The sequence below is a fragment of the Pseudomonas ceruminis genome (assembly GCF_021602025.1).
GTDB classification, from domain to species: Bacteria; Pseudomonadota; Gammaproteobacteria; order Pseudomonadales; family Pseudomonadaceae; genus Aquipseudomonas; species Aquipseudomonas ceruminis.
On the sequence record NZ_BQHW01000031.1, the window covers coordinates 1 to 57,273 of the forward strand.

49 protein-coding genes (1 of these 49 only partly in view) are annotated in these 57,273 nt (G+C 63.5%); 40 read left to right on the forward strand and 9 right to left on the reverse strand.

The window, feature by feature from the left end:
* Positions 1 to 66 precede the first annotated feature (66 nt).
* From L6D80_RS25765 to L6D80_RS25820, 12 genes are all read left to right on the forward strand, one after another.
* The gene (locus L6D80_RS25765) at positions 67 to 1,218 is read left to right on the forward strand and encodes an LLM class flavin-dependent oxidoreductase (protein WP_176512794.1); all 1,152 of its coding nucleotides are present in this window, start codon (positions 67 to 69) and stop codon (positions 1,216 to 1,218) included.
* 20 nt (positions 1,219 to 1,238) lie between these two features.
* On the forward strand, positions 1,239 to 2,303 hold the full coding sequence (locus L6D80_RS25770) for an ABC transporter substrate-binding protein (RefSeq protein ID WP_054899783.1): 1,065 nt from the start codon (positions 1,239 to 1,241) through the stop codon (positions 2,301 to 2,303).
* Positions 2,300 to 3,358, forward strand: coding sequence for an ABC transporter substrate-binding protein (locus L6D80_RS25775; protein ID WP_054899784.1), 1,059 nt, complete (start codon positions 2,300 to 2,302; stop codon positions 3,356 to 3,358). Before L6D80_RS25770 ends, L6D80_RS25775 begins: the two co-directional genes overlap by 4 nt.
* A 219-nt stretch (positions 3,359 to 3,577) precedes the next feature.
* Positions 3,578 to 5,821: a TonB-dependent receptor gene (locus L6D80_RS25780; protein ID WP_176512795.1), complete on the forward strand. Its 2,244-nt coding sequence runs from the start codon at positions 3,578 to 3,580 to the stop codon at positions 5,819 to 5,821.
* 86 nt (positions 5,822 to 5,907) lie between these two features.
* A complete protein-coding gene (locus L6D80_RS25785; RefSeq protein WP_054899786.1) occupies positions 5,908 to 8,355 on the forward strand; it encodes a TonB-dependent receptor plug domain-containing protein in 2,448 nt (815 codons plus the stop codon).
* Between the two features lie 171 nt (positions 8,356 to 8,526).
* Positions 8,527 to 9,279 (forward strand): ABC transporter permease, encoded by a 753-nt coding sequence (locus tag L6D80_RS25790; protein WP_054899787.1) that lies wholly within the window; start codon positions 8,527 to 8,529, stop codon positions 9,277 to 9,279.
* Between the two features lie 10 nt (positions 9,280 to 9,289).
* Positions 9,290 to 10,045 carry an ABC transporter permease gene (locus L6D80_RS25795; protein WP_176512796.1) on the forward strand — a complete coding sequence of 252 codons (756 nt, stop codon included), beginning with the start codon at positions 9,290 to 9,292 and terminating at the stop codon, positions 10,043 to 10,045.
* Between the two features lie 26 nt (positions 10,046 to 10,071).
* Positions 10,072 to 10,857 carry an ABC transporter ATP-binding protein gene (locus tag L6D80_RS25800; protein WP_176512797.1) on the forward strand — a complete coding sequence of 262 codons (786 nt, stop codon included), beginning with the start codon at positions 10,072 to 10,074 and terminating at the stop codon, positions 10,855 to 10,857.
* A 296-nt stretch (positions 10,858 to 11,153) separates the two neighbouring features.
* On the forward strand, positions 11,154 to 13,046 hold the full coding sequence (gene mrdA, locus L6D80_RS25805) for a penicillin-binding protein 2 (RefSeq protein ID WP_054899848.1): 1,893 nt from the start codon (positions 11,154 to 11,156) through the stop codon (positions 13,044 to 13,046).
* Between the two features lie 278 nt (positions 13,047 to 13,324).
* Positions 13,325 to 14,239, forward strand: coding sequence for a transcriptional regulator FeaR (gene feaR / locus L6D80_RS25810; RefSeq protein ID WP_054899790.1), 915 nt, complete (start codon positions 13,325 to 13,327; stop codon positions 14,237 to 14,239).
* 148 nt (positions 14,240 to 14,387) lie between these two features.
* Positions 14,388 to 14,786: a c-type cytochrome gene (locus tag L6D80_RS25815; RefSeq protein ID WP_054899791.1), complete on the forward strand. Its 399-nt coding sequence runs from the start codon at positions 14,388 to 14,390 to the stop codon at positions 14,784 to 14,786.
* A 163-nt stretch (positions 14,787 to 14,949) separates the two neighbouring features.
* Positions 14,950 to 16,269: an alginate export family protein gene (locus L6D80_RS25820; protein ID WP_176512798.1), complete on the forward strand. Its 1,320-nt coding sequence runs from the start codon at positions 14,950 to 14,952 to the stop codon at positions 16,267 to 16,269.
* 37 nt (positions 16,270 to 16,306) lie between these two features.
* Here L6D80_RS25820 and L6D80_RS25825 read toward each other — a convergent pair whose 3' ends face one another.
* Positions 16,307 to 16,786 carry a MarR family winged helix-turn-helix transcriptional regulator gene (locus L6D80_RS25825; protein WP_054899793.1) on the reverse strand — a complete coding sequence of 160 codons (480 nt, stop codon included), beginning with the start codon at positions 16,784 to 16,786 and terminating at the stop codon, positions 16,307 to 16,309.
* A 196-nt stretch (positions 16,787 to 16,982) separates the two neighbouring features.
* Between L6D80_RS25825 and L6D80_RS25830 the strand changes: the two genes are divergently transcribed.
* The 9 genes from L6D80_RS25830 (at position 16,983) to L6D80_RS25870 (ending at position 26,532) form a co-directional block, all read left to right on the forward strand.
* Complete coding sequence (locus L6D80_RS25830; protein ID WP_176512799.1) at positions 16,983 to 18,101, forward strand: amidase; 1,119 nt, start codon at positions 16,983 to 16,985, stop codon at positions 18,099 to 18,101.
* A gap of 8 nt (positions 18,102 to 18,109) precedes the next feature.
* On the forward strand, positions 18,110 to 18,622 hold the full coding sequence (locus tag L6D80_RS25835) for a nuclear transport factor 2 family protein (RefSeq protein WP_176512800.1): 513 nt from the start codon (positions 18,110 to 18,112) through the stop codon (positions 18,620 to 18,622).
* Positions 18,623 to 18,739: 117 nt separating this feature from the next.
* A complete protein-coding gene (locus tag L6D80_RS25840; protein WP_176512801.1) occupies positions 18,740 to 20,047 on the forward strand; it encodes a substrate-binding domain-containing protein in 1,308 nt (435 codons plus the stop codon).
* 184 nt (positions 20,048 to 20,231) lie between these two features.
* Entirely contained in the window at positions 20,232 to 21,455 is a 1,224-nt protein-coding gene (locus L6D80_RS25845) for an SfnB family sulfur acquisition oxidoreductase (protein ID WP_054899797.1), read from the forward strand.
* 10 nt (positions 21,456 to 21,465) lie between these two features.
* Positions 21,466 to 22,839: an LLM class flavin-dependent oxidoreductase gene (locus tag L6D80_RS25850; protein WP_054899798.1), complete on the forward strand. Its 1,374-nt coding sequence runs from the start codon at positions 21,466 to 21,468 to the stop codon at positions 22,837 to 22,839.
* Positions 22,836 to 23,501, forward strand: coding sequence for a methionine ABC transporter permease (locus tag L6D80_RS25855; protein ID WP_176512802.1), 666 nt, complete (start codon positions 22,836 to 22,838; stop codon positions 23,499 to 23,501). The genes L6D80_RS25850 and L6D80_RS25855 overlap by 4 nt, the downstream gene beginning before the upstream one ends.
* A 35-nt stretch (positions 23,502 to 23,536) precedes the next feature.
* Positions 23,537 to 24,316 carry a MetQ/NlpA family ABC transporter substrate-binding protein gene (locus L6D80_RS25860; protein ID WP_176512803.1) on the forward strand — a complete coding sequence of 260 codons (780 nt, stop codon included), beginning with the start codon at positions 23,537 to 23,539 and terminating at the stop codon, positions 24,314 to 24,316.
* 18 nt (positions 24,317 to 24,334) lie between these two features.
* On the forward strand, positions 24,335 to 25,357 hold the full coding sequence (locus L6D80_RS25865; protein WP_176512804.1) for a methionine ABC transporter ATP-binding protein: 1,023 nt from the start codon (positions 24,335 to 24,337) through the stop codon (positions 25,355 to 25,357).
* A 161-nt stretch (positions 25,358 to 25,518) separates the two neighbouring features.
* Positions 25,519 to 26,532: a TerC family protein gene (locus L6D80_RS25870; RefSeq protein ID WP_054899802.1), complete on the forward strand. Its 1,014-nt coding sequence runs from the start codon at positions 25,519 to 25,521 to the stop codon at positions 26,530 to 26,532.
* A gap of 34 nt (positions 26,533 to 26,566) precedes the next feature.
* On the opposite strand, the gene L6D80_RS25875 is transcribed toward L6D80_RS25870, so the two are convergent.
* Positions 26,567 to 27,514 carry a LysR family transcriptional regulator gene (locus L6D80_RS25875; protein ID WP_054899803.1) on the reverse strand — a complete coding sequence of 316 codons (948 nt, stop codon included), beginning with the start codon at positions 27,512 to 27,514 and terminating at the stop codon, positions 26,567 to 26,569.
* Between the two features lie 314 nt (positions 27,515 to 27,828).
* On the opposite strand from L6D80_RS25875, the gene L6D80_RS25880 reads away from it, so the two are divergent.
* The 6 genes from L6D80_RS25880 (at position 27,829) to L6D80_RS25905 (ending at position 34,993) form a co-directional block, all read left to right on the forward strand.
* Complete coding sequence (locus L6D80_RS25880; RefSeq protein ID WP_176512805.1) at positions 27,829 to 29,442, forward strand: rhodanese-like domain-containing protein; 1,614 nt, start codon at positions 27,829 to 27,831, stop codon at positions 29,440 to 29,442.
* Positions 29,443 to 29,527: 85 nt separating this feature from the next.
* Complete coding sequence (locus L6D80_RS25885) at positions 29,528 to 30,331, forward strand: MetQ/NlpA family ABC transporter substrate-binding protein (RefSeq protein ID WP_176512806.1); 804 nt, start codon at positions 29,528 to 29,530, stop codon at positions 30,329 to 30,331.
* Positions 30,332 to 30,423: 92 nt separating this feature from the next.
* Positions 30,424 to 31,818, forward strand: coding sequence for an LLM class flavin-dependent oxidoreductase (locus tag L6D80_RS25890; RefSeq protein ID WP_176512807.1), 1,395 nt, complete (start codon positions 30,424 to 30,426; stop codon positions 31,816 to 31,818).
* Positions 31,819 to 31,841: 23 nt separating this feature from the next.
* On the forward strand, positions 31,842 to 32,984 hold the full coding sequence (locus L6D80_RS25895) for a methionine ABC transporter ATP-binding protein (protein ID WP_054899849.1): 1,143 nt from the start codon (positions 31,842 to 31,844) through the stop codon (positions 32,982 to 32,984).
* Positions 32,965 to 33,633: a methionine ABC transporter permease gene (locus L6D80_RS25900; RefSeq protein ID WP_176512808.1), complete on the forward strand. Its 669-nt coding sequence runs from the start codon at positions 32,965 to 32,967 to the stop codon at positions 33,631 to 33,633. Before L6D80_RS25895 ends, L6D80_RS25900 begins: the two co-directional genes overlap by 20 nt.
* Positions 33,634 to 33,739: 106 nt before the next feature.
* Positions 33,740 to 34,993: an acyl-CoA dehydrogenase family protein gene (locus L6D80_RS25905; protein ID WP_082422718.1), complete on the forward strand. Its 1,254-nt coding sequence runs from the start codon at positions 33,740 to 33,742 to the stop codon at positions 34,991 to 34,993.
* Positions 34,994 to 35,070: 77 nt separating this feature from the next.
* Here the strand turns inward: L6D80_RS25905 and L6D80_RS25910 are convergent, their stop codons facing one another.
* Entirely contained in the window at positions 35,071 to 36,300 is a 1,230-nt protein-coding gene (locus tag L6D80_RS25910) for an acyl-CoA dehydrogenase (RefSeq protein ID WP_054899809.1), read from the reverse strand.
* A 139-nt stretch (positions 36,301 to 36,439) separates the two neighbouring features.
* Between L6D80_RS25910 and L6D80_RS25915 the strand changes: the two genes are divergently transcribed.
* Both L6D80_RS25915 and L6D80_RS25920 read left to right on the forward strand, forming a co-directional pair.
* The gene (locus tag L6D80_RS25915) at positions 36,440 to 37,366 is read left to right on the forward strand and encodes a LysR family transcriptional regulator (protein WP_054899810.1); all 927 of its coding nucleotides are present in this window, start codon (positions 36,440 to 36,442) and stop codon (positions 37,364 to 37,366) included.
* 163 nt (positions 37,367 to 37,529) lie between these two features.
* Positions 37,530 to 38,684: a cysteine desulfurase family protein gene (locus tag L6D80_RS25920; RefSeq protein WP_176512809.1), complete on the forward strand. Its 1,155-nt coding sequence runs from the start codon at positions 37,530 to 37,532 to the stop codon at positions 38,682 to 38,684.
* A gap of 164 nt (positions 38,685 to 38,848) precedes the next feature.
* Here L6D80_RS25920 and L6D80_RS25925 read toward each other — a convergent pair whose 3' ends face one another.
* Positions 38,849 to 39,577, reverse strand: a complete 729-nt coding sequence (locus L6D80_RS25925) for an SDR family oxidoreductase (protein ID WP_054899812.1) — start codon at positions 39,575 to 39,577, stop codon at positions 38,849 to 38,851.
* 146 nt (positions 39,578 to 39,723) lie between these two features.
* The gene (locus L6D80_RS25930) at positions 39,724 to 40,722 is read right to left on the reverse strand and encodes a LacI family DNA-binding transcriptional regulator (RefSeq protein ID WP_176512810.1); all 999 of its coding nucleotides are present in this window, start codon (positions 40,720 to 40,722) and stop codon (positions 39,724 to 39,726) included.
* Between the two features lie 254 nt (positions 40,723 to 40,976).
* On the opposite strand from L6D80_RS25930, the gene L6D80_RS25935 reads away from it, so the two are divergent.
* Together L6D80_RS25935 and tal are read left to right on the forward strand one after the other, a co-directional pair.
* Positions 40,977 to 42,563: an FGGY-family carbohydrate kinase gene (locus L6D80_RS25935; RefSeq protein WP_176512811.1), complete on the forward strand. Its 1,587-nt coding sequence runs from the start codon at positions 40,977 to 40,979 to the stop codon at positions 42,561 to 42,563.
* 18 nt (positions 42,564 to 42,581) lie between these two features.
* Complete coding sequence (gene tal / locus L6D80_RS25940) at positions 42,582 to 43,541, forward strand: transaldolase (protein WP_176512812.1); 960 nt, start codon at positions 42,582 to 42,584, stop codon at positions 43,539 to 43,541.
* A gap of 102 nt (positions 43,542 to 43,643) precedes the next feature.
* Here tal and nfsB read toward each other — a convergent pair whose 3' ends face one another.
* Complete coding sequence (nfsB, locus tag L6D80_RS25945; protein ID WP_176512813.1) at positions 43,644 to 44,297, reverse strand: oxygen-insensitive NAD(P)H nitroreductase; 654 nt, start codon at positions 44,295 to 44,297, stop codon at positions 43,644 to 43,646.
* A gap of 104 nt (positions 44,298 to 44,401) precedes the next feature.
* Here nfsB and L6D80_RS25950 point away from each other — a divergent pair, with 104 nt between their 5' ends.
* The 3 genes from L6D80_RS25950 (at position 44,402) to L6D80_RS25960 (ending at position 46,837) form a co-directional block, all read left to right on the forward strand.
* Positions 44,402 to 45,292, forward strand: a complete 891-nt coding sequence (locus L6D80_RS25950) for a LysR family transcriptional regulator (protein WP_054899817.1) — start codon at positions 44,402 to 44,404, stop codon at positions 45,290 to 45,292.
* 79 nt (positions 45,293 to 45,371) lie between these two features.
* Positions 45,372 to 46,202 carry an AraC family transcriptional regulator gene (locus tag L6D80_RS25955; RefSeq protein ID WP_176512814.1) on the forward strand — a complete coding sequence of 277 codons (831 nt, stop codon included), beginning with the start codon at positions 45,372 to 45,374 and terminating at the stop codon, positions 46,200 to 46,202.
* A 50-nt stretch (positions 46,203 to 46,252) separates the two neighbouring features.
* On the forward strand, positions 46,253 to 46,837 hold the full coding sequence (locus L6D80_RS25960; RefSeq protein WP_054899819.1) for a LysE family translocator: 585 nt from the start codon (positions 46,253 to 46,255) through the stop codon (positions 46,835 to 46,837).
* Between the two features lie 27 nt (positions 46,838 to 46,864).
* On the opposite strand, the gene L6D80_RS25965 is transcribed toward L6D80_RS25960, so the two are convergent.
* Positions 46,865 to 48,064, reverse strand: a complete 1,200-nt coding sequence (locus tag L6D80_RS25965; RefSeq protein WP_054899820.1) for a sugar transporter — start codon at positions 48,062 to 48,064, stop codon at positions 46,865 to 46,867.
* A 202-nt stretch (positions 48,065 to 48,266) separates the two neighbouring features.
* On the opposite strand from L6D80_RS25965, the gene L6D80_RS25970 reads away from it, so the two are divergent.
* On the forward strand, positions 48,267 to 49,583 hold the full coding sequence (locus tag L6D80_RS25970; RefSeq protein WP_176512815.1) for a YncE family protein: 1,317 nt from the start codon (positions 48,267 to 48,269) through the stop codon (positions 49,581 to 49,583).
* Between the two features lie 67 nt (positions 49,584 to 49,650).
* Here L6D80_RS25970 and calA read toward each other — a convergent pair whose 3' ends face one another.
* A complete protein-coding gene (gene calA / locus L6D80_RS25975; RefSeq protein ID WP_054899822.1) occupies positions 49,651 to 50,703 on the reverse strand; it encodes a vanillin reductase in 1,053 nt (350 codons plus the stop codon).
* Positions 50,704 to 50,883: 180 nt separating this feature from the next.
* Between calA and L6D80_RS25980 the strand changes: the two genes are divergently transcribed.
* From L6D80_RS25980 to L6D80_RS25995, 4 genes are all read left to right on the forward strand, one after another.
* Positions 50,884 to 51,789 carry an AraC family transcriptional regulator gene (locus L6D80_RS25980; RefSeq protein ID WP_054899850.1) on the forward strand — a complete coding sequence of 302 codons (906 nt, stop codon included), beginning with the start codon at positions 50,884 to 50,886 and terminating at the stop codon, positions 51,787 to 51,789.
* Between the two features lie 95 nt (positions 51,790 to 51,884).
* Positions 51,885 to 52,391, forward strand: coding sequence for a sigma-70 family RNA polymerase sigma factor (locus L6D80_RS25985; protein ID WP_054899823.1), 507 nt, complete (start codon positions 51,885 to 51,887; stop codon positions 52,389 to 52,391).
* A complete protein-coding gene (locus L6D80_RS25990; protein ID WP_054899824.1) occupies positions 52,388 to 53,377 on the forward strand; it encodes a FecR domain-containing protein in 990 nt (329 codons plus the stop codon). The genes L6D80_RS25985 and L6D80_RS25990 overlap by 4 nt, the downstream gene beginning before the upstream one ends.
* Before the next feature lie 80 nt (positions 53,378 to 53,457).
* The gene (locus tag L6D80_RS25995) at positions 53,458 to 55,887 is read left to right on the forward strand and encodes a TonB-dependent siderophore receptor (RefSeq protein ID WP_054899825.1); all 2,430 of its coding nucleotides are present in this window, start codon (positions 53,458 to 53,460) and stop codon (positions 55,885 to 55,887) included.
* Between the two features lie 6 nt (positions 55,888 to 55,893).
* Here L6D80_RS25995 and thpR read toward each other — a convergent pair whose 3' ends face one another.
* A complete protein-coding gene (thpR, locus tag L6D80_RS26000) occupies positions 55,894 to 56,439 on the reverse strand; it encodes an RNA 2',3'-cyclic phosphodiesterase (protein WP_054899826.1) in 546 nt (181 codons plus the stop codon).
* 158 nt (positions 56,440 to 56,597) lie between these two features.
* On the opposite strand from thpR, the gene lpxO reads away from it, so the two are divergent.
* Positions 56,598 to 57,273 carry the 5' portion of a lipid A hydroxylase LpxO gene (lpxO, locus tag L6D80_RS26005; protein ID WP_054899827.1) on the forward strand. Its footprint extends 224 nt past the window's final position, so the window shows 676 of its 900 coding nt (coding positions 1-676); it begins with the start codon at positions 56,598 to 56,600; its stop codon lies beyond the right edge, outside the window.

Here is a 57,273-nt window from a genome sequence, read left to right on the forward strand (position 1 = left end):
GAGATCTACACCTAAGCCTTCGTCGGCAGCGGCAGAGGTGTATAAGGGACAGCTTCAGGAGCCTCCATGACCACCGAATTTTTCTGGCGACTGCCGCTGGGCACCGATGGCCCGCAGTTGTCCACCGACCGCCACAACCGGGGCAACCCACAGCACCGCCCCGGCAATATCGCCCCCGGCCGCCTGCCCAACGGTGAGCGCGACGGCTTCACCTACATCGACTACATCGCCCAGGTGGCCAAGGCTGCGGAACTCGCCGGTTTCGAGGGCGCCCTGCTGCCCACCGGCCCCGAGCCCTGGATCGCCGCCGCCGCCCTGGCGCGGGAGACTCGGCGCCTACGCTTTCTGATCGCCTTCCAGGCCACTTGGACCTTGCCCGCCTATGCCGCGCAACAGGCTGCCATCCTGCAGAACCTCAGCGGCGGCAGGCTGGACTGGAACATCATCACCGGCGGCAACCCGGCCAGCCAGCGCGCCCATGGCGATTTTCTCGAGCATGACCTGCGCTACCAGCGCACCGGCGAGTTTCTCGACGTCATCCAGGGCCTGTGGGAGCACGACAGATTCTCCTACGAAGGTGACGTCTACCGCCTGGAAAACGGCAGCCTGCCAGCTGGCCTGCAACAGGAACGCAAACCGGGTGTGTACTTCTCCGGTTTCTCCGATGCCGCGCTGGAAGTGGCCGCGCGCCACGCGGACGTCTACCTGAACTGGGCCGAACCGATCGACAAGCTCAAGCCCCACATCGAGCGGGTTCGGGAACTGGCCGACAAACAGGGCCGCAGCGTGCGTTTCGGGCTGCGCGTCGACCTGTTCGCCCGCGAGACCGAAGAGCAGGCCTGGCGCGAGCTGCGCCAGCAGTTCGAACGCCTGGAAGGCAAGGCCAGCGCCGCGGCCAAAGGCTTCGTGAGCGGCTCCGATTCGGTGGGTGGCGCACGCCAGGCAGCCTACCACCAGCATTTGCAGGGGTTTGACGAACTGGTCCTGGCACGCAACCTCTGGGCCGGTTTCGCCAAGGCCAAGCCCGGCCCCACCGTGGGCCTGGTAGGCAGCCACCAGAACATCGCCGAGCGCCTGGCCGAATACCGCGACGCCGGCTTCAGCACCTTCATCCTGGCCGGCAACCCACACCTGGAAGAAGCCCTGCGCATCGGCCAGGAGGTGCTGCCGCTGGTTCACCCACGCAGCGCAAGCCACCCTCTGCAGGCCAGCGCCTGACAACGTTTCGGAGCATGAACATGAGCGAACCTCTGGATACCCTCTGGTATACCCGCTGCCCAGTGCCGACAGGCCTGGGCATTGCGGTACAACAAGGCTGGCTGCAGGAAGACCTGGCGCACCTGGGCACCCAGGTGCAATCGGTGCGCGAAGCCGACCAACAGGCCGTGCGCGAATCGCACTTCGACCACAGCCTGCGCAACTCGGTGCGCCACGGCGGCAGCATCCCAGCGATCTGGGCCCGCGCCCAGGGCCGTGAAACCCGAGTGATTGGCCTGTCGTGGGCCGACGAAGCGCAACTGATCCTGACCCGCCCGGACAGCGGCATCCACACTGTCAAAGACCTCAAGGGCCGCCGCTTCGGCCTGCCTGACTGGGCATCGGCGCAAATTGACTTCACCCGCGCCCAGGCCCTGCGCGGCCTGGAAAACGCACTGAAACTCGCCGGGCTGCAGGTCGGCGATGTCGAGCTGGTCAATTACCGCTACACGGGCACCTTCAGCGATCGCCCCGTGCGCAACGTGGCCGGCACGCCGGTCTCCGCCAGCCAGAGCGAAGGCCGCAACCTGGAACTGGCGGCCTTGCTGCGTGGCGAAGTCGACGCGATCTTCCTCAAGGGGGCCAGCGCCGTACAACTGGCCCACGCCTTCGCCCTGCACACGGTGATCGACACGGGCAGCCACCCCGACCCGCTGATCCGCAGCAACAACGGCACGCCGCGCACCCTGGCGGTCGATGAGCATTTGCTGCAAGCCCATCCGCAGGTGGCCCGCACCCTGCTTGGCGCGGTCTTACGCGCCGAGCGCTGGGCTCACCAGCACCCGGACGAAACCCGCCGTTACCTGGCCCGCGAAACCAATAGCAGCGAGTATTGGGTCAGCGTCGCCTATGGCAACGATGCGCACCTGCGCCTGAGCACCGGGCTGGACGACCAGGCCATCGACGCGTTGCAGGACTTTGTCGAGTTTCTCAAGCGCTGGCGCTTCATCCCGGCCCGGTTCGATGTGCGCGAGTGGATCGATCGCCGGCCACTGCAACACCTGCAGGCCCCCACCCCCATGGACAGGAAGCCCGTTACCCCATGAGCAAGCCTTTGGAAACTCTCTGGTACACCCACAGCCCCGTGCCCACCGGCCTTGGTATTGCCGTGCAGTCGGGGCGGCTGGCCGAGGCGTTTGCGCCGTTCGGCACCAACATCCAGTCGCTGCGCGAGTCCAGCGAACGGGAGGTGCGCGAAGCCCATTACGATCATCACCTGCAGAACTCCGTGCGCCATGGCGGCAACATCCCGGCGATCTGGGCCTATGCCAGCGGCGTCGACACCCGTGTGCTGGGGCTGTCGTGGAGCGACGAGGTGCAGTTGATCCTGACCACCGAAGAAAGCGGTGTGCGCAGCATCAAGGACCTCAAGAACCGCCGCTTCGGCCTGCCGAAATGGGCCAACGTCCAGATCGATTTCACCCGTGCCCAGGCCCTGCGAGGGCTTGAGAACGCGCTGAAACTCGAAGGCCTGGCCGTGGCCGATGTGGAGCTGGTCGACTACCCCTACGGCGGTACCTACAGCGACGACGCCAAGCAACACCTGTATGGCGCCGAAGTGAGCCTGGGCACCAGCCGTTTCAGCCGCCGCAACAACGAGTTGATCGGCCTGCTGCGCGGCGATATCGACGCGATCTTCCTCAAGGGCGCCCACGCCGTTCACCTGGCCCACGAGTTCGGCCTGCGCGTCGTGGTCGACACCGGCAGCCACCCGGACCCGCTGATCCGCAGCAACAATGGCACCCCGCGGACCTTGACCGTCGACAGTCACCTGCTGGAGGAGCACTTCGATGCCAGCCGCACGTTGGTCGACACCGTGCTGCGCACCGAACAGTGGGCGTGGGCCAACCCTGAGGAAACCCGGCGCTTTCTCGCCCGTGAACTGAACACCAGTGAATACTGGGTGGCAGCGGCCTACGGCGACGACGCGCACAGGCGCCTGCGTACCACGCTGGACAGCCGCTCGATCGAGGCGCTGCAGGACTTTACCGAGTTCCTGTTCCGCTGGGCGTTCATACCGCGTCGCTTCGATGTGCGGGAATGGATCGATTTCAGGGTGCTGGAGAGTGTGATCGGTTCGACTTCACGGTTGGCCGTGTAACCGAGGGGGCGCTGGGCGCCCCCCACCCTCTGGACCACAGACTGCTGCCTGGCCAGCACCTGCTGCCCCAGCAGCACCCGCCAAGCACCCCGCTGCTGCCCTGCCTGCAATCGGCCTCATCACCACCTAACTAATCCTTATAAATCAATTAGTTACCAACATGGCACAGTCCCTGCTCTAGCCCTCCCCAACAACGCTTTACACACGGGGAGATCCACCATGCACCAGCTCCATCCACTGGCCCGTCACGTCAGCCTCGCGCTGCTGCTGGCCGGCACCGGTAGCCAGGCCATCGCCGCCAGCGCAGACAACAAGAGCGAACCGGCCCTGGAAACCGTCACGGTCACTGCCCAGCATCGCGAGCAGACCTTGCAGGAAGTGCCGGTCGCGGTGTCGGCAATCAAAGGCACCAGCATCACCGCCGACGGCGTGCGCTCGATGGGCGACATCACCACCTTCGTCCCCAACGCCGCTGCCAAGAACCCCGACGGTGATGGCCGCCCACGCTGGTACATCCGCGGCCTGGGCACCGGTGACACCGGCGCGGCGACGGTGTACCCGGTGGGCATCTACGCCGACGACGTCTACCTCAACGCACCGATCGCCGGTGGCGGGCCGCTGTTCGACCTGGAGCGCATCGAGATCCTGCGCGGGCCACAGGGCACCCTTTACGGCAAGAACACCACGGCCGGTGCGGTGAATGTGATTTCCAAGAAACCGACCTTCGACACCGACGGCTACGGCACCATCGGTTTGGGCAGCAAGAACGAGCGCATCGTCACCGGCGCCGTCGGTGGCGCCCTGGTCGATGACAAGCTGGCCGGGCGCGTGTCGTTGTACTCCGAGGAACGCGACGGCTTCCAGCACAACGACTACGACGGCCACACCTATGGTGACGTGAACAAGAAGGCCATCCGCCTGCAGTTCCTCGCCCAGCTCAACCCCGACCTGGACGCCCTGCTGAAGCTGCACAGCCGCCAGTTCAAAGGCGATGGCAGCAATGGCTCGCTGCCGGTCGGGCGCTACTACAACGTCGGCTACGAACGCCCCCACGGCCGCGACATCGCGCTGAACGTCAACGAAGACTACCGCCTCGACCACGACGGTGCTTCGCTGACCTTCAACTGGTACCTGGGCGACTACACCCTGACCTCCATCAGCGCCTACGACTACATCCGCAACCGCTCCACCACCGACGCCGACTACACCCCCTACGAGGTCAACGGCGCGGCGATCACCGACAACAGCTACCGCCAGTGGTCCCAGGAGCTGCGCCTGGCCTCTGCGCAGGACCGCCCACTGCATTGGTTGGTGGGCGCTCACTACTTCCATGAAGACCTCGACAGCGCCGCCCAGCGCATCGTGACCCCAGGCACTACACCCAACGGCACGGGTTCGAACCAGGTGGGCACCACCGCATTTCGCGACATGGGTTATGACCACCGCACCGACAGCTATGCGCTGTTCGGCAACCTGACCTACGACTTCACCGATGCCTTCAGCGTCACCGGCGGCCTGCGCTGGACCCAGGAGAAAAAGGACATTGACCTGGACCTGACGCAACTGACCCGCGCCACTGCCAACGGCCCGCTGATCCCGCTGGCAGGGGTTGGCACCAACGGCAATCGCCAGGAAGACAAGACCTGGGAAGCCTGGACCTACGACCTGACACCTGAGTACCGCATCAACGACAACCTGCGGGTGTTCTTCCGCTACGCCCACGGTTTCCGCTCCGGCGGTTTCAACACTGGCCTTTCGACCAGCCTGGCGCAGTTGACCACGGTCGATCCGGAAGAACTGGACGCTTACGAACTGGGCCTTAAGTCGGAGTGGTTCGACCGCCGCCTGACGGTCAATGCCAACGTCTTCTACTACGACTACTCCGATATCCAGGTGAACCTGCTGACGGTCAACAACGGCGTGCTGACCACGGCGCTGACCAACGGCGCCAAAGGCAAGGTCAAAGGTGCCGAGCTGGAAATCGAGGGCCAGCCGACCGAACGCCTGCACCTGCGTGCGGCGGTGTCGTTCCTGGATACCGAGTACACCGACTTCAAGAACACCAACCCCACCACGGGGGCAGTCACGGGTGATTACAGCGGCAACAGCTTCGTGCGCTCGCCGCGCAACGTGGTATCGCTGGGCGCCGACTACACCATCGCGCTGGATATCGGCGGCAAGCTGGTGGCAGGGGGCGACGTAAGCTTCCGCGACAAGGAGTACTTCCTCGCCGACCGCCAGAGCAGCGCTGACGCCACCCTCACCCAGCCCCACTACACCCTGGCCAACACACGCCTGACCTGGTTCAGCGCCGACGACAAGCTCAGCGTGACCGGCTTCGTCAACAACCTCACCGACCGTCGCTACCAGGTGCACGGCCGGCCCAACGGCACCGCCGGGCAGTACGTGATCACCTATGGCGACCCCCGCACGGTCGGCCTGAGTGTCACCAGCCGCTTCTAGGTCCATTTCGGGCCCTGGCACCGGCTCTGTGGGAGCCGGCTTGCCGATGGACCCGCACCGCCACCCCACCTTCAGCAGGAACCTCTATGCCCCACCACACCCCCTTGGCCAGCGCCATCGCCCTGGCTATCGGCAGCCTTGCCATGCCCGCCTTCGCCGCCCCGGCCAACGACCGCCTCGATACCGTGGTCGTGGTCGGTACCCACCGCAGTGACGTCACCGCCTTGCAAAGCGCCGCGCCGGTCGACGTGCTGAGCGGCGAGAAACTGCAGGAAACCGGTGCCAGCGATCTGTCGGGGGCCCTCACGGCGCTGTCCCCGTCGTTCAGCTTCCCGCAATCGCCCCAGGGCGCCTTCGCTGGCTCCATTGCCCAGGGCGCGTCCCTGCGTGGCCTGGCCTCCGACCAGGTGCTGGTGCTGGTCAACGGCAAGCGTCGCCACACCAGCGCCAACGTCACCCGCCAAGGCCTGGTCAACGCCCGCGGCGCAGCCGCAGTGGACCTCAGCCTGATCCCGTTGTCGGCCATCGAACGGGTGGAGATCCTGCGCGATGGCGCCGCTGCCCAGTACGGCTCGGACGCCATCGCCGGGGTGATCAACATCGTTCTCAAGGAGCGCGACGAAGGGGGCAACGCCGGCTACCGCTTCGGCGGCTACGACAAAGGCGACGGCCTGCAGCGCAAGCTCAGCGGCTGGAAGGGCTTTGCCCTGCCCAACGACGGTTTCCTCACCCTGGCCTTCGATGCCGGCAGCCAGGACCCGGCCAGCGATACCCGTGATGACAACCGCCTCTTCTACCCAGGCTCCACCAGCATCAATACCCCACGCGAGCAGAACAACCGCTACCGCAACTGGCGTTGGGGCTCAGGCAATGTCTCGGACCAGTACAACTTCACCGCCAATGCCGAGATGGGCCTGACCGACGGCCTGAGTGCCTATGGCTTTGCCACCTACGCCCACAAGAACACCGATGCCGAGAACTTCTTCGACCCACCCACCACCCTGCGCAACAACTACGGCAGCGTGGCCCTGGCGCGCTACCCCGATGGCCGCCTGCCGGTGACCCGCTATGGCCTGGAGGATTTTGCCGTCACCGGTGGCCTGCGCTGGGAGAACGAGGCCCTGGGCAACTTCGACCTGGCACTGAACTACGGCAACGACCGGCTCGACTCCACCGATCGCGATGCCATCAACCCCAGCTGGGGCAACGCCAGCCCGTCGACCATCTACACCGGCCGCCGCGAAGCCGACCAGACCAACCTGACCCTGGACTGGACCCGCGACTTCGCCAATGACTGGCTGTTCAAACCGCTGACCGTCTCTGCAGGGCTCGCCTGGCGCCAGGAGAACTACGACCTGAGCGCTGGGGATGCGGCGGGCTGGTCCAACGGGCCGCTGTTCAACACCCTCGACCCGGTGACTGGCCGGCGCTTACCGGGTTACTACTCAGGCATCACCCAAGTCGATGCCGTGTCGCTCGACCGCCGCGTGATCGGGGCGTACCTCGATGTCGAAGCGCAGATCACCGAAAAATTCCAGGCCGGTGTAGCGGTGCGCAGCGAGCACTATTCGGACTTTGGCGACACCACCAACGGCAAGCTGTCGCTGCGCTACGACTTCACCCCCGAAATTGCCGCCCGGGCCAGCGCCAGCACCGGCTACCGCGCGCCCTCGCTGGTGCAGAGCGGGCTGTCGTCGTTCAGTGTGCAGGTGGTCGAACAGCCGCCAGGCAGCGGCAACTGGGTCGAGGTGCAGCAGCGCACCCTGCGTGCCGACAGCCCAGAAGCGGCGCTGTTAGGCGGCAAGTCGCTCAAGCCCGAAGAGTCGACCAACTTCTCTGTGGGCCTGGTCTGGCGTCCGCTGCCCAATGCCTCGCTGACTCTCGATGCCTACCGCATCGACATCGACAACCGCATCACCCTGTCCGATCAACTGCCCTCGTCGGTGGTCACGCCCATTTTCGCCGGCACCCCATACGCCAACATCCAGAGTGCGGCGTTCTACACCAACATCGCCGACACCCGTACCGATGGCGTCGAGCTGGCAGGCCACTATCAGCTCGAGCTGGGCCGCTGGGGCCGCCTGGACCTCAACGGCGGCTATGCGCGCAACAACACCCGTATCACCGGCCTGGACGACGTGGGGGGTATCCCAGGCAACCAGATCATCGGCCGCAATACCCAAGGGCTGATCGAAGACGGCACGCCCAAAGACAAACTGACCCTCAGCGCCAATTGGCTGTATGACGGCTGGAGCCTCACCGTGGCCCAGCGGCGTTATGGCGAATGGAAGAACCGCAACGCCGCCAACCCGACGCTGGACCAGACCTTCAGCCCGCAGTGGGTGACCGACCTGGACCTGTCGTACCGCTTCGACCTGGGCCTGACCTTGTCGGCCGGTGCGATCAATCTGTTCGACAGCCACCCGGACAAGCTCAAGGGCGCGCAGCTCTATGGCGTGCCGAAGTACTCCATCACCAGCCCCGAGGGCGCGCAGGGGGCGTTCTACTACACCAGCGTGAGTTACGACTTCTGACCCAAGGCCCTGCATTACTGCAGCGCGGCGTTGCTGACCGCCTGCTGCTGGAGCAACAGTTGCATGCTGCTCCAGCAGCACTGGTTTCCCGCACCCCGTGTTTCAAGGCTGTCACGGCCTGGCACAGCTCTTGCGACGCCTTGGGCAACTTCCGTTATCCCAAGGCCCATCATGCGCTTGCTCTGCTTCCTCACCTGGCTGATTTCGCCCGTGGTCCTGCTCGCCGTCTGGGCGCTGGTGGCCAGCGCCGGCCTGTTCCCGAGCAATGTGCTGGTGCCCCCGCAAGAAGTCTGGCTCAGCTTCACCGAACTGCTGGCCAGCGGCGAGTTACAGGAACACTTGGCCGGTAGCCTGTCGCGGCTGGCCTTGGGCTTTAGCCTTGGAGCGCTGGGCGGCCTGGCCTTCGGCGCCGCGCTGGCCTTGTCGAAAACCGTGGAGGCTTACTGCGCACCGCTGTTCCACACCCTGCGGCAGATCCCCAGCATTGCGCTGATCCCTATGTTCGTCCTGCTGTTCGGTGTGGATGAGGCGTTCAAGGTCGTGATCGTCGCCAAGACAGCGTTCTTCCCGGTGGCACTGGCCACCTGCGAGGGGGTGCGCGCCATACCGCGCAGCCATTTCGAGGTAGCCGCCGTGTACCGCCTGCGCTGGCCCACGCTGGTGAGCCGCATTGCCCTGCCCGCAGCGTTGCCCGCCATCGTCACCGGGGTACGAATCGCCCTGACCCGCGCCTGGGTGGTGCTGGTGGCCTGTGAGCTGCTCGCCGCCGACAGCGGCCTGGGGCAGATGATCGAAATGGGCCGGCAGATGCTGCGTATCGACGTGGTGATGGTCGGCGTGGTGGTCACCGGCGTGATCGGGTTCACCCTGGATTACGGCCTGCGTCGTGTCGAGCGACGTTTTACCGCCTGGCAAAGCCGCTGAGGAGCTGCTGATGAAACTCAATCACCTGCGTGGACTGTTGCTGCCCCTGTTGCTGCTCGGCGCCTGGGAGTATGCCTCGCGCCAGGACGCCGCCGGCGCCTACGCGTTCGTACCCTTGACCCAGGTGGGTTCGGCGTTGGCTGAACTGTTGGCCAGCGGCGAACTGCTGGTCAACCTCTGGGCAAGCCTGGTACGCACCTGCACGGGCCTGGCCATTGGCATGGTCGCAGGCATCGGCCTTGGCGCCTTCATGGCCCTGTCGCCGACTGCCAACCGCCTGATCGCTCCGTTGTTCCATGCCTTGCGGCAAGTGCCGATGCTGGGCTGGATACCCTTGATTGCGCTGTGGTTGGGCAACGGCGAAAGCGCCAAGTTGCTGATCGTCAGCCTGGCAGCGCTGTACCCGATGGTGCTCAACACCTTCGAAAGCCTGCGCCAGGTCGAGGGCCGCCACCGTGAAACTGCGCGGGTGCTGATGCTGGGCCGCTGGCAGCAGCTACGCCTGATCCTGTTGCCTGCCGCGTTGCCCGGCATCGCCGCGGGCGTACTGCAAGCCTTGGCCTTCGCCTGGGTGACCTCGGTGGGCAGCGAGCTGTTCCTGTCCTCCGGTGCCGGCCTGGGCAGCCTGATGATGAACGCCGAGGCCGCTGCACGCATGGAGGTGATCGTGGTCTGCGTGCTGTGCATCGGCCTGTGCGGTTACCTGATGTCCTGGCTCTGCACCCGCCTCGCCCGGCGCTTGCTGCGCTGGCGCCCGACTCACTGATGTCCGAATTCTCAAGAGCCTCGACCATGAACGCCCTCGCCCACTCGCTTCACACCAGCGCCGAAACCGGCGCATTGACTGTCCGCAGACTGCGCAAGCAGTACCCGCTCAAGGGCAAGCCGGTGCCGGTACTGGAAAACATCGACCTGGACATACGCCCAGGTGAATTTGTCAGCATTCTCGGCGCCAGCGGCTGCGGTAAGTCGACCCTGCTGCGGCTGATCGTCGGCCTCGATCAGGACTACCAAGGGCAGATTCTGCTCGACCGCCAGCCGGTGCGCGGCCCCGGCCTGGAGCGCGGCATCGTGTTCCAGGACCACCGCCTGTTCCCGTGGATGACCCTGCAGCAGAACATTGCCCTGGCGTTGAAGAACCACGACATGCCGGCCGCGCACAAGGCTCGCCTGGTGGCAGACCATATCGCGTTGGTGGGCCTGGGCGGGTTCGAAACCGCCTACCCGCACCAGCTCTCCGGCGGCATGGCCCAGCGCGCGGCCATCGCCCGGGCGTTGGTCAACAAACCCAAGGTGCTGCTGCTCGATGAGCCGCTTGGCGCGCTCGACGCACTCACGCGGGTGCGGCTACAGCAGGAGTTGCAGCGTATCTGGCTGCAGGAGCGCTGCACCGTGATCATGGTCACCCACGACATCGAGGAAGCGCTGTACCTGGGCGACCGGGTGATTGTGATGGATGCCCACCCAGGGCGGATTCGCGAAGACCTGCGCATCGAGCTGCCGCACCCGCGCGAGCGTGACAGCACCTTGCTGCATGATTACAAGCAGCGCCTGTTGAACGAACTGGTCGGGCATTGAAGCGGGCGGGCGCCCGGCGACGGACGGCGATTTGAAAGCGCATGAACAAATCTTCATCTTGGCTGTGAGCGCCCTGATCGCGGGGGCAAGCGCCGAGCACCCACCCTCGCGCAGTGCTGCATGCCTTGAGGGCAGGCGCCCGCACGCGTAGCATCGCCGCCCCGCATACTTGTGGGAGCTGGCTTGCCAGCGATTCGAGTGCGTAGCACTCGTCTGCATCCATGTTGGCTGGCCTGGCGCAATCGCTGGCAAGCCAGCTCCCACAGGTTTCGCGTTCAGCCGATACACCACTGCCCATGCCCCAACCGATCCCTCTGAAGGACCACGAAAAGGAAAAGCACCTGGTCAACCGCCGGCTCCTGGCCTGCGCAGCCCTGGTCTTCTGCCTGGTGACAGTCCTGGTCGGCCGGCTGTATGTGTTGCAGGTCCTGCAGCACGACCAGCAGAGTGCAGTATCGGAAAACAACCGCGTACACGTGCTGCCCATCGCCCCCGAGCGCGGGCTGATCTACGACCGCAATGGCGTGGTGCTGGCCGACAACAAGCCCAGCTTCGACCTGACCATGACCCGCGAACGCGCCGGCGACTCGGCCAAGGTACTCGATACCCTGGCGCAGATCCTGAGCCTGGGCGAAGACGACCGTAGGCAGTTCGACAAGGACCTGCGCCGGGGCCGCAAACCGTTCGAGCCCGTGACCCTGATGGTGGGCCTGACCGAAGAGCAGATCGCGCTGGTCGCGGTCAACCAGTTCCGCCTGCCCGGGCTGGACGTCGAGCCGCAGTTCATCCGCGAATACCCCCTGGCCGAGCACTTCGCCCATTCGGTCGGTTATGTCGGGCGCATCAACGAAAAAGAAGCCAAGGCCCTCGACAGTACCGAGTACCGCGGCACCCAATCGATCGGCAAGACCGGTATCGAACACTTCTACGAAAGCCAACTGCACGGCCATGTGGGCTACGAGGAGGTCGAGACCAACGCCCAGGGCCGAGTGATGCGCGTGCTCAACCACCAGGCCCCGGTCCCCGGCAAGGACATCGTTCTAAGCCTTGACGCGCACCTGCAACTGGCCGCCGAGAAGGCGCTGGGTGACCGCCGGGGTGCGGTGGTGGTACTGGACCCGGCCAACGGCGATGTACTGGCGATGGTCAGCAACCCCAGCTTCGACCCCAACCTGTTCGTCAAGGGCATCAGCTTCAAGCAGTACGCTGCCCTGCGCGACTCGATCGACCGGCCACTGTTCAACCGCGTATTGCGCGGGCTGTATGCGCCAGGCTCGACGGTGAAGCCGGAAGTGGCCATCGCCGGCCTGGACAGTGGCGTCATCACCCCGGGCAGCAGGGTCTTCGACCCCGGTTACTACGAGCTGCCCAACTACGACCACAAATACCGCAACTGGAACCGCAGTGGCGATGGCTGGGTGGACATGTACACCGCCATCATGCGTTCCAACGACACCTACTTCTACGACCTGGCGCACAAGCTGGGCATCGATCGCCTGCACGACTACATGGCCGAGTTCGGCCTGGGCCAGAAGGTATCGCTGGACATGAACGAAGAGGCTGCCGGGCTGATGCCGTCAGCCCAGTGGAAACGCGCCACCCGCCGCCAAGCCTGGTTCCCCGGCGAAACGCTGATCCTCGGCATCGGCCAGGGCTACATGCAGGTCACGCCGCTGCAACTGGCCCAGGCCACCAGCCTGCTGGCCAGCAAGGGCGCCTGGCACCGCCCGCACCTGGCCATGACCGTGGGCGACGAAACGCCGGTGGACCCGAACCCGATGCCAGACATCGTGCTGCATGACAAGCACGCCTGGGACCAGGTCAGCCAGGGCATGCAGATGGTCATGCACGACCCGCGCGGCATTGCCCGCGCCGCCGCCGCGGGTGCCCAGTACCGCATCGCCGGCAAGAGCGGCACGGCGCAGGTGGTGGCGATCAAGCAGGGCGAGCGCTACAACCGCAACAAAACCCTCGAACGCCATCGGGACAATGCCCTGTTCGTCGGCTTCGCCCCGGCTGACCACCCCAGCGTGGTGGTGGCGGTGATGATCGAGAACGGCGAAGCCGGTGGCCGGGTGGCCGGGCCAGTGGTGCGCGAAGTGATGGATGCCTACCTGCTGGACGAGCAAGGGCATCTGAAGCCACAGTATGCCGGGGGCGCCGTACCCAGGCAGGTTCCGCGCACCTGAGCCCCCTGGCAGCCTGCCCCGACCGGGAACACTTGCGTTGCAAAACGCTACATTTCGAAGCAGCGCTGCCTGACCCTCGGTGTGCCCTCGCCCACGCAGCCTGGCCCATGCCATCTGTTTAAACCCATGAATATCAAGGTATTACCCCACACGCACGGGTACCACGGCGATCTCCAGGCCCACTTTTTGCTTGAATATTCAAGTGAATAGTAATGCATAGCCTGTAGACCGAGAGTTCGCCCAAGCGATCCAATCAACGCCCACCGTGCGAGGCACCCATGACCCCTGCAAGCCGTATTTGCGACGACCACTTCCAGGCTTGGCTCAGCCAGGTCAACGAAGCCTGCGGCCAGTTCAACGGCCGCAAACTCGACCCAGGCTTCGTCGGCCAACTGGAAAAGTGCCAGGCGGGCCAGATCTCCATGAGCATCGTCGACATGACCCAGGTCAACCTGTTTCGGGGCCCGCGGGAAATCCGCGCCAGCGGAGCCGACAACTACTATGCCGTGCTGCAGCTGGCGGGCACTTCGCGCATCGAGCACCAGGAGGCGCGCATCGAGTTGCAGGCCGGCGATCTGACCTTGATCGATGCCAGCGCCCCGCTGGACATGCACTTTCACCAGCGCTCTCGCCAGTTGTCGCTGATCCTGCCGCGCGCCCAGGTGCAAAGTGGCACCCGCGGGGTAGGCGTGGCCTGCGCCAGGCGCATCGAGGCGGGTACGCCATTGGCCAGCATGGCCCGCCAGTTGATGCTCGAAGCCGGTCGCAACCAGCGCATGGCCAACAGTGAGAGCCAGGCGGTGCTCGATGCGCTGATCGCCCTGCTGCGCCCGGCCATCAGCCAGGACGCAGTGCCCGGCAGCCACGAACGCATGTTCCGCAAGGCCCTGGCGCTGATCGACCGGAACATTGCCTGTGAGGGCCTGAGCCCCGAACTCATCGCCCGTGAAGTCGGTATCTCGATGCGCAGCCTGTACCGCATCTTCGCCAAGCACGACCTGGTCATCGCCCAGTACATTCGCAACCGCCGCCTCGACTTCTGCGCCGAAAGCCTGCGCAATCCCGCCATGGACCAGAAGGTGTCGTCGCTCGGTTATGCCTGGGGCTTTTCCGATTCGAGCTACTTCAGCACCGCCTTCAAGGCCCGCTTTGGCATGACCCCGGGCGAGTATCGCAAGCGCCACGCCAACTGATCGGCAGGCTGCACGGGTCGGCGATGAAGCCCGTCCAGGCAGCCACTGACAAGCCCAGTAAATAGCCTGTCAGGCACAACAAAACGTGCCGGCGCGGGTTGGCGCACAATCCGAGGAAACGCCCACAAGCCTTCAGGAACCGTGCGTGATGCCAACCGTCGTCCCCAGCAAGTTCGCAATTCCCTTCCTGCTCGCCGCTCTGGCCAGCCCTCTGGCACTGGCCGAGGAATGCGCAGCCCCGCAAGCCCACCAAGGCGAACAGGTATTCGCCCGCGACTGCGCGGCGTGCCACTCGGCGCAAAAGAACGGCCCACAGATGATGGGCCCCAACCTTCATGACGTACTGGGCCGTACCCCCGGGACGGTGCCGGGCGCCAACTACTCGCAAGCGATGAAAGCGCACCAGGCAGCCTGGACCGCGCAAAGCATCAACGCCTTCATCGCACAGCCGCAAGCCGCCGTGCCGGGCACCTACATGCCCTATGCCGGGCTGCCGGATGCCGCCGAGCGCCAGGCAGTGACCTGCTTCCTGGCCGGCCTGAAGTAAACCCGCCCTCCTCTGCCCAGGCCCCGCAACGGGGCCATTTGTGTTTTGGCACAACGCCAAAGGCAACTGGCAGCCAGGGCAAAAACTGGCGCTCGGGCTTGCTGCATGATCGTTGGCAGGTCTTCAGAACCTCTGCCAAACCCATAAAAAAGGAAGCCAGACCATGCCGCACCGCCCGTTTCGCCTCAGCCTGGCCGCGATCCTCGCCGGGGTCTCGTTGCAGGCGCCCGCCCTGGAGCTGTACAGCGATACCGAACGCCATCTCAACGCCACTGTCGAGGCGGTGTTCGGGGCGTTCCACAGTGAAGAACGCTACGCCGTGGCCCGCGACCGTCCAGGCGCTGCGTCATGGCGCGAGGGCTATGTGAAATACGGCCTGAGCGCCGACCAGCGCCTGGGGAACAACGGTACTGTGTATGGTGCTTTTGCCCTGCTCAGCTCGGCGACCTGGGGCGATGGCGACGCAGCAGGGTTCAGCGATGGCAGCGAACGCACCACCAAGATCGAAGATGCCTACCTGGGCTGGAAGTCCGGCAACCAGGTGCCGCTGCTGGGAGAGGACGGCATCGACCTGTCGTTCGGCAAACAGATGGTCGCGGTCGGTGACGGCTTCCTGATCCAGGGTGACTCGCTGAACGTCGGCCATGGCTTGGCCGATGGCCAGTTCAACCGCGGTGGCGCCTACTACCTGGCAGCGCGCAAAAGCTTCGACAAGACCGCCGTGCTGCGCCTGGGCGGCAAACAGGGTTGGCGCGGCGACCTGATGTGGCTGCAGTCGGGCAACCGCGCCCAGGCCAACACCGAAATGCACGTGGCGACCCTCGAGCACGTCGCCGATGCCGGCACGGTGGGCCTGACCTACATCGGCACGACCCACGTCGACGCGCAGTACGCCTCGCCCCAACAGTTGGAGCGCGACGGCATGAAGACCTACAGCGTGCGCGCCCAAGGCAATGCAGGAGTGGACAACCTGTTCCTGTCCGGTGAGTACGCCAAGCAGAACAAGCCCCACAGCGCCGACGAGAACGCCTGGTACCTGGAAGCCGGCTGGACCTTTGCCGACCTGCCCTGGCAGCCGAACGTCAGCTACCGCTACAGCCGCTTCTCCGAGCAGTACGACACCCTGTTCTACGGGCTGGGTCGAGGCCTGGGCACCTGGTTCCAGGGTGAGGTGGCGGGCAACTATGCCGGCCCGTTCAACAGCAATGCGCGGGTGCAGAAGGTCGGCCTGAGTGTCAGCCCGGCAGCGTCGCTCACCGTGGGGGCTCTGTTGTTCAAGTTCGACACCCTTGACCGTGGCCTGGGCAACGTGGATGGGCGGGAACTGGACCTGTATGCCGAATGGACGATCAACGAACACCTGATGATCGTGCCCCTGGTGGGCCTGTACCAGCCGCACCGCAGTGCCGAGCAAGGCGGCACCCAACTGGGCAATGACAACAACAACCTGTACAGCCAAGTGGTGTTCGTCAGCACCTTCTGAGGCGCCGTGCGCAGGGGCGCACGGCGCCTCCTGGCCGTCAGGGTGTTTCCAGGTTGTGGAACACCACCTCCAGCATGCGGTTGAGCCGCTGCACCTGGGCCTCGGTCAAGCCCTTGAAGCTGCGCTGGAACAGGTCACGGGTCACGTCCTGCATGCGCTCGATGTTCTGCAGGCCTACCTCGGTGATACGTACCTGGGTCACGCGTCCGTCTTCCGGGCTAGGCGACGTCTCGACCAGGCCGTCGTCCTTCATGCGGTAGACGATCTTGGTGATGGTCGACAGCTTGGCGATGGCGTGGGTGGAAATCTCGGAAATGCTCGATTCACCGTTCTCGTTGAGGATCCACAACACGCGCCAGCGCGGCACATCGAGGTCGACCTTCTTGAGCAAACGTTCCATGTTCTGGGTGTAGCGGCCATGCACACGGGCCAGCCAGTAGAAAGGGAAATCTTCCTTGCGAAATTCATCGCTGGCGGGGTCGTGGTGGCTGTGGCCTTTGTTCTTCGAGTTGCTCATCGATTCACTACTTGTGCGGAAATAGTCGCGCCATCATAGACGTTTGCACGAATTTGGCTACCAGGGCGATAGGTTGACGGGGGGCAAAAGCAGCGCATAACTGCTGGAATATTCAGTTGACATTTCACGTAATAGTTACGCATGTTAACGCCTGGGCCACGGCCTGGCATCCCTCCCTGAAAAAGGCTGCATAACAATGACAATCATAGTTGAAACCCTCGACCTGGGCGGCGCCGGCCCCCGAGTCGTGGTCAAGGACACCATCGATGTCGCCGGTACCGCAACCCGCGCCTCCAGCCATGCGTTGGAACAGGCGCCCTTGGCCGAACGCCATGCCGATGTGGTCAACCAGTTGCTGGCCAACGGCGCACGGCTGACCGGCAAGGTCAGCCTGCATGAGCTGGCGTTTGGCACCACCGGCATCAACCACTACACCGGCACCGCGGCCAACCCGCGCTTTGCGGGGCGCATCCCCGGCGGCTCGTCCAGCGGCTCGGCGGCGGCAGTGGCTGCGGGCCTGGCCGATTTCAGCCTGGGTACCGACACCGGCGGCTCGGTGCGGATCCCGGCGTGCTGCTGCGGCGTGTTCGGCTTCAAGCCCACCTTTGGCCGCGTCAGCCGTAAAGGCGTGATGCCGGCGCGCACCAGCCTCGACTGCGTTGGCCCATTCGCCGCGAGCCTGCCGATGCTGGTACGGGCGATGACCATGATCGACCCCACCTTCGTCCCCGCCCAGGTACCGGCCAAGGCGCGCATCGGCGTATTGCGGGTGACCGCCGAAGCGGCGATTCACAAAGCGGTGCACGGCGCACTGACGGCAAGTGGCCTGTCGCTGGGCAATGTCGAGCTCAAGCACTTTGGCGCGGCTTACGACGCCGGTATGGTGGTCATCAACCGTGAGACCTTCGAGGGCTGCGGCCACCTGCTGGAAACCGGCAAGGTCGGTGCCGATATTGCCGGGCGCCTGGCTGCGGCGGGCCAGACGAGTGACAGCGCACTGGCGCAGGCCGAAGCGGTACGCCAGCGCTTTACCGAGGAAGTCGACCAGGCACTTGCCAGCTTCGATGTGCTGGCGTTGCCCACCATGCCCGACTTCCCGCTGCGCCTGGAAGAGGCTGCCGACACCCGCGCGGTGCTGGGCATGACCTCACTGGTGCGGCCATTCAACCTCTCGGGCCACCCGGCACTGAGCATTCCGCTGGGCAGCGAGGCCGGGTTGCCGGTTGGCTTGCAACTGGTGGCGGCCAAAGGTGCCGACGAGAAGCTGCTGGCGGTGGCCGAGCGGTTGTTGCTCAACCTGTATTCGACCCACTGAGGCTGGCCATGAGCGACCTTCGCGCACTGCACAAACGCCTGGATTATTTCGAGAGCCAGCAAGCCATTCGCGTTTGCATCAACCGCTACATGGAACTGTGCGACCAACTTGATGCCAGTACGCCCCTTGATGAACTGGCTGAGCTGTTCACCCAAGATGCCCTGTGGGAAGGCAAAGGCGCCAAGTACGCTGCCAGTTTCGGCGGCTACCGTGGGCGCGAGGCGATCCGGGGGATGTTCAGCACTTACATGAAGACCCCGGCACACTTCGCCTTGAACGTGCACTTCCTGACCAGTGAGGTCATCGAGGTAGCGGGTGACCAGGGGCAGGGACGCTGGGTGATGCTGCAGACCAGCACCTTTGCCGATGGCGCCTCGCACCTCAACGCTGCGCGGCTGACGGTTGGCTTCGCGCGGGAAGGACAACGCTGGCGCATGGCGCACTTCCAGACGGAAAACCTGTTCAGCCGGCCGGTAGGCACCTGGCACAGCGAGGCGCCGCTGCCAGTTCCCGAGCGCTGATCGAGGTGTGCCCTGCCCGGCCGTGCGCTCGGCCGGGCCAAGCCCCGCAGGCTGTCACATGTTGGTCACGCGACCGTCGTAATCTGCCGGGCAACTCTATGCCAAAGGTTGCCCGGCATGCTTCGCCTGCTGCTAATGCTGCTTCCCCTGCTACCGCTGACGGCCCTGGCCGAGCCCTGGCACCTGCGTGTGCAAGGCTCCAACACCATCGGCTCGGCACTGCTGCCAGCATTGGTCCAAGGGCAGTTGCGGGCGCTACAGGCAACGCACATCGAGCAGTTGCCAGGTGCGCAAGCCAACGAAACCGTGATCATCGCCCGCAGCGCCCAAGGCCAACCGTTGCGTATCAACATTGCGGCCCATGGCTCGAGCACGGGTTTCACCGCCCTGGCCCATGGCGAGGCCGACCTGGCCGCTGCCTCGCGCCCTATCAGCGACGCCGAGGCTCAACAGCTCAAGGCGCTTGGCGACCTGCGTGCGGCCAGTGCCGAGCAGGTCATCGGCCTGGATGGCGTGGCGGTGATCGTTCACCCCGACAACCCGCTACCGCAACTGACCACGCAGCAGCTGGCCCAGGTCTTCGCCGGGCAGGTCCAGCGCTGGGAAGAGCTCGGGGTGCCTGGTGGGGCGATCCACCTGTATGCCCGCGATGACCGCTCTGGAACGTTCGAGACCTTCAAGGCGCTGGTGCTGGAGCCCCATCAAAGCCAACTGACACCCCAGGCGCAGCGTTTCGAATCCAGCGACGAACTGGCCGAGCGGGTCTGCAACGATCGCCAGGCCATCGGCTTCAGCAGCCTGGCAGCGGTGCATGGGGCCAAGGTGCTGGCGGTGGCCGAAGGCGACGCCCCCGCCATGCTACCGGACCGCCCGCTGGTCGCCAGTGAGGATTACCCGCTCTCCCGGCGCCTGTACCTCTATTTGCCCGCCAACGCCAAACCCCAGGCCAAGGCCCTGGCGGAATTCGCCCAGAGCTCGGCTGGCCAGGCGATCGTCGCCGCGCAGGGCTTCGTCTCACAACAAGTCAACGCCCAGGCAGTGGCGGCGCAGGCCGACATGCCGCCGCGCTATCGCAGCCTGGCCCAGCAGGCGCAACGCCTGAGCGTCAACTTCCGCTTCCAGGAAGGCAGTGCCAACCTCGACACTAAGGCCCTGCGCGACGTCCGGCGTGTGGCCGAGTACTTGCGCCAGGCCGGCAAGCTGCGCAGCAAGGCGGTACTGGTCGGCTTTGGCGACCCCAAGGAAACACCCGGCCGCGCCGCCCTGCTCTCGCGCCTGCGGGCCCAGGCGGTACGCCGTGAGTTGGCACGCGATGGCGTCGAGGTGCTGGAGGTGACCGGCCTGGGCGATGAGTTGCCAGTGGCCGGGAATGACCTGGAACAAGGTCGCCTGCGCAACCGCCGGGTGGAGGTGTGGGTGTATTGATGCGGTACACGCTTCAGGCTGTTGCAGGGGCAACTGTTGCCCTGGCCACAGCCACCCAACAGTTAGGCACCCGGCGCAACAGGTAAACTCCGGCTTTGTGCGCCAATCGCCTGATTTCAAAGGCGTTTGATTCTGGCATGGCCCCTGCAGACATGGATTCAACCATCCAGTCTCCGAGGTCAACATGCCGACTGAAACCCTCTCTGCCGCTTACGACATCCGCCAACCCGACGCTCACGTCATCGCCAATGACCAGGAAGCCCTCGAGGTCGCGCACCAGGTCGCCGCCCTGCTGCGCGAAGGGGCCGCCGAACGTGACCGCCGCCGTGAAGTCCCCGCCGATGTCGTCGATGCCTACTCCAACAGTGGCCTGTGGGGCATCACCGTGCCACGCGCCCACGGCGGCGCCGAAGTGTCCTATGCCACCCTGGCGCAAGTGATCGCCATCGTCTCCGCTGCCGACCCGTCGCTGGGCCAGATCCCGCAGAACCATTACTGCCTGCTCGAAGACATTCGCCTGCAGGGCAGCGACGCGCAGAAGCAGTTTTTCTTCGACCTGGCCTTGAAGGGCAACCGCTTCGCCAACGCCCTGTCCGAAACCGGCGGCAAGACCGTGCAACACATCAGTACCCGGTTGGTCGCCGAGGGTGAGGGGTATCGCATCGATGGCCGTAAAGGCTATTGCACAGGGTCGTTGTACGCCCACTGGATCGGCGTACTGGCCCTGGATGAACAGGACCGTGCCCACCTGGCGTTCGTCCAACGCGGTACTCCGGGCCTGGTGGTCGTGGACGATTGGAGCAGCATGGGCCAGCGCACCACCTCCAGTGGCACCGTGCTGCTGGATGGCTTGCGGGTGCCAGCGTTCAACCTGTTCCCCAGCTACCGATCCTACGAGCAACCGACCCTGGCCGGACCTTTCGCCCAGCTGACCACCGCGGCGATCGATGCCGGCATCGGCCGGGCGGCGCTGGACGACACCATCGCCTTCGTGCGCGAGCATGCCCGGCCATGGATCGACGCCAAGGTCGAGCGGGCCAGCGATGACCCGCTGACCATCATCCAGGTCGGCTCCCTGGACATTCGCCAGGAGGCCGCCGAGGCTTTGCTGGAACGGGCCGGCTGGGTACTGGACGCCGCCCGCTCGGCACCGGACGAAGACAACGTCGCCGCCGCCTCGCTGGCCGTGGCCAAGGCCAAGGTGCTGACCACCGAGGCGGCCATCGAAGCCAGCAACCGCCTGTTCGAGCTGGGCGGCACGCGCTCGTCGCTGACTCGGCACAATTTTGACCGCCACTGGCGCAATGCCCGCGTGCATACCCTGCACGACCCTGTGCGCTGGAAGTACCACCTGGTCGGCAACTGGGCGCTGAACGGCATCAAGCCGGCGCGTCATGACTGGAACTGAGGCCCCCGCCATGACCAAGCAGATTCGCCTGAACGCCTTTGCCATGAATACCGTCGGCCACCTGGCGCCCGGCCTGTGGCGCCACCCGCGCGACCAGGCTACGCGCTACACCGATATCCACTACTGGACCGACCTGGCGCGCACGCTGGAGCGCGGCTGCATCGACGGGCTGTTCATCGCCGATGTGCTGGGTGTATACGACGTGTATGGCGCCAGCCCCGACGCGGCCTTGAGCAACGCAGCCCAGGTGCCGGTCAACGACCCGCTGCAATTGGTGCCGGCCATGGCGGCCGCCACCCGGCACCTGGGTTTCGGGGTAACCGCCTCGGTGTCATTCGAGCACCCGTTTCCGTTTGCCCGGCGCATGAGCACGCTCGATCACCTGACCCAAGGCCGCGCGGGCTGGAACATCGTTACCTCCTACCTGGCCAGCGGCGCACGCAACCTGGGCCAGCATGACCAATTGACCCACGACCAGCGCTATGCCCTGGCCGAGGAATACCTGCAGGTCTGCTACAAGCTCTGGGAAACCAGCTGGGAAGACGACGCGGTGCGCGCCGACCGGGCAAGCGGCGTCTATGCCGACCCGCGCAAGGTGCATGGCATCGAACACGAAGGCACCTACTTCAAGGTTCCCGGGTTCCACCTCAGCGAGCCGTCACCGCAGCGCACGCCGGTGATTTACCAGGCCGGCGCCTCGAGCCGTGGCCGCGCCTTCGCTGCTGCCAACGCCGAATGCGTTTTCGTCGCAGCGCCGAGCAAAGCCGTGCTGAAAAAACAGGTGGCCGACCTGCGCGCCGCGGTGGTGGCGGCAGGCCGCGCCGCCGACAGCGTCCTGGTGTTCGAACAACTGACAGTGATCGTCGCCGACACCGACGCCGCGGCTCTGGCCTTGCTGCGCGAGTATCGCGAGTACGCCAGCGCCACGGGCGCATTGGCCCTGATGTCGGGCTGGACCGGCATCGATTTCGCCACCTTGGCGCCGGACCAGGTCCTTCGCGAGGTGCCCAGCGAGGCGATCCAGTCGGCCGTCGAGGCCTTCACCAAAGCCGACCCCACGCGCACCTGGACCGCCGCCGAAATCGCTGACTACTGCGCCATCGGTGGTGACGGGCCGGTGTTGGTCGGTTCGGCCAGGACCGTGGCAGACCAGTTGCAGCAATGGGTCGAGGAAACCGACGTCGATGGCTTCAACCTGGCCAGCGTGGTCGCGCCTGAAACCTTCACCGCGGTTGTCGACCTGCTGGTGCCGGAGCTGCAGGCCCGTGGTCTGTTCAAGCGTAACTATGCCGAGGGCACCCTGCGCAACAAACTGTTCGGCCAGGGCGACCGCCTGGGCGCGCCACACCCGGTGGCAGCGTTGCGCCAGGAGGCACGGCGATGAACGGGCTGCTGGCGAACCTGGACTGGCCGGAGATTCTCCAGGCGTGCATCGACACGTTGAGCATGCTCGGTGCCGCACTGGGCTTCACGGTGCTGTTCGGCCTGCCCCTGGGGGTGCTGCTGTACCTCACCGGGCAACGCCAACTGCTGGCCAATGCCCCGCTGTACCGCCTGCTCTCGGTGCTGGTGAACGTGCTGCGCTCGCTGCCGTTCATCATCCTGCTGATCGTGCTGATCCCGCTCACGACGGTCATTGCCGGCACCTCGCTGGGCGTGCGAGGCACCATTCCACCGCTGGTGGTGGGCTGCACACCGTTCTTCGCACGCCTGGTGGAAACCGCCCTGCGGGAGGTCGACCGTGGCCTGGTCGAGGCCAGCCAGGCGATGGGCGGCAGTATCCGCCAGATCATCTGGTACACCCTGCTGCCCGAAGCCCGCACCGGGCTGCTCGCAGCGATCACCGTCACCGCCATCGTGCTGGTGGATTACACCGCCATGGCAGGCGTGATCGGCGGTGGCGGCCTGGGCGACCTGGCGATTCGCTTTGGCTATCAACGCTTCCAGACCGACGTGATGGTCGTCACCGTGCTGCTGCTGATCGTGCTGGTACAGGCGCTGCAGATGGGTGGCGACCGCCTGGTACGGCACTTCACCCGACGCTGACTCCACCCTACGACTGCTTCATCAGGAACAAACCCATGAAAAAGACCCTTGCAGCCCTTGCGACCCTGTTTGCCGCCAACAGCTTCACCGCTCAGGCGGCCGAACACCTGGTGGTCGGCGCCACCCCGGTACCGCACGCCGAGATCCTCGCGTTCGTAAAACCCACCCTGGCCAAGGAAGGTGTCGACCTCGACATCAAGGTGTTCAACGACTTCATCCAGCCCAACCTGCAATTGGCGCAGAAGAACCTGGACGCCAACTACTACCAGTACCGCCCGTTCCTCGATGACTTCAACAAGACGCGCCACACCGACCTGGTACCGGTGGTCGGCGTGCACATCGAGCCCTTCGGTGCCTACTCGGCCAAGTACAAGACCCTCGCCGAGCTGCCCGACGGCGCCAGCGTGGCCATTCCCAACGACCCGGTCAACACCGGCCGAGCCCTGGTGCTGTTGGCCGAAAACGGGCTGATCACGCTCAAGGAACCGGGCAACCCGCAGTCGACCCAGCGCGACATTACTGCCAATCCTCACCACCTGAAAATTCGCGAGCTCGAAGGCGCCATGCTGGCGCGTTCGGTGAAACAGGTAGACCTGGCCTTCGTCTTCGCCAACTACGCCCTTGAGGCTGGCATCGACACCAGCAGTGCGCTGATCGTGGAAAAAGGCAAGGACCTTTACGTCGAGTACCTGGTGGCGCGCCCGGACAACCTGCAGGACCCAGGCATCCAGAAACTGGCCAAGGCACTGAACTCGCCAGAGGTCCGCAACTTCATCCTGACCCGATACAAAGGGCAGATTGCCCCTGGCTTCTGACCAGCGAGAACCCTACCCATGACCCGTTTCCCGCACGAAGTCCAGGCCGCCGCCGCGCAATTGCACTTGCGCGGCATCCACAAGCGTTACGGCGATATAACGGCGCTGGAGGGGATCGACCTGCACATCCGTCAAGGCGAGGTTTTCGGCATCATCGGCCGCAGTGGTGCAGGCAAGTCTTCGCTGCTGCGGCTGATCAACCGGCTGGAAACCCCAAGTGCCGGCCAAGTGCTGATCGATGGCCAGGACATCGCCGCGCTCGGCACCGCCGGGCTTCGCCAGCTCAGGCGCAAGGTCGCAATGATTTTCCAGCATTTCAACCTGCTGGCCAGCCGCACCGTTGCGGAAAATATCGAACTGCCGATGCTGATGGCTGGCGTGCCCGCACCCGCGCGCGCACGCCAGACGAAGGAGCTGCTGCAATTGGTCGGGCTGGCAGACCGCGCCAATGCCTACCCGGCGCAGCTGTCCGGCGGCCAGAAACAACGGGTTGGGATCGCCCGCGCGCTGGTGCTGCAGCCGCAGATCCTGCTGTGCGACGAGGCTACCTCGGCGCTCGACCCGGAAAGTACCCGCGCCATCCTTGCCCTGCTGCGCGATATCAATCAGCGGCTGGGGCTGACCATCGTGCTCATCACCCACGAAATGGAAGTGATCCGTGATCTGTGTGACCGTGTCGCTGTGCTGGAGCGCGGCAGCGTCGTCGAACAGGGCGAAGTGTGGCAAGTATTCGGCGCCCCGCAGCACGCTGTCAGCCAGTTGCTCCTGGCCAGCCATGAACGGCCCCTGCAAACCAGAGCGCCCGCCGCTGCCCAAGCGTACCTGGAACTGCATTTCACCGGGGTGAAAGGCCTGGAACCCGAGCTTGGAAAGCTCGCCGGCGCACTGGGCTCGCAGGTGCAGTTGGTGCAGGGTTCGATCGAGCGCATACAAGGAAGAGCACTGGGCCGCCTGCGCCTGGCGGTGGCCAGCGAAGCGCCCTCTGCCGAGCTGCTGCAACGGGCCCGGGCGCTGGCGGACTGGGCGCAATGGGTGCAGTGAGGCCAGCCTGCAACAGGCAAACATTTGTAACAGCACGCCATTCGGCACCACCGGGAAATGGGTCTAGGCTCAAGCCCATGTGATACCGGGCCCCTCTGACGGCTTGCGCCGCCATGTCGGATCACTGTTGCCATGCAACGTCGACAATCAAGGAGGGGCTCATGACAGCTCTGCACACGTTCCTCGTTACCCCATTCCTGGGCACCAGCACCTGGTTGTGGCTGGTGTTCATGGCCATCGTCATTGGTTTGCTGGTGCTCGACCTGGGTGTCCTGCACCGCCAGGACCGTGAAATCGAAATGCGCGAGAGCCTGCTGTTGTATTCAGGCTACTTCAGCGTGGGCGTGCTCTTTGGCGTGTGGGTCTGGTACGAACTGGGCGCGCAGTCGGCGCTGGAGTTCTACACCGGGTTTTTGGTGGAACAATCGTTGTCGATGGACAACGTATTCGTCATGGCGATGATCTTCGGCTTCTTCGCCATCCCCCGCCGCTACCAGCATCGGGTGCTGTTCTGGGGCATCCTGGGAGTGGTGTTCCTGCGGGCGATCATGATCGGCGTGGGTGCGACGTTGGTGCAGAACTTCGAATGGGTCCTGTACCTCTTCGGCGCTTTTCTGCTGTTCACCGGGGTGAAGATGGCCTTGTCGAAAGAAGACAGCCACCCTGACCTGGCCAATAACCCGGTGCTGAAGTTCGTCAGGCGGCACATGCGCGTGACCGAGCAAATCCATGGCTCACACTTTTTCGTGCGCCTTACTCCGCCCGGGCAGACCAAGGCACTGCGCTATGCCACGCCGCTATTTCTGGCGCTGGTGTTGATCGAGCTGGCCGACTTGGTATTTGCCGTCGACAGCGTGCCGGCGATATTCGCCATCACCCAGGACCCGTTCATCGTCTACACCTCGAACATCTTCGCCATTCTGGGCCTGCGTTCGCTGTACTTCGCCCTGTCAGCGCTGATGCACCGGTTTGTCTACCTCAAGTACGCACTGGCGCTGGTGTTGATCTTCATCGGTTGCAAGATCTTCTACCACGGCATGGTGGGCAAGGTGCCGGCACTGCTCTCGCTGGGGGTGACGTTCGGGCTGTTGCTGGGTGGGGTGGTGATCTCGCTGCTCAAGACGCGCGGCGAGCAAGTGACGGATGACAGGCCCAAGGCCCCCCTTGGTGATTGAGGCCGATGCACAGCCGGTAAACACTACGGTCGGTTCAGTGTAAAACCTGTTCGGGGGTAAACGGCCGTATGTGCTTCGGTAGTTTGATCTCTTGCTTGCAGTGGTTCACAAACTCACTGGTCAGGCGGGTAAGGTCTTTATCCCGGTTCCACGCCACCACCGTGCTCGACGGAAGCAATGCGCCATCCAGCGGCAGCGTGACGACCCTCTTGCCGTTGGGTGTCTGTATCTGTTCGGGCAAGGTCACCAGGATCGACACCCCCAGCCCCTGCCCGACAAAGGCGGTCACCAGCTCCATCGATGGCACTTTGTAAGCGATATTGGGCCGCAAGCCGGCCACCTCGAACTGCCCGATAAAATATTGGTTGCTCGGCCAGATATCCAACAACACCAGCGGTTCTTTTGCGATCATCGACAACGACAGCATTTCGCGGTTAGCCAGCGCATGATCTGCGGGCAACACCGCACGCGGGTACAGGTCCGGCAGAAGCGCTATAGATTTATGTGTGTCCCTTAAACCCGCCGAGTAGGTCAAGGCCAGGTCGAAAGCACCAGACCTCAGCCCTTCCACTATCTTGTTCTGGTTAACGATATGAAGAGAGACTCGCACCGAGGGAAAGCGGTTTTCAAACGAGCTCAACAGTTCTGGCATATAGGAAGAAGCAATAGGCTCGTAACACGCCAGTACAATTTCGCCGCTGATTCTTTCACTGTCGCCATTCACCTGTTGTTCAAACGCGCGCGCATCCCGAAGCAAGCTAACGGCCCGCTCAAAAAAATGTGAGCCGGCGGGCGTGAGCATCAAACCGTTTGATTTATGACGGACAAAAATCTGCAGGTCGAACCGACTTTCGAGGTCCTTGATTGCCGATGAGATGGCGGGATTTGAAATATTAAGCCGGCGAGATGCCTCAGAAATGCTTCCGCACTCCACGGTCGTGACAAGGTATCGAAGTTGTTTGAGTGAGTAGTTAAACGCCATGGCGGTCCCCTCATGTCATGGGCACAGGAACAATCCCTCTTGCCGCCAGTTGTCTTGCCGGTCGCTCGGGTGGGCAACCCCACGCAGAGGCCCTCTGGCAGGGGTGCAGGCACACCAATCAGCCGTGATTATAAGTACCGGGCATATGCTATAGAAATGCTGTTATGTAATATTTTTATTCCTGAAAAGAATAAGCAGCAGGGGCGTGCCCAACAGAAAATCCGATCCCTGAGAACAGATTATTCGAGTTGCTAGACCCGCAGCATTGCCGATAAAAATGTTCGCCGATCAGTACAACTTCTGGGCGATAGACAATGGCGCGGGCACAGGCAATCAAAACACTTTCGGCAAACGACCTTCATCATGCATTAGTACAGAACAGCGAAATCGCAGCCCTTGATGTCCGCGAAGCCAAGTTCTACGCCGAAGGCCACATCAACGTATCGTCTCATGTTGCGTTGAGCAGCCTGGAGCTTCAACTTTTTCATACCCTGCCGCGCAAAACAGTGCCGATTGTCATCATTGATCAAGCTGGCACTTCAGCGGGTGAAGCCGAGCGGGCGTGGGAAGTATTGAATGCACTGTCCTACACAGACTTGCGCATTCTGGAAGGTGGCATTAACGCCTGGAAAGCCCATGGATATGCGCTGGGTACGGGTTACAACACATGGGTCAAGACCTTTGCCGACCTGGCGCACGCCCATTACGCAACACCGACGATAACGGTGCAACAACTTCAAGCTCGCCTGAACAATGGCCAGCCAACAACCCTCATTGATTGCCGGCCCGAACAGGAATATCGAAAACTCACCGTTACCGGCGCCTGTAATGTGCCCGGTGTGGAACTGGCACTTTACGACCTGAACCGGGTTGATGCGGCGCATCTTTATGTCATCAGTTGCTTCAGTCGCACCCGTGGGATCGTCGCCACCACCACCCTCGCCCACCTTGGCAACCAGCCAAACGTTGCCTTCCTGGAAGACGGAATCATGGCTTCATTCCTTCAGGGTGTGCCCACCGGGCCTGGAGACCCCCATTTGCCAGCCCCGGGGGATGTCGCATCGGACCTGGTGTTGCGGCGCCACGCTGAAAGCATCCTGCAACGCCACGCCCTGAGTGTGATTGATCACAACCACTACCGTCAGCTGCTGCAGGAGCAAGACGTCAGAACACTCTACGTTTTCGACGTCCGCCCCGAGGCATCCTACCTCGCTGGGCACCTTGCACAGGCCGTGTCTGCACCGGGTGGCCAATTGCTGATGACCTATGACACCCAGGTTCCAGTGCGCAATGCCAGGATCGTGCTTGTTGACGACCCCCACCTGAAGCGCGCAGCGGTCAGCGCCTACTGGCTCTCCCATTTCAACGACGCCGAGATTCATGTACTGGCAATGGATCAGGGCAATTTCGAACAGGTCAGCGGGGCAAACACCGTGGCCGTGCCGGAGCAGGTCCGGTGGTTGACTGCGCAGGAGGTACAAGCGCGCTTCGACCGCTTGTGCGTGGTGGATGTCGGGCCCAGCCTGAACTACGAACAGGGGCATCTTCCCGGTGCGAAATTCGCGTTGCGACCTTCGCTGCCGGCCTGGCTGCAAACCCAGCCGCCGGGGCCGATCCTGTTCACCTCCCCCGACGGAGTCAATGCGGCCTATGCCGCAGCGCAATTGACCCAAGCCTTTGGGATCGACGCCTACGCACTCAAGGGCGGTACCGAGGCCTGGCGCCAGGCAGGCCTTGCCCTGGAGACGGATATCCAGCCGCAACAGTTGATAACGCCCTTCGACGACGACTGGGGCTCGACGATGCGCGCCAAGGTAGACCGTGAGCGGATTTTCCGCGATTACCTGACTTGGGAGCGGAACCTGGGCCATGCCATTTCCCAGGATGAAACGGTTCAATTCCATTGGCCGGCCTTGGCCACCCATTAAGTACCCCATCGTCCACCGCACGTTTGCGACTGAGCCACTTCCTGTGAGCTTACAACCGACCCTTTATTACCCAAGGACTTTCAACATGATGACTCGTCGCACCCTGGGCATGCTTGCCTTGGCTACCAGTATTGGCGCTCTGACAATAAGCGGATTCACCGTCGCTGAAGAACAAACGTTGAAAATTGGCCTGGCCGCGAGCCCGGCAAACGAAGCGGTTCGATACGCTGCGCAAGTTGCAGAAACGAAGGGCCTGCACGTCAAACTGTATGAATTCACTGATTGGGTAACGCCCAACAGCGCCCTGAACAACGGTGACGTCGATGTCAACTACTTCCAACACGTTCCGTTTCTTGAGAATGCGCAAAAAGCCAATGGCTGGAAGTTCTCCGCCGTTGCACCGGGCTATATCAGTTGGCTGGGCGCCTACACAGAAAAACTCAAATCCCTCGATGACCTGAAAGACGGCGCGAAAATTTCGTTCGCCAACGACCCTGTCAACACCGGCCGCGCCCTGCTGTTCTTGCAGTCCCTGGGCCTGGTCAAACTCAAGCCTGGCGCCAGCTATGGCGCCACCTTGCAGGACGTGGTGGAAAACCCCAAGCAGCTTCAATTCATTCAAGTCGAGGCCCAGCAGGTGGTCCGCTCGCTGCCGGATGTCGATGTCGGCCTGACCTTCGCCTCGTTCATCAAACTGGCGGGCAAGGACCCGGCCGATGCGCTGGTGTTCGAGAAGCCTGACAACCTCTACGCCATCCATTGGGTTGCGCGTGCTGACCACGCCCGCGACCCACGTATCGCCGAGTTCATCAATATCTACGACACCGCGCCCGAAGTGAAAAAGATATTGACCGACCTGTACAACGGGCAAGTGGGTTTTGCCTGGTAAGTGCCATTGCGAAGTTCAGTGGCTGCGCGGCAACTACCGGATCAAACCCATCAGGGTTCGCAGCCACGGGCTTACAACCGCTGGAGTAGGTAATGCAATCAGATAAAAAATTACTGCTCAACGCGTTCAACATGAACAGCGTTGGCCACATTTCCCATGGCATGTGGACGCACCCGCGTGACCAATCGCCAAACTATGCGAACCTGGATTATTGGGTCAACCTGGCAAAAACGCTTGAGCGCGGCAAGTTCGACGGGCTGTTCCTGGCCGATGTCATAGGCACCAACGATGTCTGGGGCGGGTCGCCGGAGGCTGCGTTGCGCGGGGCGGTACAGGTGCCGATCAACGACCCGATCATTCCCCTTTCGGCAATGGCCTACGCCACCCGGCACCTGAGCTTCAACGTTACGGCAAACCTGACGTATGAAAAGCCCTACTTGCTGGCCAGGCGCTTTTCCACGCTGGACCACCTAACCAACGGTCGCGTCGGCTGGAACATCGTCACGGGCTACCTGGACAGCGCCGCGCGCGCGATGGGCCTGACCGAACAGATCCGCCATGACAACCGCTACGACATGGCCGATGACTACCTGGACCTTGTCTACAAGCTTTGGGAAGGCAGTTGGCAAGACGATGCTGTGGAGCGCAACCGCCACACCGGGCGCTTTACCGACCCCAGCAAGGTTCACCGCGTCAAACATGACGGCCCGTTCTACCAGCTCGATGCCATCCATCTGTGCGAACCATCGCCCCAGCGCACGCCGGTGCTGTTCCAGGCAGGCACCTCAGCGCGTGGCCGCGACTTCGCCGCGCGCCATGCAGAGTGCATCTTCATGTCGTCGAACAACCAGAATGTCGAAGTGACCAAAAGCATCGTTGACGATCTGCGTAAGCGAGCGGTGGCCAACGGACGAGCCGCCGACGATATCAAGGTCTTCGTGGGCGTGGTGGTGGTCGTGGACAAAACCGAGGCGGCTGCCCAGGAAAAACTGCGCGAGTACGAACACTACGCCAGCGCGGCAGGCGGCCTGACGCATTTCAGTGCGTCGATTGGCGCGGACCTTTCACGCTATGCGCTGGATGAGCCAATCACACTGCAGAACACCCAGGCGATGGTCGCCTCACTGGACGCCATCACCCGCTACAACCCCGGCGCCCCGTGGACCGTGCGGCGACTGCTGGCGCAGATGAAGTTGGGTTCGCGCAATACGCCCATCGTCGGCTCAGGCAGCCAGGTAGCCGAACAACTGATCGCGTTTGCCCAACAAACCGGCATTGACGGGTTCAACCTCATGCGTGTCGTGACGCCGGAAAGCTATGAGGATTTCGTCGACCTGGTAGTGCCAGAGTTGCAGCAACGCGGCGCCTTCAAAACCGATTATGCCCAAGGCACGCTACGCGAGAAATTGTTCGGCCCCAATGCTGCGCATCTTTCGCCCCGCCATTACGGAAGGCAGTTCCGTCATGCACCTGAAGGTGATGTGTGATGGCGAGCAACCCTGCACAAAGCCTGACAGCCGCGGCCGACGTGTCATCGACCCGCTCACTGCCGCAGTACGCCGACAGCGCGCGCGCCACTCACACCGACGCGCTGTCAGCAGACAGCATGACGTTCGTTGACATCAGCAAACGCTACGCGACCCCCGCGGGTGAAGTGGATGCCCTGGTGAACATCAACCTCTCGATCAAACAGGGTGAGGTTTTCGGCTTTATCGGGCGCAGCGGCGCGGGCAAGTCCACGCTTATCCGGCTGATCAATCTGCTGGAAAAGCCCACACACGGCAACATCACCGTCAATGGCGCGCCCACCCACGACCTCGCAGGCGAAGGCCTGGTGCAACTGCGGCGCGGCATTGGAATGATCTTTCAGCATTTCAACTTGATGTCGGCAAAAACCGTTGCGCACAACGTCGCATTGCCGCTGATCATGGCGGGCGTACCCAAAGCTCGCATCGACGCCAAGGTAACTGAACTGCTGGCGCTGGTTGGGTTGTCGGAAAAACGCGACGCGTATCCGGCGCAATTGTCGGGTGGACAAAAGCAGCGGGTGGGCATTGCCCGCGCACTGGTCCATGACCCACAGATCCTTCTTTGCGACGAAGCAACGTCGGCGCTCGACCCGGAAAACACCCGTTCAATTCTTCAACTGCTGCGCGAGATCAACCGGCGCAACGGCATCACCGTGGTGCTTATCACCCATGAGATGGCCGTTATCCGCGAGGTCTGTGATCGCGTTGCCGTGCTCGATCGTGGCGAAATCGTCGAGTCTGGCGAAGTCTGGAGGGTCTTTGGCAGCCCCCAGCACGGGGTGACGAAATCGCTGCTCGGGCAACTTGACCACGCCATTCCTGACGACTTGGTCGCGCACCTCCAGCCCGGCTACCCGGCAGGTGAAGGTACCTTGGTGATACGCGCAACGCTGCGCCCCTGCCATATCAGCGCGCCGGACCTGCAGGCGGTGCTGCAGGTGATCAACGGGCCGGTCAAGTTGCTGGACAGTGCGGTGGATCGGATCAACGCCCACACCTTTGGGCGGCTACTGGTCTGCGCCCCCTCGCGAGGCAACACCCTCGCAGACATTGAGCAGCGGCTAAGCGCGCTCCCCTACACCGTTGATGTCGAGGTCCTTGGCCATGTTACAACTGACGTTTGATGCGCTCGTCGAGCTGTTGCTCAGCGCCGCCTGGGAAACCTTCCAGATGGTCGCTGTGGCCGGGCTGCTGACACTGCTGTTCGGGCTGCCGATCGCCTTGTTGCTGATCGTCACCGGGCGTGGCGGCCTGTGCGAGGCACCGGGCCTGCACCGGATCGTCGGCTGGACCGTCAACGCGTTGCGCTCCACACCGTTCATCATTCTGCTCGTCGCGCTCATTCCAGTGACACGCCTGCTAGTCGGCACATCGCTAGGCCTGTGGGCCGCCGTGGTACCCATTACCGTGGCGGCCACGCCGTATTTTGCCCGCATTGCCGAAGTGGGCCTGCGGGAGATAGACCCCGGCCTGATCGAAGCAGCACAGGCCATGGGTGCACGAAGCTGGCAGATCGTATGGCATGTGCTCTTGCCCGAGGGCCTACCCGCAATCATCGGTGGATTCACCGTGACCCTGGTGTCGGTAACGGGCATGTCGGCCATGGCCGGTGTGGTCGGGGGTGGCGGGCTTGGAGACCTGGCCATACGTTACGGCTATCAACGATTCGACACGACTGTCATGGTCAGCGTCATCCTCATTCTGATTGTCATGGTGAGCATTATCCAAGGCATCGGCAACCGGCTGTCCAGCGCACTCAATCACCGTAACTGATTCGCCCCACTTGGCTTGGCGTGGGCACTTCAAGGTGCCCACGACGGCCCCGCATTGCTTGCAGAAGCACCGTCACATTCAACAACGCCATTCAAGGATGCCTTCAATGACCGCTACTAGACCTGCATACGACACCAACGAGCTGCTAACGATATTCACGCCCATCTTTGACAGGATACGAACCGACGCCTCGTCGCGAGAACGCAACCGGACATTGCTGTTCGAACAGATTGGCTGGCTGAGGGAGGCACGTTTCGGTGCCCTGCGGGTGCCCGTCGAGCTCGGCGGATACGGTGCGTCCATGGTCCAACTGTTTGACCTGTTGATTGCGTTGGCATCGGCCGACTCGAATATCCCTCAATCACTCAGGCTTCATTTTTCGCGTGTCGAGCGTATCGTGATCGGTGATGAGCGGCACAAACAGAAAGTGTGGATTGACCGGGTTGCACGTGGCGAGCTGTTTGGAAACGCGACAACCGAGCCGCCAGGCACACCGATCGGGGAAGTTCGCACCCGGGTATTACCGCATGCGGACGGCACCTTCCGGCTCAATGGCAAGAAGGCCTACGGCACCGGTAGCCTTTACTCACAGTGGATCCCAGTGGTCGCCGCCGACGAACACGACAATCGTGTGATCGTGACCGTTCCTGCAGACAGAAAAGGCGTCACGCTGGTGGATGACTGGGATGGCTTCGGGCAGCGCCTGACCGCGACCGGATCGTCGATGTTCGAGGACGTCGTGGTGCATGCCGAGGAAATCTCCGCCCCCATCAAAAAGACCACGAGGGCTGGCAGCGGTTTCGCACAGTTGGTGCACCTAGCAACCCTCGCGGGCGTCGCCAGCGCGATCACCCACGATGTCACGCAGCAGGTCGCGACGCGAAAAAGGGTGTACTACACAGGGCCCGGCGGCCTGCCCCGGCACGATCCGATTATCCAGATGCAAGTAGGCAAGATTGGCGCCGCCGCTGCCTCGGCGCGCTCGATCGTGCTGGGCGCCGCCCAGGTACTTCAGGACGCGTGGCAGGTCTGGAATACGCAAGGGGAGCATTCCCCGGCTACTGACGAAGCCTATGTCAAGGCAGACCTGGCCATTTCGTCTGCACAAGTCACCTTGATCCCACTGGTGCTCAATGCGGCCACAGAACTGTTCGATACCCTTGGCGCTTCCGCCATCGATGCCAAAGGCGGCCTGGACCGTCATTGGCGGAACGCGCGCGCCCTGTCCTCGCACAACCCTCACCTCTACAAGGCCAGGGTCATCGGCGACTATCTGTTGAATCAGGCACTGCCGCCGAACTTCGTTGCGGGTGACGACGTAGGGGTTATCACCGATACCGCCAGTACTGCATCACGCTGAGGCCCAACAGGGGGGCCGCTTTGCGGCCCCCTCGTGCTCAAGTGAACCGGTGCTGCCCAGACGTGGCGAGCCACGCCTCACCGCTCGCCGCGCAACAGCTGCGCTGGCACATACTTGCCGATCTCATACTTGCCAATTGCCGCACGGTGCACCTCATCCGGCCCATCGGCCAGGCGCAGGGTGCGCTGCATGGCATACATGTACGCCAGGGGGAAGTCTGCGCTCACCCCTGCACCGCCATGAATCTGGATCGCACGGTCGATAACCTTCAAGGCCACGTTCGGCGCCACCACCTTGATCTGCGCAATCTCACTGCGCGCCACCTTGTTGCCAACGGTGTCCATCATGTACGCCGCCTTCAGGGTGAGCAGACGGGCCATGTCGATTTCCATGCGCGAGTCGGCGATCTTGTCGACGTTGCCGCCCAGCCGCGCCAGCGGACGGCCGAACGCAGTACGCTCGACCGAGCGTTTGCACATCAGCTCCAGGGCACGTTCGGCCATGCCTACCGACCGCATGCAGTGGTGGATACGGCCAGGGCCCAGGCGCCCCTGGGCGATCTCGAAGCCGCGGCCCTCGCCCAGGACCACGTTGTCGTAGGGCACCCGCACGTTTTCAAACAGCACTTCAGCGTGGCCATGGGGAGCATCGTCGTAGCCGAATACCGGCAACGGCCGGACAATCTTCACCCCGGGGGCATCGGTGGGCACCAGCACCATCGAGTGCTGCTGGTGGCGCGGGCCTTCGGGGTTGGACAGGCCCATGAAGATCATCACCTTGCAACGCGGGTCGCAGGCACCGGAAGTCCACCACTTGCGGCCGTTGATTACCCATTCGTCACCGTCACGGATAGCCGTGGCGGCCATGTTGGTGGCGTCCGAAGAGGCTACATCCGGTTCGGTCATGGCGAATGCCGAGCGGATCTCGCCCCGCAGCAACGGCTCGAGCCACTGGCGCTTCTGCGCCTCGCTGCCATAGCGCACCAGCACTTCCATGTTGCCGGTGTCCGGTGCCGAACAGTTGAATGGCTCCGGGCCCAGCAGCGAACGCCCCATGATCTCGGCCAGCGGCGCGTATTCCAGGTTGCTCAGGCCGGCACCGTACTCCGACTCGGGCAAGAACAGGTTCCACAACCCTTCGGCGCGGGCCTTGGCCTTGAGTTCCTCCATGATTGCGGTGGGCTGCCAGCGGTCACCCTCCGCGACCTGGCGCTCGAATACCGGCTCGGCGGGGTAAACATGGGCGTCCATGAACGCTGCAACACGTTCACGCAGTGCCTGGACCTTGGGCGAATAGGCGAAATCCATCAGGGCTACCTTCACGGTTCGAAGTACATGGGCAGAGCCTAGAGCAGCCACCCTCAATCTACCTAGTCTATTTTCTGCGTGTATAAACATTCATAACCGATATATGATCGGGCCATAATTCCAACAAAGAGCGGCGTCCATGAACCTCAGCAAGGTCGACCTCAACCTGTTCATCGTCTTTGATGCGATCTACACCGAAGCCAACCTGACCCGCGCCGGGCAGATCGTCGGCATTACCCAGCCGGCGGTGTCCAACGCGCTGTCACGGTTGCGCGAAACCTTCAACGACCCGTTGTTCGTGCGCACCGCGCAGGGCATGGTGCCCACACCCATGGCGCAGAACATCATTGGCCCGGTACGCAACGCCCTGGCGCTGCTGCGTACCTCGGTACAGGAAAGCCGCATCTTCAACCCGCAGCAGGCCAACAAGACCTTTCGCATCAGCATGACCGACCTCACCGAGGCGGTGATCCTGCCGCCGCTGTTCCAGCGCCTGCGCCGTCTGGCCCCGGCGGTACTGATCGAGAGCTTCCTGTGCAAACGCCGGGAAACCACCAAGGAACTGGCCGCCGGGCGCCTGGACTTTGCCGTCGATGCGCCGCTGAACACCGACCCGCAGGTGCGCCACGTCAAGCTGATGCAGGACCGTTACGTCTGCGCCCTGCGCCAGGGCCATCCGCTGGCGGACAGCAAATTGACCCTCGACAGTTACCTGGGCATGACCCACATCCATATCTCCAGCCGCCGTAATGGCCTGGGCTATGTCGACCTGGCGCTGGGCAAGATGGGCGTGCAACGCAAGGTCGCCCTGCGCTCGCAGCATTACCTGATGGCGTCGCAGGTACTGCAGCAGACCGACATGGCGATGACCGTGCCGGAACGCTTTGCCCGCCGTCATCAGTTGCGCTACCAGCCGCTGCCGGTGGACATTGCGCCGCTGGAAACGCACCTGTACTGGCATGAAAGCACCGATCAGGACCCGGCCAACCGCTGGATGCGCGAGCAGATCATCGAGTTGTGCGAGCGGGTGGTGGCGGAGGAAGAGCGAACTGCGGCACCGGCCTGAGCACGCAGGCGCGTTAAAAATTCTACGGCAACCTGCTTATGGAGAATATTTTTCTGACAGCGGGGCCGTAACATGAATAAAAAGGCAAACGTTTTTTTCCCCCGGCGATTACGCTTGCTGCAACGATCGCCGACTCCACGGTGACAGCAACGGACCCGCCGCTATGCCTAGTGCCCCACTCTACTTCGACTACGCCGCCACCACTCCGGTCGACGACCGGGTCATCGAAACCATGCTCACCTGCCTCGGCCGCCAAGTGAACTTTGGTAACCCCGCGTCCAGTGGCCATGCCTACGGCCAGGCCGCCCGCGAAGCCGTCGAGCAAGCCCGCGAGCAGGTGGCCGCGCGGGTCGGTGCCAGCGCCGATGAGCTGGTTTGGACCTCCGGGGCCACTGAGTCCAACAACCTTGCACTCAAGGGCATCGCCCAGGGTTTTGAGCAACCGGGGCACCTGATCACCAGCCAGTTGGAGCACAAGGCCGTGCTCGATACCGTCGGCGAACTGGAGCGCCAAGGCTGGGCGGTCACGCGCCTGGCGCCGGACGCCGCGGGCCTGATCCAGCCCTACGATGTGCAGGCAGCATTGCGTGCCGATACCCGCCTGGTGTCGCTGATGGCAGTCAACAACGAACTGGGCACCCTCACTGATTTCGCCGCCATAGGCGAGCGCCTGCGTGCCCATGGCGCCCTGTTGCATGTCGATGCCGCTCAGGCGGTAGGCAAAGTGGACATCGACCTGCAGGCCCAGGCGGTCGACCTGATGTCGTTCTCGGCGCACAAGGTCTATGGGCCCAAGGGTATCGGCGCGTTGTACGTCGGCCCCCGCGCCCGTGATCGGATGCGTGCGCAGATTCACGGTGGCGGCCATGAACGCGGGCTGCGCTCGGGCACCTTGCCCACTCACCAGATCGTTGGCATGGGCACTGCCTTCGCCCTGGCAGGCCAGCCTGGCGACAGCGAGCACCAACGGATCGAACAGCTTGCCAAGCGGTTGCGCGAAGGGTTGCTGGCACTGCCTGGGGTCACGCTCAATGGCTGTGCCCGCCAGCGTGTCCCGCATACCTTGAACCTGTGCATCGAGGCCGCGGGGTTCAACAGCATGGCATTGGCCGGTGAGCTGGCATTGTCGACCACCTCGGCATGCAACTCGGCCAGCAACGCAGCCTCACATGTGTTGCTAGCGCTGGGGCTGGATGAACAGCGGGCACGCAAAAGCGTGCGCGTCAGTATCGGGCGGTTTACCAGCGAGGCGGAGGTGGACAAGGCGATCGAGGTATTCAGGCGCTCGGTCGCAGCGGCCTCAGTCGCCTTGTGGTAACCCCTGGCTCGTGGTTAGCAGCACGGCGGACCGAACCAAGAGCGGGCGTGGGCTTCTGGCTATCGTCCATGCAGCCCATGTTTGAATGATGGGCTGCACTTAGCGGCGCAGCGTCCGCTGCAGCAGTGTCCGGGCGAGCCAACGCGTGCAGCGGTTACCTGTTGCTACATATCAAATGCCGAAGGCAACACGATCATGTCCCGGATCGTCACATTGCGCGGGCGTGTGAGCATGTACATGACCGCATCGGCTATGTCGGATGGCTCGATCAAGCTGCCGCTCGCCTTTGCCTTCTTCAGGTTCTCTTCCGGCCAATCGGCCAGCAGCGCACTGCTCACAGGGCCAGGCGACACTGCACCGACACGGATACCGTGTACCTTGACCTGCCGCCGCACCGTCTGCACAAAACAGTTGATCGCCCACTTGGAGGCCGAGTAAACCGGCTCCCAAGGCACCGGGAAGTGCCCCGCCACCGAGCCCGTTACCAGAATATCGCCCTCACCCCGGTCGATCATGTACGGCAGCACGTCATGCACGTTCTTGATCACGGCATTGACATTGAGGTTCAGCATTCGGTCGATGGCGGCCACATCCCCGTCAACCAGATCGCCACCCACATAGCAACCGGCATTGGCATACAGAATGTCGAGTTGGCCGGCCTTGGCCAGCACGCTTGGCAGCAGCATCGCACAGGATTCGGGGACCAGCAGATCGATCACCAGCGGCATGGCCGCCGGCCCCAGGCGCTCACAGGCGCTGACCAAGGCGGCTTCATCCCGATCAACCATGACCACCCTGGCGCCTGCCGCCACCATTGCCGTGGCCGATGCCAGACCTATCCCCGACGCAGCGCCGGTGACTGCTGCCACTTTACCTTCGAGTTGCATTGCCATTCGCCACCTCCCACCCCTGAACGATCAGGGGCGCTTGATTATTGTTATGTAGACGTTTACATCGCTCTGCCGGCCCATCTGAAACCCCGCCGACCAAAATGTCAACGTCTACATTTTTAACCAAGTATGTATACCCTGCCGGGGGATCAGAGCAGGAGCCGCCCTTCTATGACTTTGTCTTCAACAGGCTGCGAAGGGTCGTCTATCTGCCCGAGCAGCAGGTTGATCGCCCCTATGCCCAATTGGGTGCCGCTGTGGCTGATGCAAGGGATAGGCTCGCCAAAAAGCTCGGCGTAGCGCACCTGGTCGATGCTGAACAGCGCGATGTCATTGCGGCTCAGGCCAAGCTCGCGCATGGCCTGCAAAGCACCGAGGGTCATGAGGGCGTTCAGGCCAAAGATCACCTCGGGCCACTTGCCGCTTTGCAGGTAGTTACGCACCGCATCCCGTGCCGGTGCCTGGGTGTAGTCCCCATGCACGACTTCCACCACCGTCGGCTCCGGCCATTGCTCCAGTGCCCGCCGGATGCCTGCCAGCCGCGCCAGGGAAATACTCGAGCGCTGTGGCCCTGCCACCACCAAGACCCGGCGCAGGCCTTGTGCAAGCAAGGCGCGCGCCCCCTGATAGCCACTGTGCTCGTTGTCCAGGTACACCCCGGCGAACGGTGCCCCAGACAGCTGGCGGTCGATCTGCACCACCGGGATGGCCGCCATTTCCAGCTTGGCCAGGTAGCTCGGCTGGTACTGGTCATCGTCGCTGATGACCGACAGCATCAGGCCGGCTACCTGATAGCTGAGCAGCGTATCGATTGCACGCGCCTCCAGCTCCGGCGAGCCATCGGTATCGAACAGCATCAAGGTATAGCCGCGTGTCTTGGCCTGGCGCGTAATCGCCTTGATGATCTCTCCGTAGAACGGGTTTTCCAGGCTTGCCGTCACCAGGCCCACCAGCCGGCTTTCACGATTCTTCAGATTACGGGCAAAGGCATTGGGCACATAGTTGAGCTCCTTGGCCACCTTGAGGATTTGTTCCAGCGTCTCTTTCTTGACCTTCTCCGGCTGGTTGAGCGCCCGCGAGACGGTGACGGTCGTCATGTTCACGCGTTTCGCGATGTCGGTAATGGTGGCTTTGCCTAGTTTGTTCATGGACGCTCGATGCTGGCTGGTCTGCGGGGGCTGTCGTCAGCGGCTGCCCGTCGATTCTCACTGATTCTGCGCCAGGCCACAAACTCGCCTGCGTATTGTGAAGCCAACAACGCTGTGCTAGCGTTTTTAAATGTTGACGTTAACATTCATCTGCCAAGGACGGGCAACCACCATATGGCGGCGTCATGGAGCGGGCGGCATACCTATGTCGACGTCTGCATTACACGCCAAGCCAATAATAAGAAGGGGTGAAAATGGATTACGTGATTGGAGTCGACATCGGCACGCAAAGCACCAAAGCGCTCCTGGTGTCTACCGACGCAGACATGGTCGCTCAGGCCTCTGCCAGCTATCAGGTCGAACAACCCCGGCCACTGTGGGCGCAGCAATGGCCGGATGTATGGCTGGAAGCAGTCTATGAAACAGTCGCCAGCAGCGTGCGCCGCAGCCAGGTGCCGGCAGCCAGCATCAAGGCCATCTGCATCAGCAGCCTCTACGGTGGATCGGGAATCCCGGTAGACGCTGATATCAAGCCGCTGCACCCCTGCCTGATCTGGATGGACCGCCGCGCCATCGCCGAGGCCGAATGGGTGCGTGAGCATCTGGATGTCGAACAGTTGCAGCGCGTCACCGGCAACGGCATCGATAGCTACTACGGCTATACCAAGATGCTCTGGATCAAGCGCAACGCACCTGAGGTCTGGGCCAGGGCACGCTATCTGCTACCGCCAAATAGCTACGTGCAATACCACCTGACCGGTGAATTGGCGGTGGACCACAGCTCAGCGGGCAATATCGGCGGCATCTATGACCTGGCCAGGCGCGCCTGGTCGCCGGCATTGCTCGATGCACTGGGCATCGACCCCAACATGATGCCGCAACGCCTGGTCACGCCCGGAGAAGTCATTGGCAGCCTGCTGCCGGCTGCAGCGCAGCGGCTAGGGCTGCTGCCTGGCACGGCGGTGGTGGCAGGTGGGGTCGATGCGGCAATGGCAACGCTGTCCGCTGGCGTCATTGCTCCGGGCAACCACGTAGCAATGCTGGGCACCAGCATGTGCTGGGGGTTTATCAAAGCGTGCAAGGACGCCAGCCCAGGGCTGATCAACATGCCTTACGTCTACGACGCTGGCGCGAACACTTACAGTTTTGGCGGTGCCATTACTGCCGGTGCAGCCGTCAGTTGGTTCCGTGAGCAGTTCTGTAAGCAGGAAAAGCAAGCAGCTGCCCTGTCGACTGGCGTGGAGGTGCATCAGTTGATGGAACGGGAGGCGGCAAAGACGCCCGCCGGTGCAGACGGACTGTTGTTCCTGCCCTACCTGATGGGCGAGCGCAGCCCAATCTGGGATGCCAAAGCGTCGGGAGCCTATATAGGTCTGTCGCTGTTCCATCACAAGGCTCACCTGTATCGCGCGCTGCTCGAGGGGCTGGCGTTTGCCTTGCGCCACAACATGCAAATGGCCAGCGGCGCAGGCCTGCAGCTTGACCCGCAACTGATCGTGGTCGGGGGCGGCACGGCGTCGGACTTGTGGATGCAGATCATCGCAGATGTCACGGGCTACGCCGTGCTCACCATCGAACAACAGGTCGAAGCACCGCTGGGTGGCGCCATGCTCGCGGCACTGGCAATCGGTGCCATCGAGGATATCGAAGCAATCCGCAACTGGCGCACCCTGCGTCGACGGGCCGACCCCAACCCCGCTAACAAAGCCGTTTATGACCAGATGTTTGCGCATTACTGCGCGGCCTATCCCGCCTTGAGCCCCACTATGCACGGCCTGGCAGACCAGACCAGGCAACGTTGCGCGTCAGCACGCCCTGCCCAGCCCCTGGCCCACCGATAACGACCAAGGAATACCACCATGCCGACGTTGCTCAGCCAGTTGGGGCAGTACAGTACAGTCGTCGCCGACACCGGCGATTTTCGCGCCATTTGCCGCTTCGCCCCCCACGATGCAACCACCAACCCCACCCTGGTGTTCCAGGCCATTGCGTCGGGGCAATACGACGCCTTGCTCGATGACCTATGCGCCCTGACGAAAGCCGCCGGCGTGCCACTGGTGGAAGCGGTAGCAGACATATCCGACCGCCTGATCGTCGCCTTGGGCTGCAACCTGCTACAGCACATACCCGGCAGGGTATCGAGCGAAGTCGATGCCCGCCTGTCCTTCGATAAACAGGCGAGCCTGGGCAAGGCCAGGCGCCTGGTCGGGTTGTATGAGGCCGCGGGTGTCCCACGTGAACGCGTCCTCATGAAGCTCGCTGCTACCTGGGAGGGCATTCGCGCGGCCAGTACGTTGGAGCGTGAGGGCATCCAGTGCAACCTGACCCTGATTTTCAGCCTGGCCCAGGCACGCGCTTGCGCGGAGGCGGCCGTGTACCTGATCTCACCCTTTGTTGGCCGGGTACTGGACTGGCATCGCCGCGCTTGCCCGGATACCGAGTACACGCCAGCGGCGGAGCCTGGGGTTCAATTGGTTGCAGCCAGTTATGGTTTCATGCGGCGGCATCGCTATAGGACCTCAGTGATGGGGGCAAGCTTTCGCAACGTGGGTGAAATCATTGCGTTGGCCGGTTGCGATCGGCTGACGATCAGCCCAGCGTTACTGGAGGCGCTGGCTGTGACCGAGGGCAGCCTGAAGGCTGCCCTCACCACGCCAGCCGAACACCAGGCGCCGCCACCGCCACTGAGTGAACGTGATTTCCGCTGGCAGATGAATCAGGACGCCATGGCCACCGAGAAACTGGCCGAGGGTATTCGCGGCTTTGCGGTAGACCAGGGCAAGCTGGAGGCGCTTATCGCACAACGCCTGTGCACTTGAACGCGGCCCATCGCACAGCCTGATCGCGGCACACGCCCGCTGCCACAGCAGTCACGTTCAGCCTTGCGCGTTGGCCTCGTGCCGGTAATGGCCAGGCGGCTCTCAGAGGAAGGTGAATACCTTGGACGCCGGCAGCCGTGACTTGCTCAGCCCGGCATTGAAGTCTGCCTCGCTGCGGTAACCCAGGCTCAGCACCACCACGCTGGTGTACCCCTGTTCGCGCAAGCCCAGTTCGGCGTCCATGATCTTGCTGTCGAAGCCTTCGATCGGCGTGGCATCCAGACCATGGGCGGCGGCGCCGAGCAAGGCGGTCCCCAGGGCCAGGTAGGTCTGCTTTTCCATCCAGTGCTGCAGGTCTTTGTGGTCGAAGCGGTGCAGGTTCGTGTAGTGCCGGCGGCTCTGGTTCTGCGCGGCCCGGGCCTGATCATCACGGAACCGACCGTCGGCGGCCTCCTGGTCCAGCACGGTGTCCAGGTGCGCCTCGGTCATATCCGTGCGGGTGCAGAACACGATGACATGGGAAGCGTCGAGGATCTTCGGCGAGTTGTAGGCATAACCTTCGGTCGTGCTCTTGGCCAGGCGCGCCTTGCCCTCGGCGGTGTCGGCAACGACGAAGTGCCACGGCTGCGAGTTGACCGAGGACGGGCTGTGGCGCAGCTGTTCGAGCAAGGCGTCGACAGTGGCCTGCGGGATCTTGCGCGCGCCGTCGTAGGCTTTGGTGGTGTAGCGGCGCTTGGCCAGGGAGACGGTATCCATGTAGCAACTCCAATAAGCGGAACGGGATTTACCGCGCATATTATCTTTCCGGTAACTCGGAAAAACCGGCAGAATGCAGCAACACTTTCACCCCTGGAGTGAAAATGCTCCGCATTACCGACCTCGAACTGTTCGTGCGCAGCAGCGCATTGGGTAGTTTTACCGCCGCTGCCCACGAAGCCGACCTACTGCCGGGCCAGGTCGCTGCCGCAATCAAGCGCCTGGAGCGCGACCTCGATGTGCGCCTGTTCGCCCGCACCACACGCAGCCTGCGCCTGACCGCCGAGGGCGAGCTGTACCTGCCCACTGCGCTCAACGTGCTCGAAAGCCTGCGCCAAGGCCGCGATAACCTGCACGGTGCGCACAGCACCCTGCGCGGCATGCTGCAGGTGTCGGCGCCTTCGGACTTGGGCCGCAACATCCTGTTGCCGTGGCTGAGCGATTTTCGCCGTGAGCACCCGGACCTGACCCTGCGCCTGCTGCTTTCCGACCAGGTGGCCGACCTGTTCCGCGACCCGGTGGACGTAGCCATACGCTACGGCCGCAACGAAGAGGCCAACTACATCGCCCTGCCACTGGCACCGTGGAATCGCCGGGTGCTGGTGGCTTCGCCCGCCTACCTGGCCAAACATGGCCGGCCCACGAGCGTTGAAGACCTGCAGCAGCACAGTTGCCTGCTGTACCTGCAACTGGGGCGCATCTACGACAAGTGGCGGCTGGGCAACCGTACCGTGCAGGTCAGTGGGCCGCTGTTCAGCGACGATGCCGACGTGGTTCGGCGTTGGGCGTTACTGGGCGATGGCATCGCCTACAAGTCGTGGCTGGATGTAAGCGCCAACATCGCCGCCGGCGAACTGGAAGTGCTGCTGCCCGAGCAACCTGGCGAGCACACCCCGGTGACCCTAGTGTGCCCCCATCGCAAGCAGCTGTCGCCTGCCGTTTCACAGCTGCACCTGTGGTTGCGCGACCGCTTCGCAGCGCTGCAACCGCAATGACCGCCGGCGCACAATTGTTCTAAACCCGTACTCGGTTGTGGGTTAAGGTGAACGGCCTCCCCTCGACAGCGCCGCCGCCATGAGCAACTGGATCGACCTCAAGCAAGACGCCGACACCGGCATCGAGTCGGTCCGCGCGCATTTCGTCGGGCATGCCTACGACCCCCATTGGCACGACAGCTTCCTGGTCGGCGTCACCGAACAAGGTGTGCAGCAATTCAATTGCCGGCGCACGCGCCACTGCAGCACGCCAGGGCAGGTGTTCCTGCTTGAGCCTGGCGATATTCACGACGGCCATGCGCCAACGGACGAGGGGTTTACCTATTCGACCCTGTACCTGGAACCTCACTGGCTGGAGGCCGAACTGCGGGTGCTATTCGAACACGCCCCCAGCGGTAGCCTGCCGAGTTTCGCCGACACCCTGTGTCACGATGCCCACCTGGCCCGCGCCACCACCCTCGCCTTCCAGGCGGTGCATGGCCTGGAACTGCGTATTGTCCGTCAGACCGCCCTGGACGCGTTGCTCGCCAGCCTCACCCGCCACCTGCACTGGCGCAAGCGCCTCAACCCTGACCCGCGCCTGCCGCTGACGGCGCAGCGGGCACGGGACTACCTGCATGCGCACCTGGACCAGGACATTGGCCTGGACGACCTTGCGCAGACCTGCGGCGTCGACCGCTTCCGCCTGACCCGCGCCTTCAAGGCCGCCTTTGGCCTGGCGCCGCATGCCTACCTCATCCAGTTGCGCCTGGCCCGTGCGCGGCGCCTGCTCGCCAACGGCCAGACACCCACCGAGGTGGCCATGGCCCTGGGCTTTGCCGACCAGAGCCACCTCGGGCGCTGGTTCCGCCGCGCCTACCAACTGACCCCAGCCGATTACCGCCGACGCTGCTCAAACCTTCCAGACTGAGGCGCCGCAATGGCCGAGCATGACGCTCTGATCAATCGGAGTCGTTCATCATGTCCCACGCGTTGTTGCCCTTCATGCTTTTCTCCCTGGTCGCCAGCATCAGCCCCGGGCCGACCAACCTGCTGATCCTCGCCCATGGCGCACGTCAGGGGCTACGGGCGAGCGTGGCGCCGATCCTGGCGGGCTGCGGGGCGGCGGCTGCGATCGTGCTGCTGGTGGGGTTGGGGCTGGGCGAGCTGCTGCTGCGTCACCCACTGGCCCAGCAACTGATGAGCTGGGCCGGGGTGCTTTGGTTGAGCTGGCTGGGGTGGCGCATGTTACGCAGTGCAGGCGAGCCATTAGCGGCGCAATCGGGCAAGGCCTTTGGGGCCTGGAGCGCTGCCTCATTGCAGGTGGTCAACCCGAAGGTCTGGCTGATGGCGGTTGCAGTGGTCGGCGTATTCGCCGCGCCGACGCTGCCGATTTGGCAGTTGGCGCTGGTGTTTCTGCTGGTTGCCCTGCCCAGCATGACCGCCTGGGCACTGCTGGGCGTAGGCAGTGCCCGCTGGTTGCAGGCGCCGGGCCGGTTGCTGTGGTTCAACCGGGGTTTGGCGGCGCTGTTGCTGGTCTCGGCCTGGGCAGCGTTGCTGGGTTGAAAGCGGTGCTGGCTGCCGGTAGGTCAATCAGTTACTCAGGGCCTCACGAAAGCGCCGGGTACTGGCGACCGCCAGCAGCAGCCCGACCACTGCCACACTGCCGCCCACCAGGCCGATGTCGGCCACGCCCATCTGGCTGCTGACGATACTGCCCAGCAACGCCCCGCCACCAATGCCGATGTTGTAGATCCCCGAGAACAGTGCCATGGCCACGTCCGTGGCATCGGATGCCAGCTTCAAGGTCTTGGACTGCAGCGAGAGGCTGAAGCTCAGGATCGCGATCCCCCAGCACATGCTCAGCCCGGCTAATAGATAGAAGTTGCCCGACGACGGCAACAGCAGCAACAGGCACGCCGCCAGCAGACCAATCGCACCGACCAGGAAGCCGTGCGGGAAACGGTCGCTGTAGCGGCTGAACAGCAGCGAGCCGAACACCCCGGCGCCACCGAACAGCAACAACAGCAGCGTGGTGCGCTCGCCGCCGATCTGCGCCACATGCAGGGCAAACGGCTCGATGTAGCTGTAGGCGGTGAACTGCGCCGTGATCACCAACGTCACCAGCACATAGGTGATTACCAGCGCCGGACGCTTGAACAGGATCGGCAGGCTGCGCAGGGAGCCGGAGTTCTGGCTCGGCAGCAGCGGCAGCGACTTTATCAGGCAGAGCATGGTGGCCAGCGCCACCCCGGCAATGCTCAGGAAGGTGATGCGCCACCCCAGCGCCTCGCCCACCACGCGGCCCAGGGGGATGCCCAGCACCATCGCCAGGGTAGTACCGGTCGCCAGCAGGCCCAGCGCCTTGGCCTGTTGGCCCTGCGGCGCCACGCGCACCGCCAGGGAAGCGGTGATAGCCCAGAACACGGCGTGCGCCAGGGCGATGCCGATACGGCTCACCAGCAACATGGCAAAGCTCTGCGACAACCACGACAATACGTGGCTGACGATGAACACCAGGAACACGAACAGCAGCAGGCGCCGCCGCTCGATGTTGCGTGTGAGCAGCATCATCGGCAGCGAGGCCAGCGCCACGACCCAGGCGTAGATGGTCAGCATCAGGCCGACCTGCGCGGTGGTCATGTCGAAACTGCGGCCGATGTCGCTGAGCAACGCCACCGGCACAAACTCGGTGGTGTTGAAGATGAAGGCCGCCAGGGCCAGTGCGATCACGCTCAGCCAGCTGCCACCACCGGTGGCCGGTGGCAGGTTGGTGGGAATGGGTCCGTTCATGGGTGGAAGTCTGTTCTCCGCAGGCAAGGCGAAAACACGCGCGTCAGGGGCCAAGTATCGGCCGCGCTGAGGCACGGGTTTGTTATTGGAAGGAATGCCGGCATGGTACGCGTCAATACCGGGCCTCACAACCGGGGGCGCATTGGGGGTACCATGCGCGCTCTGTGTGAACTGCAAGCGGAACAAGGAGCCCGATCCGCCCATGGACAAGCAACATCCCCAGCAGCAATGGCAGCAGGCGGTCACCGCCTACGCCCAGGCCATCAACCGCTACGTCGCGCAAGGCGCCGTAAACGGCTGGGACGAACGCGAAGAACCACAGCCCATTGCCACCGACCACCTGCTCGATGCCTGGCAGGCTGCCCTGCAGGCGATCAACCAACCCGGTGTCGATGAACAGCAGCGCCAGGCCTTTCGCCAGGCCTGGCCACCTGCGCACCTGCCACTGGTGCCCTTGCTCGATGAGCATGGGCAAGGCATCTGCAGCCTCCTGTTGCTCGACGACGGCAGCCTGTTGGCGCGCATCGGCATGCCCCATGAAAAAGGCCAGGTGGTGCGTATTGGCGAGCACGGGGTAACGCCGGTGATCGGCACCGATCATTTCGGACGCTGCCCGCAGCGGCGTTATTTCGCCCTGGCCAATGCCGAGGGTGTGCGTGTCACCGATGGCTGGGGCGGGCCGCACGTCGCCCGCCTGCCCTGGCCAACCGGGCTGGAGGGTTTGCCTGCGGGTTACCCGTTCGAGCCGTTCGACCTGCCGCCGACGCCCACGGCGCTGGTGCCGCTGCCAGACGGCCAGCGGGTACTGCTGGTCAGCGCCGAGGGGATTTTCCTGCTGGCAGCAGAGGGAGCTACCCGCCTGCTGCCACGCCAGGCGCAAGTCCTTGAAGCACTGGCCGACGGCACCGACCCGGACGATATCGCGCTGGGGCTGGCCATGGAGCATGGGGCGGTGTCGCCGGATGGGCAACTGATCGTACTCGGCGAGCAAAGCAGCCGACACCTGGTGCTGGACGCGCAACTGGAGCAGGTGGCCGAGATCGGCCCGGGCGGTGAATATCCGCATTTCGCCCTGTTCAACCGCAGCGGCGACCAGTTGATCGTCAACGCCTGCCACTTCTACAACGGCGGCACTGTTGGGGTGCGCGTTGCCGACCTGCCGGGGCTGGACACCGATTACTACAGCGAAGACCCGCGCACACCGCTGCTGCAGGATGGCGCACGGGTCTATGCGGGGGTGGCCGGCCATGGCGAGTACATCGTAGGCGATGCCTATGGCTACTTGCGTGCGTTTGGCGAGGATGGAAAGGCGCATTGGCAGCACTACCTGGGCTCGACCATCAGCGCCATGGACATCAGCGAGGACGGCCGCACACTGGTTGCGGCCAGCCACGCCGGCTTCATTTCGGTCATTGCCCTGGGCAGTGGGCGGCCTGAATGGCAGATCGGAACCGGGGAGCATGGCGAGGTCCGCCGCTGGTTGTTCTGGAAGGGGTGGGAAAAACCATTGCTCTGGTGATTGACGGCACCGGCCCTGTGGTCGGCAAGCCGGCTCCCACAAACCTGGGAGCCGGTGCCGGCAGGGGTCAACCCTGCAAGGTCGCCATGTCGATCACGAACCGGTACTTCACGTCACCGGCGATCATGCGCTCATAAGCCTGGTTGATATTGCGGATATCCAGCATCTCGATGTCGCAACGGATGTTGTGCTCGGCGCAGAAGTCCAGCACTTCCTGGGTTTCGGCGATGCCACCGATCAGCGAGCCGGCCAGCACCCGGCGCTTGGTCACCAGGTGGGCTGCATGTACCGCCGGGTCGATCGGCTCGATCAGGCCCACCAGGATATGCACGCCATCGAACTTGAGCGTTTCCAGGTACGGGTTCAGGTCGTGCTGCACCGGGATGGTGTCGAGCAGGAAGTCGAAACGGCCAGCGGCGGCGCGCATCTGCTCAGCGTCGGTGGACACGATGACATGGTCGGCACCCTGGCGGCGGGCCTCCTCGGCCTTGGCCTGGGACCGGGTGAACAGCGTTACTTCGGCGCCAAGGGCCTTGGCCAGCTTGATCCCCATGTGGCCCAGGCCACCCATGCCGAGGATGCCTATCTTGTGGCCGGGGCCAACGCCATGGTGCTTGAGCGGCGAATAGGTGGTGATGCCGGCACAGAGAATCGGCGCCGCGCTAGGCAGGTCCATGCCAGCCGGGATGCGTACCACGAAGTGATCGTTGACGACGATGCTGCTGGAGTAGCCACCCATGGTATTGCTGCCGTCGACCCGGTCTGGGGTCGCATAGGTCATGGTTGGGCCTTCCAGGCAGTACTGCTCCAGGTCCTTGGCGCAGGCCTCGCAATGGCGGCAGGAATCGACCATGCAGCCAACACCCACCAAATCGCCGACCTTGTGCGCAGTGACCTGGGCACCCACCGCCGTGACCCGGCCAATGATCTCGTGGCCTGGCATCAGCGGGTACACCGCAATGCCCCATTCATTGCGGGCCTGGTGGATGTCGGAGTGGCACACGCCACAGTAGAGGATTTCGATAGCGACATCGTCCGGGCGCGGGCTGCGGCGCTCGAACGTCATGGGGGCCAGGGGGCTGGTCGGGGTTTGGGCGGCGTAACCGATAGCGGTATACATGCAGGACCTCATGGGCAAGTGAAACGATTCAGGCGGCGCATTTTGCGCGCCTGTGCCGTCCCTGCCCACGGCAAATTCTCCGGCATGCATGCCTGATTCTCCGAACCTTCCGTGTCCCATCTGGCGCTAGACCGTCAATCTGCGATGATGCAACTGTCTGATTCTCTGCCTTGGTTCATCATGCACCTGACCCGCCACGTCGACGCCAACGCCCCGCTCTGCGCACTGATTCGCAGCCTGGCCACACGCCCGGGCTTCGTGCCCACCCACCTGCCCCAGGTGCATGTATTGAGCTGGGCCCAGTATGTGGCCAGCAGCCCGCAGATCTACGAGCCGAGCCTGATGATCCTTGCCCAAGGCAGCAAACTTGCACGCATGGGCCCTCGTACCCTGGAATACGGTGCGGGGCATTACCTGGTGCAGGCGCTCTCGGTGCCGTTCATGTGCGAAACCTTCGCCACCCCCGAGGCGCCGCTGTTGGGCGTGGCAGTCGACATCGACCGTGCCGTGCTCAGTGAGCTGGTACAGAGCATGGACCTGGCTCCCGACCCGGCGGTGCAGGCGCAAACGCCCCAATCGATGACCTCCGCTGTACTCGATGCCCCCATGCGTGCCAGTGTCGAACGCTTGCTGCAGTGCCTGCAGGACCCGTTGGATGCCAAAGTACTGGGGCCGGCGCGGGTGCGGGAAGTGCTGTATACCGCGCTGCGCGGGCCGCAGGCGGGCGTGTTGCGGGCGTTGGTGGAACAGCAAGGGCACTTCGCCCGTATTGCCGCCGCCCTCGCCCATCTGCGTGAGCACTACACCGAGCCGCTGAGTGTCGAAGCCCTGGCCGCACGGGCGAACATGAGTGTGTCGACCTTCCACGAGCATTTCAAACGCTGCACCGACATGGCGCCGATGCAGTACCTCAAGCGCCTGCGCCTGCTCAAGGCGCAACAGATGCTGATCAGCGAAGGCTTTGGCGTGGCGCAGGTCGCGCATCGGGTGGGTTACCAGAGCACCTCGCAATTCAGCCGCGAGTACAAGCGCGAGTTCGCCCGAAGCCCAGGGGAGGAGCTGCCCTATCAGAGCCTGCCGGCCTGAGCTGTGAGGCCACTGCTTCAACGCCGCCGTTGCGGGGCGTCCATCGACCCAGCTACCATTGAGAACGATTCACACTCACAACTGGATGCCAGGCGTTGGACAGCACATCGACCCGCAAGCTGGGCTTTTTCTTCAGCGACCATCATCGCTGGCTGCTCCAACACATCCACAAGCGCCTGCGCAACCGCGCTGACGCCGAAGACACGGCCGCCGAAGCGTTCTGCCAGATGCTCGGCGCGCGCGTCGACCCCGACAGCATCCAGCAACCGCGCGCCTATCTCTCGACCATTGCGCGCCGGCTGATCTTCGATCGCCATCGCCGCCGCCAACTGGAGCAGGCCTACCTGGAGCGCCTGGCGCAGTTGCCAGAACCCGTAGCCCCCTCGGCCGAGGAGCAACTGCTGCTGATTGAAGCCCTGGTAACCATCGACCAGGTGCTGGACGGCCTGCCTGCCATCGTCAAGGCCACCTTCCTGTATAGCCAGCTCGATGGCCTGAGCTATGTCGATATCGCCAGCAAGCTGCAGATCAGCGAACGCACCGTCAGCCGCTACATGAAGCAGGCATTGCGCCAGTGCTACCTGAGCGAGTTGCAGCCATGAGCAACGCCAGCCTCGACCCGGTCAGCGAACAGGCCCTCGACTGGATGGTGGCACTCCAGGCAGGCACACCCGATGACGCGTTGTTGCAGCGCCTGGCCCAGTGGTTGCAACAGGACCCCACCCACCAGCAGGCCTGGGAGCGCCTGCAACGTCGCATAGGTCAGCCGTTCGCCCCTTTGCGTGCGCTGGAACAACGCGCCCCTGGGCAGGCGGCCGAAGCGCGCCAGGTGCTGCTCCAGCCCACCCTTTCACGCCGGGAAGTGCTGGCCTCCCTGGCCAGTGTCGGTTTGCTCGGAGGTGCCTTGTGGGCTGGCTGGCGCAGCGACACCACCCAGAATTGGCTGGCCGACCTGCACACCGATAGCGGTGAACGGCGCAGCTTCACCCTGGCCGACGGCAGCCGCCTGAGCCTCAACAGCGCCAGTGCCGTGAACCTGCGCTTCGATACCACGCAACGTCTGCTGGTGTTGCGCCAGGGCGAGTTGCTGATCCAGGTCGCTGCCGACCCGCAGCGCCCGTTGCGCGTGCGCACGGCGCAGGGGCAGGTCCAGGCCTTGGGCACGCGCTTTCTGGTGAGCCAGGAGGGTGATGCCACCCGCGTGGTGGTGCTGGAGCACAGTGTCCGCGCCAGCCTGCCCGATGGCCGCTGGCTAGACCTGCAGCAAGGCCAGGCGGCGTTGCTGCACAGCCACATCATCGAGCCGCTGTCCGAAGCGCAAGAACAACGCGCCGCCTGGCTGCACGGCCGCCTGGAAGTGCTGGACGAGCCCCTGCACGTAGTGGTCGATGCCTTGCGCCCCTACCAGCGCGGCTATGTACGTTTGGCCCCCGCCGTACGCAACCTGCGGGTACAAGGGGTGTTCCCTCTCGATCAGCCGCAGGAAGCACTGATAGCCCTGGCCGAGAGCCTGCCGATCAACATCCGGCAGTATGGCCGGTGGCTGACCTTGATCGGGCCTGCACAGGCAGGGCAAAAAAAATCATGAAAATCATTCTCAGCCGTGTCCGGTTTTCATTTCTCGTTGCACCTATCTCCTGACAAGCCACTACAAATCGGGAGATTTCCGTGCACAACCTCTGGCCCCGCGCCCTGCCCCTGGTCGCTGCCCTGACCAGCTTCAGCGCTCATGCGTACACCCTGTCGTTCGACCTGCCGGCTGCGAGCCTTGCCACCACGCTCAACCGCATTGCCAGTCAGAGCGGCACCATCATCGCCCTGGAGCCGGCCCTGGTACGCGACAAGCAGGCACCGGCCGTGGTCGGCCAGATGAGCGCCGAGCAAGCCATGCAAACGGCGTTGGTCGGCAGCGGCCTGCAGTTGCGAATCACCAGCAGCGGGCATTTCAGTGTGACTCCGGCCAATCAGGTGGGCGATGCACTGGAGCTGAGCAGCACCACCATCATCGACAATTACCTGGACCCCACCAGCGAAGGCAGCGGCGCGTATGCAGCCCGGGCAGTGACCTTGGGCAAAGGCACACACAGCCTCAAGGAAATTCCCCAGTCGATCACCGTGATCACCCGCAAACAGCTGGACGATCAAGGCATCACCGACCTGCAGGACGCGCTCAACCACACCACCGGCATCGTTGGCGCTCAGGGCATTGGCCCAGGGATGGTGGTGACCTCGCGCGGCTTCCAGATCGATGACTGGCAGTACGACGGTGTCCCCATACCCCGCAACAACTACTCGCTGGGCAACTGGGCGACCCAGGACCTGGTGTTCTTCGACCGCGTCGAGGTGCTGCGCGGCGCCTCCGGCCTGCTGCAAGGCACCGGCAGCCCGGGGGGTGCGATCAACCTGGTGCGCAAGCGCGGCCAGGCCGCACCCACGGTCACCGTCACCGGCAAGGCCGGCAGCTGGGATCACTATGGCCTGCAATTGGACGCCGGTGGCCCACTGACCGCTGACGGTCGCGTGCGCGGCCGGCTAGTCGCGGATGAGGACCAAAGCGACAGTTTCATCGATTACCAATGGGCCAAGTCCCACTCCCTGTATGGTGCGCTGGACATCGACCTGAACGACGCCACCACTGTCGGTGCCGGCATCAGCTACAACCGCCAGCAGTCGCGGCCGATGCTGCGTGGCATACCCCGCTACGCTGACGGCAAACCCATCGACCTGCCCCGTTCGACCTTCACCGGCGCTCGCTGGAGCCGCGCCGAGACTGACGTGACCACGTACTACCTGGACCTCGAGCACCGCTTCAACGATGGCTGGGCGTTCAAGGCCGCCGCCGTGCGCATGGACGAAACCAACACCTCCACGCACCAGCGCGTGCAATCCACCGGCAACGGCGTGGCACCTGACGGCAGCGGGATTACCTACGCCGACTGGATCACCGATTTTCACAACACCAAGCTGGGCCTGGACATGAACCTGGTGGGCCACTTCGACACCGGGCCGCTGGCCCATGAAATCACCCTGGGCGGCAACTATTCCAAACTGACCTCGGACGACGCCTACTGGCGCAACTTCGACGTTTCCGCCGACAACATTTTCGACATCGACCACAACCGCCCGGAGCCCAGCCGTGACAGCCTGTTCGACGGTGCGCGCGCGCGGTCCAACAAGGCCGGCTATGACATACGCCAGAAAGGCCTGTATGGCGTCTGGCGGGTCAAACCGACCGCCGACCTGACCCTGATCGTCGGCTCACGGGTCAGCTGGTTCGACTACAGCTGGGACTCGATCGACTTCAACAGCCGCACCGACCCTGGTACCCGCTACCCCACCAGCCGCATGACCGAGTCGGGCGAAGTCACCCCCTACGCCGGTTTCGTCTATGACCTGACCCGCGAGTGGGCCTGGTACGCCAGCTACACCGATGTGTTCGTGCCGCAGACCGAACGGGCCGTCAACAACGTGCCGCTCAAGCCCGTGATCGGCAGCAACTACGAAACGGGCGTGAAGGGAGAACTGTTCGACGGCCGGGTCAACGCCTCGCTGGCGGTGTTCCGCTACGACCAGGAAAACCGCGCGGTCACTGACGTGGCCTCGGGCTTCGCCTGTGATGACTGGTACTGCTCTACCGCAGCCGGCAAGGTGCGTAGCCAGGGTATCGAGGCTGAGATCAGCGGCGAGGTGCTCAGCGGCCTGCAGCTGTTTGCCGGCTACACCTACAACACCACCAAATTCCTCGACGACCCGGAGGAAGAAGGCCGCGTGTTCAGCCAGTGGACACCCAAGCACATGCTGCGGGCCTGGGCCGATTACACCTTGCCGCTGGACGGCCAGCGCTGGAGCACCGGCCTTGGTTTTACCACCCAGAGCCACACGCTGGGCTACGAGCGTACCTATACCGTCCCCGGCTATACCGTGTGGAGCGCGCGCCTGGCCTATCAGCTGACGCCTGAGGTAAACCTGGCGGTCAATGGCAACAACCTGTTCGACAAGAAGTACTGGGTAGCGGGCTTCAACCAGCTCAATGGCAGCAACAACTACGGCGAACCACGCAACGTCTTGTTCACGGTCAAGTACACGCCACAGTTTTGAGCGCCGTCACGCCGTCAACGGCCATTGCGCCAGTGGCCAGTAGCGGCCTTTGCGCGACTCGTACAAGGTAAAGTGCCGGGCGACCATGAAGAAGTCTGGCGCCACCGTGGCCTCAGGCGGCTGGCCGCGGTAGTCCCGTGACAGGGTTAGGTGCGGGCGGTACTCCCGCGCCTGCTCGGCGACGCCCAAGGGCAGTAGCGCCTGCTGCAGCCCGTAGACCAACTGACGCAGTGCCACTGGCGTTTCCTGCGGCTCGAGCACCAGCACATTGGCGCGTTGCCACACCTTCAGCTGATCGAGCAGCAGACGCAGCGGCGCTTCAGGGAGAACGAGGTTGTCTACCGTGGCGCAGACCGCTGCAATCTGTGCCGCGTCCACATCCCCGAGAAACAGCAGCGTCAGGTGAAAGTTTTCGCGGGGGACCGGTTTGCCGCTGCGCAGCGCCAGGCTGCGCCGCCACTGGGCGATGTCGCGACGCTGCCCCTCGGCGATTGGCAAGGCGAAGAACAGCCGCTTGAAAGGTGCGCCACTGGGGCGTATGTCCTGAGCCATGAGTACTCCTTGACCTAAAACGTTTGCGCAGACTGTAGGGCATTGCACCTAAGTCGCCATGCATTCACGTAACAATATGTACAAACTACCCCCATGATTGTTTATGCTGGCGGGCTTATGCCATGGCGCATGGCCATTTTTTCGACAAGTAATCGTCCATGAAAATTGCACTCGTACTGATATTCGCCCTCTCGATCGCCTATGTTCACCTGCGCGGTCGCGTACGTCACAAGCTGACCCGTCAGCTGGGTGACCATTCCAGCTTCCTGGCCCCGGTGAACAGTTTCCTGTACCTGTTCTCCAAGCATCCGGCCAAGCCGTACCTGCCCGTCGAGGCCTTCCCTGAATTGCAGCCCTTGAAGGATCACTGGCAGGAGATCCGCGAGGAAGCCCAGCAGTTGCTGCATGTGGGCGAGATCAAGAAGTCCGACAATTATGACGATGTGGGCTTCAACTCGTTCTTCAAGACCGGCTGGAAGCGCTTCTACCTGAAGTGGTACGGCGAAAGCCACCCCTCGGCGATGAACCTGTGCCCGCGCACCACCGAGCTGCTGCAGGGCATCGGCTCGGTCAAGGCGGCCATGTTCGCCACCTTGCCGCCAGGGGCCAAGCTGGTGCGCCACCGGGACCCGTACGCCGGCTCCTACCGCTACCACCTGGGCCTGGATACGCCCAACGACGATGGCTGCTACATCGATGTGGATGGCGAGAAGTACGCCTGGCGTGACGGGGAAGCGGTGGTGTTCGACGAAACCTACATCCACTATGCGGCCAACACCACCGAGCACAACCGCATCATTCTGTTCTGCGACATCGAACGCCCGCTCAAGTACC

What these genes read in the sequence shown, in the direction of transcription:
- L6D80_RS25765 (WP_176512794.1), top strand. Translation starts at nt 67, where the DNA reads ATGACCACCGAATTTTTCTGGCGACTGCCGCTGGGCACCGATGGCCCG.
- L6D80_RS25770 (WP_054899783.1), top strand. Translation starts at nt 1,239, where the DNA reads ATGAGCGAACCTCTGGATACCCTCTGGTATACCCGCTGCCCAGTGCCG.
- L6D80_RS25775 (WP_054899784.1), top strand. Translation starts at nt 2,300, where the DNA reads ATGAGCAAGCCTTTGGAAACTCTCTGGTACACCCACAGCCCCGTGCCC.
- L6D80_RS25780 (WP_176512795.1), top strand. Translation starts at nt 3,578, where the DNA reads ATGCACCAGCTCCATCCACTGGCCCGTCACGTCAGCCTCGCGCTGCTG.
- L6D80_RS25785 (WP_054899786.1), top strand. Translation starts at nt 5,908, where the DNA reads ATGCCCCACCACACCCCCTTGGCCAGCGCCATCGCCCTGGCTATCGGC.
- L6D80_RS25790 (WP_054899787.1), top strand. Translation starts at nt 8,527, where the DNA reads ATGCGCTTGCTCTGCTTCCTCACCTGGCTGATTTCGCCCGTGGTCCTG.
- L6D80_RS25795 (WP_176512796.1), top strand. Translation starts at nt 9,290, where the DNA reads ATGAAACTCAATCACCTGCGTGGACTGTTGCTGCCCCTGTTGCTGCTC.
- L6D80_RS25800 (WP_176512797.1), top strand. Translation starts at nt 10,072, where the DNA reads ATGAACGCCCTCGCCCACTCGCTTCACACCAGCGCCGAAACCGGCGCA.
- mrdA (WP_054899848.1), top strand. Translation starts at nt 11,154, where the DNA reads ATGCCCCAACCGATCCCTCTGAAGGACCACGAAAAGGAAAAGCACCTG.
- feaR (WP_054899790.1), top strand. Translation starts at nt 13,325, where the DNA reads ATGACCCCTGCAAGCCGTATTTGCGACGACCACTTCCAGGCTTGGCTC.
- L6D80_RS25815 (WP_054899791.1), top strand. Translation starts at nt 14,388, where the DNA reads ATGCCAACCGTCGTCCCCAGCAAGTTCGCAATTCCCTTCCTGCTCGCC.
- L6D80_RS25820 (WP_176512798.1), top strand. Translation starts at nt 14,950, where the DNA reads ATGCCGCACCGCCCGTTTCGCCTCAGCCTGGCCGCGATCCTCGCCGGG.
- L6D80_RS25825 (WP_054899793.1), bottom strand. Translation starts at nt 16,786, where the DNA reads ATGAGCAACTCGAAGAACAAAGGCCACAGCCACCACGACCCCGCCAGC.
- L6D80_RS25830 (WP_176512799.1), top strand. Translation starts at nt 16,983, where the DNA reads ATGACAATCATAGTTGAAACCCTCGACCTGGGCGGCGCCGGCCCCCGA.
- L6D80_RS25835 (WP_176512800.1), top strand. Translation starts at nt 18,110, where the DNA reads ATGAGCGACCTTCGCGCACTGCACAAACGCCTGGATTATTTCGAGAGC.
- L6D80_RS25840 (WP_176512801.1), top strand. Translation starts at nt 18,740, where the DNA reads ATGCTTCGCCTGCTGCTAATGCTGCTTCCCCTGCTACCGCTGACGGCC.
- L6D80_RS25845 (WP_054899797.1), top strand. Translation starts at nt 20,232, where the DNA reads ATGCCGACTGAAACCCTCTCTGCCGCTTACGACATCCGCCAACCCGAC.
- L6D80_RS25850 (WP_054899798.1), top strand. Translation starts at nt 21,466, where the DNA reads ATGACCAAGCAGATTCGCCTGAACGCCTTTGCCATGAATACCGTCGGC.
- L6D80_RS25855 (WP_176512802.1), top strand. Translation starts at nt 22,836, where the DNA reads ATGAACGGGCTGCTGGCGAACCTGGACTGGCCGGAGATTCTCCAGGCG.
- L6D80_RS25860 (WP_176512803.1), top strand. Translation starts at nt 23,537, where the DNA reads ATGAAAAAGACCCTTGCAGCCCTTGCGACCCTGTTTGCCGCCAACAGC.
- L6D80_RS25865 (WP_176512804.1), top strand. Translation starts at nt 24,335, where the DNA reads ATGACCCGTTTCCCGCACGAAGTCCAGGCCGCCGCCGCGCAATTGCAC.
- L6D80_RS25870 (WP_054899802.1), top strand. Translation starts at nt 25,519, where the DNA reads ATGACAGCTCTGCACACGTTCCTCGTTACCCCATTCCTGGGCACCAGC.
- L6D80_RS25875 (WP_054899803.1), bottom strand. Translation starts at nt 27,514, where the DNA reads ATGGCGTTTAACTACTCACTCAAACAACTTCGATACCTTGTCACGACC.
- L6D80_RS25880 (WP_176512805.1), top strand. Translation starts at nt 27,829, where the DNA reads ATGGCGCGGGCACAGGCAATCAAAACACTTTCGGCAAACGACCTTCAT.
- L6D80_RS25885 (WP_176512806.1), top strand. Translation starts at nt 29,528, where the DNA reads ATGATGACTCGTCGCACCCTGGGCATGCTTGCCTTGGCTACCAGTATT.
- L6D80_RS25890 (WP_176512807.1), top strand. Translation starts at nt 30,424, where the DNA reads ATGCAATCAGATAAAAAATTACTGCTCAACGCGTTCAACATGAACAGC.
- L6D80_RS25900 (WP_176512808.1), top strand. Translation starts at nt 32,965, where the DNA reads ATGTTACAACTGACGTTTGATGCGCTCGTCGAGCTGTTGCTCAGCGCC.
- L6D80_RS25905 (WP_082422718.1), top strand. Translation starts at nt 33,740, where the DNA reads ATGACCGCTACTAGACCTGCATACGACACCAACGAGCTGCTAACGATA.
- L6D80_RS25910 (WP_054899809.1), bottom strand. Translation starts at nt 36,300, where the DNA reads ATGGATTTCGCCTATTCGCCCAAGGTCCAGGCACTGCGTGAACGTGTT.
- L6D80_RS25915 (WP_054899810.1), top strand. Translation starts at nt 36,440, where the DNA reads ATGAACCTCAGCAAGGTCGACCTCAACCTGTTCATCGTCTTTGATGCG.
- L6D80_RS25920 (WP_176512809.1), top strand. Translation starts at nt 37,530, where the DNA reads ATGCCTAGTGCCCCACTCTACTTCGACTACGCCGCCACCACTCCGGTC.
- L6D80_RS25925 (WP_054899812.1), bottom strand. Translation starts at nt 39,577, where the DNA reads ATGGCAATGCAACTCGAAGGTAAAGTGGCAGCAGTCACCGGCGCTGCG.
- L6D80_RS25930 (WP_176512810.1), bottom strand. Translation starts at nt 40,722, where the DNA reads ATGAACAAACTAGGCAAAGCCACCATTACCGACATCGCGAAACGCGTG.
- L6D80_RS25935 (WP_176512811.1), top strand. Translation starts at nt 40,977, where the DNA reads ATGGATTACGTGATTGGAGTCGACATCGGCACGCAAAGCACCAAAGCG.
- tal (WP_176512812.1), top strand. Translation starts at nt 42,582, where the DNA reads ATGCCGACGTTGCTCAGCCAGTTGGGGCAGTACAGTACAGTCGTCGCC.
- nfsB (WP_176512813.1), bottom strand. Translation starts at nt 44,297, where the DNA reads ATGGATACCGTCTCCCTGGCCAAGCGCCGCTACACCACCAAAGCCTAC.
- L6D80_RS25950 (WP_054899817.1), top strand. Translation starts at nt 44,402, where the DNA reads ATGCTCCGCATTACCGACCTCGAACTGTTCGTGCGCAGCAGCGCATTG.
- L6D80_RS25955 (WP_176512814.1), top strand. Translation starts at nt 45,372, where the DNA reads ATGAGCAACTGGATCGACCTCAAGCAAGACGCCGACACCGGCATCGAG.
- L6D80_RS25960 (WP_054899819.1), top strand. Translation starts at nt 46,253, where the DNA reads ATGTCCCACGCGTTGTTGCCCTTCATGCTTTTCTCCCTGGTCGCCAGC.
- L6D80_RS25965 (WP_054899820.1), bottom strand. Translation starts at nt 48,064, where the DNA reads ATGAACGGACCCATTCCCACCAACCTGCCACCGGCCACCGGTGGTGGC.
- L6D80_RS25970 (WP_176512815.1), top strand. Translation starts at nt 48,267, where the DNA reads ATGGACAAGCAACATCCCCAGCAGCAATGGCAGCAGGCGGTCACCGCC.
- calA (WP_054899822.1), bottom strand. Translation starts at nt 50,703, where the DNA reads ATGTATACCGCTATCGGTTACGCCGCCCAAACCCCGACCAGCCCCCTG.
- L6D80_RS25980 (WP_054899850.1), top strand. Translation starts at nt 50,884, where the DNA reads ATGCACCTGACCCGCCACGTCGACGCCAACGCCCCGCTCTGCGCACTG.
- L6D80_RS25990 (WP_054899824.1), top strand. Translation starts at nt 52,388, where the DNA reads ATGAGCAACGCCAGCCTCGACCCGGTCAGCGAACAGGCCCTCGACTGG.
- thpR (WP_054899826.1), bottom strand. Translation starts at nt 56,439, where the DNA reads ATGGCTCAGGACATACGCCCCAGTGGCGCACCTTTCAAGCGGCTGTTC.